The sequence below is a fragment of the Streptomyces durhamensis genome (assembly GCF_000725475.1).
GTDB classification, from domain to species: domain Bacteria; phylum Actinomycetota; class Actinomycetes; order Streptomycetales; family Streptomycetaceae; genus Streptomyces; species Streptomyces filipinensis.
Map to the genome: position 1 here is coordinate 452,156 of NZ_JNXR01000015.1, position 57,671 is coordinate 509,826.

General features: G+C 71.7%; 49 protein-coding genes and 2 pseudogenes (2 of these 51 running past the window's edge). 20 read left to right on the forward strand and 31 right to left on the reverse strand.

Going from position 1 to position 57,671, the window contains the following annotated elements:
* The 3 genes from IO33_RS0123890 to IO33_RS0123900 all read right to left on the reverse strand — a co-directional run.
* On the reverse strand, window positions 1-320 hold the 5' end (the start) of the coding sequence (locus IO33_RS0123890; RefSeq protein WP_031168351.1) for a cytochrome P450. The gene continues 949 nt to the left of window position 1, outside the view; only the first 320 of its 1,269 coding nucleotides appear in the window; it begins with the start codon at window positions 318-320; its stop codon lies off the left edge, out of view.
* 61 nt (window positions 321-381) lie between these two features.
* On the reverse strand, window positions 382-1,785 hold the full coding sequence (locus IO33_RS0123895; RefSeq protein WP_031168353.1) for an NAD(P)/FAD-dependent oxidoreductase: 1,404 nt from the start codon (window positions 1,783-1,785) through the stop codon (window positions 382-384).
* Window positions 1,782-2,000: a ferredoxin gene (locus tag IO33_RS0123900; RefSeq protein WP_031168355.1), complete on the reverse strand. Its 219-nt coding sequence runs from the start codon at window positions 1,998-2,000 to the stop codon at window positions 1,782-1,784. The genes IO33_RS0123895 and IO33_RS0123900 overlap by 4 nt, the downstream gene beginning before the upstream one ends.
* A 666-nt stretch (window positions 2,001-2,666) precedes the next feature.
* On the opposite strand from IO33_RS0123900, the gene IO33_RS0123905 reads away from it, so the two are divergent.
* The 4 genes from IO33_RS0123905 (at window position 2,667) to IO33_RS0123920 (ending at window position 4,973) form a co-directional block, all read left to right on the forward strand.
* Window positions 2,667-3,080, forward strand: a complete 414-nt coding sequence (locus IO33_RS0123905) for a hypothetical protein (protein ID WP_031168357.1) — start codon at window positions 2,667-2,669, stop codon at window positions 3,078-3,080.
* Between the two features lie 154 nt (window positions 3,081-3,234).
* Window positions 3,235-3,657 (forward strand): SsgA family sporulation/cell division regulator, encoded by a 423-nt coding sequence (locus IO33_RS0123910; RefSeq protein WP_031168359.1) that lies wholly within the window; start codon window positions 3,235-3,237, stop codon window positions 3,655-3,657.
* Between the two features lie 40 nt (window positions 3,658-3,697).
* The gene (locus IO33_RS0123915; RefSeq protein ID WP_031168361.1) at window positions 3,698-4,027 is read left to right on the forward strand and encodes an NIPSNAP family protein; all 330 of its coding nucleotides are present in this window, start codon (window positions 3,698-3,700) and stop codon (window positions 4,025-4,027) included.
* 520 nt (window positions 4,028-4,547) lie between these two features.
* A complete protein-coding gene (locus IO33_RS0123920; RefSeq protein WP_031168363.1) occupies window positions 4,548-4,973 on the forward strand; it encodes an SsgA family sporulation/cell division regulator in 426 nt (141 codons plus the stop codon).
* 509 nt (window positions 4,974-5,482) lie between these two features.
* On the opposite strand, the pseudogene IO33_RS47700 reads toward IO33_RS0123920, so the two are convergent.
* The 3 genes and pseudogenes from IO33_RS47700 to IO33_RS0123930 form a co-directional block, all read right to left on the reverse strand.
* Window positions 5,483-5,899, reverse strand: a pseudogene (locus IO33_RS47700) (IS5 family transposase); the annotation flags it as partial.
* A gap of 56 nt (window positions 5,900-5,955) precedes the next feature.
* Entirely contained in the window at window positions 5,956-7,464 is a 1,509-nt protein-coding gene (locus tag IO33_RS0123925) for an MFS transporter (protein WP_031168365.1), read from the reverse strand.
* Window positions 7,465-7,861: 397 nt separating this feature from the next.
* A complete protein-coding gene (locus IO33_RS0123930) occupies window positions 7,862-8,512 on the reverse strand; it encodes a TetR/AcrR family transcriptional regulator (RefSeq protein WP_031168367.1) in 651 nt (216 codons plus the stop codon).
* 251 nt (window positions 8,513-8,763) lie between these two features.
* Here IO33_RS0123930 and IO33_RS0123935 point away from each other — a divergent pair, with 251 nt between their 5' ends.
* From IO33_RS0123935 to IO33_RS0123945, 3 genes are all read left to right on the forward strand, one after another.
* The gene (locus IO33_RS0123935) at window positions 8,764-11,985 is read left to right on the forward strand and encodes a bifunctional cytochrome P450/NADPH--P450 reductase (protein WP_031168370.1); all 3,222 of its coding nucleotides are present in this window, start codon (window positions 8,764-8,766) and stop codon (window positions 11,983-11,985) included.
* Window positions 11,986-12,145: 160 nt separating this feature from the next.
* Window positions 12,146-13,192, forward strand: coding sequence for a zinc-binding dehydrogenase (locus tag IO33_RS0123940; protein WP_031168372.1), 1,047 nt, complete (start codon window positions 12,146-12,148; stop codon window positions 13,190-13,192).
* Between the two features lie 108 nt (window positions 13,193-13,300).
* On the forward strand, window positions 13,301-13,942 hold the full coding sequence (locus IO33_RS0123945; protein ID WP_031168374.1) for a TetR/AcrR family transcriptional regulator: 642 nt from the start codon (window positions 13,301-13,303) through the stop codon (window positions 13,940-13,942).
* Window positions 13,943-13,945: 3 nt separating this feature from the next.
* On the opposite strand, the gene IO33_RS0123950 is transcribed toward IO33_RS0123945, so the two are convergent.
* Window positions 13,946-14,581, reverse strand: a complete 636-nt coding sequence (locus tag IO33_RS0123950) for a TetR/AcrR family transcriptional regulator (protein ID WP_031168376.1) — start codon at window positions 14,579-14,581, stop codon at window positions 13,946-13,948.
* 138 nt (window positions 14,582-14,719) lie between these two features.
* On the opposite strand from IO33_RS0123950, the gene IO33_RS0123955 reads away from it, so the two are divergent.
* From IO33_RS0123955 to IO33_RS0123980, 6 genes are all read left to right on the forward strand, one after another.
* Window positions 14,720-15,865, forward strand: a complete 1,146-nt coding sequence (locus IO33_RS0123955; RefSeq protein WP_031168378.1) for a VOC family protein — start codon at window positions 14,720-14,722, stop codon at window positions 15,863-15,865.
* Window positions 15,862-16,800 (forward strand): fumarylacetoacetate hydrolase family protein, encoded by a 939-nt coding sequence (locus IO33_RS0123960; protein WP_031168380.1) that lies wholly within the window; start codon window positions 15,862-15,864, stop codon window positions 16,798-16,800. The genes IO33_RS0123955 and IO33_RS0123960 overlap by 4 nt, the downstream gene beginning before the upstream one ends.
* On the forward strand, window positions 16,797-18,413 hold the full coding sequence (mhpA, locus tag IO33_RS0123965) for a bifunctional 3-(3-hydroxy-phenyl)propionate/3-hydroxycinnamic acid hydroxylase MhpA (protein WP_031168382.1): 1,617 nt from the start codon (window positions 16,797-16,799) through the stop codon (window positions 18,411-18,413). Before IO33_RS0123960 ends, mhpA begins: the two co-directional genes overlap by 4 nt.
* A gap of 16 nt (window positions 18,414-18,429) precedes the next feature.
* Window positions 18,430-20,463 carry an acetoacetate--CoA ligase gene (locus tag IO33_RS0123970; protein ID WP_031168384.1) on the forward strand — a complete coding sequence of 678 codons (2,034 nt, stop codon included), beginning with the start codon at window positions 18,430-18,432 and terminating at the stop codon, window positions 20,461-20,463.
* Between the two features lie 18 nt (window positions 20,464-20,481).
* A complete protein-coding gene (locus IO33_RS0123975) occupies window positions 20,482-20,694 on the forward strand; it encodes a DoxX family protein (protein WP_078963863.1) in 213 nt (70 codons plus the stop codon).
* Between the two features lie 72 nt (window positions 20,695-20,766).
* A complete protein-coding gene (locus IO33_RS0123980) occupies window positions 20,767-21,471 on the forward strand; it encodes a hypothetical protein (RefSeq protein ID WP_031168388.1) in 705 nt (234 codons plus the stop codon).
* 265 nt (window positions 21,472-21,736) lie between these two features.
* On the opposite strand, the gene IO33_RS0123985 is transcribed toward IO33_RS0123980, so the two are convergent.
* The 12 genes from IO33_RS0123985 to IO33_RS0124050 all read right to left on the reverse strand — a co-directional run bounded on the left by IO33_RS0123985 (window position 21,737) and on the right by IO33_RS0124050 (window position 37,582).
* The gene (locus IO33_RS0123985) at window positions 21,737-22,468 is read right to left on the reverse strand and encodes an SDR family oxidoreductase (protein WP_031168390.1); all 732 of its coding nucleotides are present in this window, start codon (window positions 22,466-22,468) and stop codon (window positions 21,737-21,739) included.
* Between the two features lie 32 nt (window positions 22,469-22,500).
* Window positions 22,501-23,925 carry an arsenate reductase/protein-tyrosine-phosphatase family protein gene (locus tag IO33_RS46660; protein WP_063765774.1) on the reverse strand — a complete coding sequence of 475 codons (1,425 nt, stop codon included), beginning with the start codon at window positions 23,923-23,925 and terminating at the stop codon, window positions 22,501-22,503.
* Between the two features lie 16 nt (window positions 23,926-23,941).
* Entirely contained in the window at window positions 23,942-25,126 is a 1,185-nt protein-coding gene (locus IO33_RS0124000; RefSeq protein ID WP_031168393.1) for a cytochrome P450, read from the reverse strand.
* Complete coding sequence (locus IO33_RS0124005; RefSeq protein ID WP_031168395.1) at window positions 25,123-25,866, reverse strand: TauD/TfdA family dioxygenase; 744 nt, start codon at window positions 25,864-25,866, stop codon at window positions 25,123-25,125. Before IO33_RS0124005 ends, IO33_RS0124000 begins: the two co-directional genes overlap by 4 nt.
* Window positions 25,867-26,020: 154 nt before the next feature.
* Entirely contained in the window at window positions 26,021-28,468 is a 2,448-nt protein-coding gene (locus tag IO33_RS52650) for an SWIM zinc finger family protein (protein WP_245235858.1), read from the reverse strand.
* A 626-nt stretch (window positions 28,469-29,094) separates the two neighbouring features.
* Complete coding sequence (locus IO33_RS0124020) at window positions 29,095-31,935, reverse strand: DEAD/DEAH box helicase (RefSeq protein ID WP_031168401.1); 2,841 nt, start codon at window positions 31,933-31,935, stop codon at window positions 29,095-29,097.
* A 97-nt stretch (window positions 31,936-32,032) separates the two neighbouring features.
* The gene (locus IO33_RS0124025) at window positions 32,033-32,614 is read right to left on the reverse strand and encodes a hypothetical protein (RefSeq protein ID WP_031168404.1); all 582 of its coding nucleotides are present in this window, start codon (window positions 32,612-32,614) and stop codon (window positions 32,033-32,035) included.
* Complete coding sequence (locus IO33_RS0124030) at window positions 32,611-33,756, reverse strand: ROK family glucokinase (RefSeq protein ID WP_031168406.1); 1,146 nt, start codon at window positions 33,754-33,756, stop codon at window positions 32,611-32,613. Before IO33_RS0124030 ends, IO33_RS0124025 begins: the two co-directional genes overlap by 4 nt.
* Window positions 33,757-33,873: 117 nt before the next feature.
* Window positions 33,874-34,644, reverse strand: a complete 771-nt coding sequence (locus IO33_RS0124035) for an ATP-binding cassette domain-containing protein (protein ID WP_031168408.1) — start codon at window positions 34,642-34,644, stop codon at window positions 33,874-33,876.
* A complete protein-coding gene (locus IO33_RS0124040; protein ID WP_031168410.1) occupies window positions 34,641-35,669 on the reverse strand; it encodes an ABC transporter permease in 1,029 nt (342 codons plus the stop codon). The genes IO33_RS0124035 and IO33_RS0124040 overlap by 4 nt, the downstream gene beginning before the upstream one ends.
* Window positions 35,666-36,670, reverse strand: a complete 1,005-nt coding sequence (locus tag IO33_RS0124045; RefSeq protein WP_031168412.1) for a sugar ABC transporter substrate-binding protein — start codon at window positions 36,668-36,670, stop codon at window positions 35,666-35,668. Before IO33_RS0124045 ends, IO33_RS0124040 begins: the two co-directional genes overlap by 4 nt.
* Before the next feature lie 174 nt (window positions 36,671-36,844).
* Window positions 36,845-37,582, reverse strand: coding sequence for a GntR family transcriptional regulator (locus IO33_RS0124050; RefSeq protein ID WP_107069362.1), 738 nt, complete (start codon window positions 37,580-37,582; stop codon window positions 36,845-36,847).
* Between the two features lie 130 nt (window positions 37,583-37,712).
* On the opposite strand from IO33_RS0124050, the gene IO33_RS0124055 reads away from it, so the two are divergent.
* On the forward strand, window positions 37,713-38,735 hold the full coding sequence (locus IO33_RS0124055) for a Gfo/Idh/MocA family protein (RefSeq protein ID WP_031168416.1): 1,023 nt from the start codon (window positions 37,713-37,715) through the stop codon (window positions 38,733-38,735).
* A 165-nt stretch (window positions 38,736-38,900) separates the two neighbouring features.
* On the opposite strand, the gene IO33_RS0124060 is transcribed toward IO33_RS0124055, so the two are convergent.
* The 3 genes from IO33_RS0124060 to IO33_RS0124070 form a co-directional block, all read right to left on the reverse strand.
* Window positions 38,901-40,085 (reverse strand): cytochrome P450 family protein, encoded by a 1,185-nt coding sequence (locus IO33_RS0124060; RefSeq protein WP_031168418.1) that lies wholly within the window; start codon window positions 40,083-40,085, stop codon window positions 38,901-38,903.
* Window positions 40,086-40,157: 72 nt separating this feature from the next.
* A complete protein-coding gene (locus tag IO33_RS0124065; RefSeq protein ID WP_031168420.1) occupies window positions 40,158-40,829 on the reverse strand; it encodes a response regulator transcription factor in 672 nt (223 codons plus the stop codon).
* A 61-nt stretch (window positions 40,830-40,890) separates the two neighbouring features.
* A complete protein-coding gene (locus IO33_RS0124070) occupies window positions 40,891-42,162 on the reverse strand; it encodes a sensor histidine kinase (protein WP_031168422.1) in 1,272 nt (423 codons plus the stop codon).
* Between the two features lie 180 nt (window positions 42,163-42,342).
* On the opposite strand from IO33_RS0124070, the pseudogene IO33_RS52655 reads away from it, so the two are divergent.
* Window positions 42,343-42,543 (forward strand): annotated as a pseudogene (locus IO33_RS52655) (hypothetical protein); the annotation flags it as partial.
* 55 nt (window positions 42,544-42,598) lie between these two features.
* Here the strand turns inward: IO33_RS52655 and IO33_RS0124075 are convergent.
* From IO33_RS0124075 to allB, 6 genes are all read right to left on the reverse strand, one after another.
* Entirely contained in the window at window positions 42,599-43,012 is a 414-nt protein-coding gene (locus IO33_RS0124075) for a guanyl-specific ribonuclease (protein WP_031168424.1), read from the reverse strand.
* Window positions 43,013-43,097: 85 nt separating this feature from the next.
* On the reverse strand, window positions 43,098-44,009 hold the full coding sequence (locus IO33_RS0124080; RefSeq protein WP_031168426.1) for a DMT family transporter: 912 nt from the start codon (window positions 44,007-44,009) through the stop codon (window positions 43,098-43,100).
* 91 nt (window positions 44,010-44,100) lie between these two features.
* Window positions 44,101-44,727 carry a dihydrofolate reductase family protein gene (locus tag IO33_RS0124085; protein ID WP_031168428.1) on the reverse strand — a complete coding sequence of 209 codons (627 nt, stop codon included), beginning with the start codon at window positions 44,725-44,727 and terminating at the stop codon, window positions 44,101-44,103.
* Between the two features lie 74 nt (window positions 44,728-44,801).
* Complete coding sequence (locus IO33_RS0124090) at window positions 44,802-45,614, reverse strand: AIM24 family protein (protein WP_031168430.1); 813 nt, start codon at window positions 45,612-45,614, stop codon at window positions 44,802-44,804.
* 136 nt (window positions 45,615-45,750) lie between these two features.
* Window positions 45,751-46,890, reverse strand: a complete 1,140-nt coding sequence (gene alc / locus IO33_RS0124095) for an allantoicase (RefSeq protein WP_425347974.1) — start codon at window positions 46,888-46,890, stop codon at window positions 45,751-45,753.
* 43 nt (window positions 46,891-46,933) lie between these two features.
* On the reverse strand, window positions 46,934-48,274 hold the full coding sequence (gene allB, locus IO33_RS0124100) for an allantoinase AllB (protein WP_031168434.1): 1,341 nt from the start codon (window positions 48,272-48,274) through the stop codon (window positions 46,934-46,936).
* 272 nt (window positions 48,275-48,546) lie between these two features.
* Between allB and IO33_RS0124105 the strand changes: the two genes are divergently transcribed.
* Complete coding sequence (locus tag IO33_RS0124105; protein ID WP_031168436.1) at window positions 48,547-49,341, forward strand: IclR family transcriptional regulator; 795 nt, start codon at window positions 48,547-48,549, stop codon at window positions 49,339-49,341.
* Between the two features lie 185 nt (window positions 49,342-49,526).
* Here the strand turns inward: IO33_RS0124105 and IO33_RS0124110 are convergent, their stop codons facing one another.
* Entirely contained in the window at window positions 49,527-49,844 is a 318-nt protein-coding gene (locus tag IO33_RS0124110) for a DUF5955 family protein (protein WP_037685822.1), read from the reverse strand.
* 129 nt (window positions 49,845-49,973) lie between these two features.
* Here IO33_RS0124110 and IO33_RS0124115 point away from each other — a divergent pair, with 129 nt between their 5' ends.
* Window positions 49,974-50,576 carry a nucleotidyltransferase family protein gene (locus IO33_RS0124115; protein WP_031168440.1) on the forward strand — a complete coding sequence of 201 codons (603 nt, stop codon included), beginning with the start codon at window positions 49,974-49,976 and terminating at the stop codon, window positions 50,574-50,576.
* 184 nt (window positions 50,577-50,760) lie between these two features.
* Window positions 50,761-52,386 carry a malate synthase A gene (gene aceB, locus IO33_RS0124120; RefSeq protein WP_031168442.1) on the forward strand — a complete coding sequence of 542 codons (1,626 nt, stop codon included), beginning with the start codon at window positions 50,761-50,763 and terminating at the stop codon, window positions 52,384-52,386.
* A gap of 63 nt (window positions 52,387-52,449) precedes the next feature.
* On the opposite strand, the gene IO33_RS0124125 is transcribed toward aceB, so the two are convergent.
* Entirely contained in the window at window positions 52,450-53,364 is a 915-nt protein-coding gene (locus IO33_RS0124125) for a HipA family kinase (protein ID WP_031168444.1), read from the reverse strand.
* A gap of 378 nt (window positions 53,365-53,742) precedes the next feature.
* Between IO33_RS0124125 and IO33_RS0124130 the strand changes: the two genes are divergently transcribed.
* The gene (locus IO33_RS0124130) at window positions 53,743-54,591 is read left to right on the forward strand and encodes a CAP domain-containing protein (RefSeq protein WP_031168446.1); all 849 of its coding nucleotides are present in this window, start codon (window positions 53,743-53,745) and stop codon (window positions 54,589-54,591) included.
* Between the two features lie 10 nt (window positions 54,592-54,601).
* Here the strand turns inward: IO33_RS0124130 and IO33_RS0124135 are convergent, their stop codons facing one another.
* Window positions 54,602-56,110 (reverse strand): IucA/IucC family protein, encoded by a 1,509-nt coding sequence (locus IO33_RS0124135; protein ID WP_031168448.1) that lies wholly within the window; start codon window positions 56,108-56,110, stop codon window positions 54,602-54,604.
* Window positions 56,111-56,186: 76 nt separating this feature from the next.
* On the opposite strand from IO33_RS0124135, the gene IO33_RS0124140 reads away from it, so the two are divergent.
* Window positions 56,187-57,671, forward strand: partial view of an IucA/IucC family protein gene (locus tag IO33_RS0124140; RefSeq protein WP_031168450.1) — the 5' portion only. 45 nt of this gene lie beyond the right edge of the window; the window shows 1,485 of its 1,530 coding nt (coding positions 1-1,485); it begins with the start codon at window positions 56,187-56,189; its stop codon lies beyond the right edge, outside the window.

The following is a 57,671-nucleotide window of genomic DNA, read 5'->3' on the forward strand; positions in this document are numbered from 1 at the left end:
ATCATCAGCCGACGGTCCCGGTCGTGCTCGGGGGGATCACAGGTGATGATGTTCGGCTCGGTCAGCACCGCCCTGATCGGTTCGGCCGCCGGATCCGCCGAGCCCTCCTCCAAGGCCGCGGCCGGGCCGGGACGCTTGCGCGGGTCCGAACTGACCCGCGGGTCGTGCAGCAGCGCGACGATCTCCCGGTAGGTGCTGACGACATAGGTGCCGTCCGGCTGCCGCGCGACCGGTTCCTTGCGCAGTTCCTCGTAGAAGGGGTACGGGTTGGCGCGGTTGGTGTAGCGCAGGGCCTGCTGCCAGGGGGTTTCCTCGACCACGAGGCTCCCCTCCTTCTTCCATGTCGGTGCTGTCCGCTCATCCGCCCGGTCGTCGGTCGGGTCAGCGATCTCGCGGCCGGAACTCGGCCGTCCGCTCGCTCGGGGCGTGGCCGGTCAGGACGACGTCGGGGATCGCCGTGGGGACCCTCGGGTCCGGGAACTCGGCCGGCATCGGCTCGGCGTCGGGCGGTTGGTCCCATCCCGGAGGGGGAGGCGGGAACGGACCGGACTGCTCGATCAGCTTCCCGTAGTACTCCAGCCACTTGCCGTGATCGAAGGTGACGGCCGCGACGATGCGGCCCCGGTGACCGTAGGCGGCGGCGAAACGGCGCTCCTCGACGGACCCCTGGGTGAAGACGATCTCGTCGCCGAAAGGCGGCACGCCGACGGACTTGATGTTCACGCCGAACTGACCGGACCAGAAGCCGGGCAGCAGCAGATGCGGGCGGTAGTGGGGTTCGAGGTTGACCATGTTGTGGGCCGCGGCCTCCGCGCCGAGCACCGCGTTGTCCCAGTGCTCCATCGCCAGGAACTGATACTCGTAGAGCACATGTGGCGCACGTGCCACATCCCCTGCCACGAAGATGCTGTCGGTGACCACGCCGTTGATGTCGAAGGCCCGTCCGCCGGCGTCGCATCCGACGCCCCAGAAACCGGCCGCCAGTCCGGAGCCGTCCAACCATTCCACGTTGCGGATCGACCCCAGCGAAGCCACCACCACATCGGCCTCGACGGTCGAACCGTCCGAAAGCTGAGCACGCCGCACGTGCCCGCCGGAGTCGCCCTCCAGCGACGACACGCCCAGCCCGCAGCGCAGGTCCACGCCGTGATCGCGCTGCAGCTGCGCGGCGATCTCCCCGATCACCCCGCCGAGTGCGCCGACCAGCGGCGCCGAACCCCGCTCGACGACGGTCACCGGGATGTCCAGTTCCCGGCAGACAGAGGCCACTTCCGAGCCGATGAACCCGGCGCCGATGACCAACACCCGCGACGGCGGCTCGGCCAGCTCCTTCTGCAGCTGCGCGGCATCATCGCGCGAGCGAATCGTGTGGACTCCGTGCAGAGCGGCCTCGGCCGGGTTGGGCCACTGCCGCGCGCGGGTGCCCGTGGCGATCAGCAACCGGTCGTACGGGACCTGCTCACCGTCGGCCAGGCGCACCTGCTTGGCGGCCCGATCCAGCCCTATGGCAGCCACCCCGAGTCGCCAGTCGGCATCCACTTCCCGCATGCGGGGCAGCTTGGTGTGGTCGGCCGGCACCCAGCCCTTGAGCACCTGCTTGGACAGCGGCGGACGGTCATAGGGCTCGTACGGCTCGTCCCCGATGATGGTCAGAGAACCGGTGAAGCCCTCCTCGCGCAGAGTCTCCGCGGCCCGTAGCCCGGCCAGAGAAGCACCCACGATGACGATCCGGCCGCTGGCCCGGAACTCGCGCACCAGCTCCGCGACCGTTGCCCGCAAGGTCATGACGTCTCGCCCCGCTCCTCGCCGTCCAAGCGGTCGATCACGATCGCCTGCACCGGGCACGCCGCAGCGGCTCGCTCGACCTGCAGGCGCCGCTGGTCGTCAGGGTTCGGCTCATAGGTGAGCGCCTCCTGACCGTTCAACCTGAAGACCTCGTGGGCCAGATACACGCATTGCGCGTATCCCTGGCAGCGATTCAGGTCCACGACGATCCGCATGGGCAGACTCCTTCCGCTCTGCCTCCGCCCCACGGCGACCATCGACCCGGTCATGCAGCCTCGATCATGAAGTCCAGGGCCGGTTCTCAAGCCTCCCGTCAGGCGACGGGGCCGGATGCCCCACCCGCTGCCCCGGCCAGGCCACCGAATGAGCAGGTTCGGTCCTGTTCGCCGCGCCGCTTCCTTCACGGTGACGCTTGTCGGCTGTGAGTGTGGGCGTAACCAGACGGGGGCGCTGCATCGACGGTGTCGGCATCAGGGTGTGCCCCGGTCGTCACGCCCTAAAAAAATACTCGTCCCGCCTTCCGGCGATCGCAAACCCGCCACTGCGGCGAACTGGACGCATCCGTGACTTCGAGCCCTCACTCCCCGGGCTGAGGCGATCTCCGGGCCGCTGAAGCCACTGATCACCGGGCCCCGCTCCGGCCGGCGTGCCGAGGGGACGGCGACGGGAGCTCGCCATGAAGAGCGACATCTGCTGGCGCTCACGCCGGCCGGTCAACGGTTACCTTCGTCACTTCGACATTTCCATACGACGTATGGTAACAATGAGAACGAGCTTCCATACAACGTATGGAACTTCTCGCCCGGACCACACCGGGCGTCATACATCGCCTGACAGAAACCGCCGTCGGCGCAGATCACCCCCCTCGGGAAGGAAAGATCATGAACAAGCTCGCGAAGCGCATCGCCCTCACTGTCTCCTCCGTCGCGGTCGCCGGTGGCACCGTCCTCGGTGCCGGGGGCACCTCTTCGGCCGCGCCCCTTGCATCCATGCACGCCCAGCACCCGACCGACGGGGCCGCGGCCGCTGATTACAGCTGGGACCACGGTGTCGGCTACCTGCTCGAGCGGGGCTACTCCTGCGACGAGACCCGCGGCTGGCACCAGGACCGCCACGGAACCGATTCGACCCGACACGACTGCGACGGGCTCTCCTACCGCGATGGTCACTTCTACCGCGGGGAGGGCGAGGGACACGGCCGGACGTCCGACAGGTCCTACCGCCACGACGGGAACCGTTGCGAGCACGACGGTGGGTCCAGCCACCGCCATGACCTGAGCCGCGACGACCGGTGAGGCGGGTGTCGGCCATGTGCGCAAGCAGTTGCCCTCGGCTCTGTCCCTGCCGGCGGCGGGGACCTGGCCGGCGGTCGGGGGGCGGAGCCCCCGCCCGCCGGCCGGGTCAGGCCGGTGTGAGGCACCGCCGAGCCATACCCAGGAGCGGAAGCCGATGAAGAAGTCCTTGAGAGCCGTAGAACGGCGGGTGACCGTGCAACTGGTCGTCTCGCACGTCTGCTCGTTGCCCCTCTGCGTACGTCTGCGCTACGAGCCCGCTGATCCCTATGTCGTTCGTGCCGCCTTCTTCGTCGACTGTGACGAGCCGGTCGAATGGATTCTGGGGCGGGATCTTCTGGCCGACGGGCTGGAGGGTTCCGCAGGCCACGCGGACGTCCGGATCTGGTCTGCCGCAGGGCGGGGGGACGAGTCGATCTACATCGCCCTCGGGTCTGCCGCACGCACCGCCTTGCTCGAGGTCCCCGTGCAGGGCATCTCGTCCTTCCTTCAGGACACCCAGGCTCTGGTGCCACGGGGTACCGAGTCCGCACTCATCGACTGGGATGCCGAACTGGCACACCTCCTCCCCCAAGGCTGACCGCCGACCATCCATGCTCAGAAGTAAAGGAACCAGTGTCATGTCCCAGTACCAGCTTCGCGTCTACACCCTGCGCAGCTCCGACGCGCTCGCCGCCTACGAGAAGATCTGGGCCCAGCACATTCCCGGTATGGGCAAGCACCGGATCACCACCCACGGCGTCTGGACGGTGCCCGCGGCGCCCGGAAGCGACACTCCCCGGCTGTACGCCCTCGTTTCCTACAAGGACGCCGACGACGTGCAGGAGCGGCTGGAGGCATACCTGTCCAGTCCTGAATTCCGCGCGGACATGGAGGGCTTCGACATCAGCCAGATCGTCGGCGTCGATGAGACCCTGCTGACGCCCACGGTGGACTCTCCCTTGCGCTGACGGTCGGCCTGCGACGAGTGACGCGGCCAGAAGGGCCGGTATCCGGCGGCCCTGCGATGGTGGTTCCGGTGTCGTCGACGGCGACCCACCAGTGGTGGGCATCTGTGTGGTCATGTGCATCTCCTCGGACTCGGACAGCATGCCGTTCCGGTCCAAGCACGGCTCTGCACTGCGTGACCGGGCCCGGCAACCACGGCCGGCGTCGAGGTGGGGACCGCGACGAGTCGGTTCACTACAACCACGACCGGTACAGCGTGGATCGCTGAGGCCAAGGGCGCCCTTTGTCCGGCAACCGCCGTCGGCCACATCTCCCTGATGGCCCCGGCCGGCAGTGGCCTCGACTGCTCCCGTCGGCCGGGCACCCTGGCGACGGCACGAAGAACCGCTCCTGCGGGTGTCACCGTGCCGACCGCCACCGGTCCCTCGCAGTAACCCCCCGTCTGTGCAGCCCCTTTGAATCCGGCGACAGCCCTTTCGATGGCCCTCCCCGGATGACTCGAAGCACCAGGAGTAAGACCCAATGAAGTCATTGAGAACTGTGATCCAGGGGCTGCCTGTGAAGCTTGTCGGTGTTCATGCGACGTCCTTGCCCATGATCCTGAATCTGCGGTACGAGCCGAGTGATCCCTACGTGGTCCATGCCGCATTCACCACCGATGTCGACAGCGACGAGCCGGTGGCATGGATCATCGGGCGCGATTTGCTGATCGACGGCCTGGAGGGCCCCGCCGGCGAGGGGGACGTTCGCATATGGCCCGCCGGTGAGGAGGGCCGCCGCGACTTGTACATCCTTCTCAACCCGCCGTCCGGTACGGCCCTGCTCAAGGCCCCAGCGCAGGAAGTCAAGGCGTTCCTGCAGGAAACGGAGGCAGTGGTGCCCCGGGGGGCCGAGCTCGGCCACAGCGACTTCGACCGCTTGCTGGCGCACCTCCTCGCCGAAGGGTGATTCCTGGCATGGTGCGACCCGAGGCAGGCACACGGACGTCTGCGCCTCGGTGTTCACCGCCATGGTGAGTGGATATCCGCAGTCGTGGCGTCGAGGGCGGCCAGGCCGAGCCAGCCTCGGTCAGGATGTTCGCCGCGACTCCGCGGCCCACCCGCCCCGGTGAGACCAGCCGCCACGCGGCAACCCGCTACCTGCGTCGCATCGCCCACCTTCCCGCGCTCCGTAGCTCGCCGCTCATCGGCAGGCTCTGCCGCGGGAACGGAGCGGTCAGCCGGAGTACTGGCCGAGCCTGCCGACCTGCTCGACTCATGGACTCCTACGGGGACGGGTGGCTGCCCGATGAACAGTTCTCGCTTGAGTGAGCGGCATCAACGCCGACCGTGCGCACGCTGGGCCCCGCTCCCCGAACCCTGACGGGCTGTACACGCCGGTGCAGCGTAACGTCGTCTTGGGGACTTCCCTGCGGACAGTCTCGTGTCCCGTGCCGCGCGTGAGGTCAGCCTGCCCAGTCCACCTCGTGAGCGTCCAAGCCCGTGGTCAACGGGCTCGTCTGCGACTCCGCCGGGTTTGTCCCGCTGCAGATCCCCTTTTGCGGGCCCCAGCAGCGCGCTGATGCGCTCGCGCAACCGTGGAGTCCACGCTGTCCCAGGTGATCAGACCTTTCGCGTCGGCCTCGGCCTGCAGCTGGGCGAGGATCCGACTCCAGGTGCCGTCGCGCTGCCAGCGGCGAAAGAGCCGTAGACGGTCTTCCACTCGCCGTGGCGTGCAGGGACGTCACGCCAGGGCGCGCCGGTCCGCGTCCGCCAGCGTATGCCGTTGATCAGCTGCCGCTTGGACCAGACCGGAGGCCGCCCCGGCTTCTTGCCTACGGGCAACAGCGGTGCCAGCCTGGCCCATTGCTCGCTCGTCAGATCTCCACGCCCCACGAGTGGATCATGACAGACCTTGATCCACTTCTGACAGGCCCTTACTGCTTGTCCCGCTACATGTGCACGACGGAGGCAGCGTTCTCATCCTGCTGGGGCACACCCCGGCGGTAGAGCAGGGCGGTGATGACCAGGCCGGCGACGAAGACGGCCGCCGACCACCAGTAGGCCGTGGAATAGCCCTCCAGGCCGGCCTGAGCCAGCACGCCGGGGTTCTTGGGATGGCGGCCGGAGAGGTAGCCGGTGGCTGCGTCGGAGGCCATCGTGCTGAGCAAGGCGATGCCGATGGAGCCGCCCACCTGCTGAAGCGTATTGACAGCGGCCGACGCAACGCCGGCGTCGGCGGCCGCCACCCCGGAGGTCGCCAGGCTCATGGCGGGCGCGATGACCGTGCCCAGCCCGATGCCGACGAGTACCAGCTGGGGCAGTACCTGCGTCACGTATCCGCTGTTCAGGTCCAGCTTGGTCATCCAGATCAGCCCGGCGGCCGCAATGGCCATGCCCAGCGGGACCACCGGCTTCGGTCCTATGCGCGTCATCAGGACGTTGTTCGCCACCGCAGAGGCGGACGACGAGGCCACGATCAGGGGCAGGAAGGCGAAGCCGGTGTTCAGAGCGCTGTAGCCGAGGCTCTGCTGCAGGTAGTAGGTCAGGAACAGGAACACGCCGAACATGCCCGCGCCGGTGACGAAGAGGGCGGCGAAGGAGGCGCCGCGGTTACGGTCCAGCAGGACTCGCAGGGGCAGCAGCGGATACGCCGCCATGGTCTGCCACCACACGAAGACGGCAACCAATACGGCTCCGGCCGCCAGCATGCCCCAGGTCGCCACCGAGCCCCAGCCACGTGTTTCGGCGTTCGAGAACCCGTAGACCAGGCAGAACAGTCCGATCGAGGCCAGCAGAGTGCCGGGGACGTCGAGCGTGGAGGTCGTGTCACGCGGGGAGCGGTGCAGCAGGGCCGCCCCACCGGCGAACGCCACCACCGCGAAGACCACGTTGACGTACATGGTCCAGCGCCAGTCCAGGTACTCGGTCAGCACGCCGCCAAGGATCAGGCCGATGGCTCCGCCGGCACCCGCGACCGATCCCGCGACGGTGAAGGCCTTCGCCCGCTCGCGCGGATCGGTGAAGGTGGTCATCAGGACCGACAGGGCCGACGGGGCCAGCAGGGCGGCGAACAGTCCCTGAACGGCGCGCGCGATGACGAGCATGGCGAAACCGTTCGCCGCACCTCCCACCATGGAAGCGGCCGCGAAGCCGGCCAGACCCACCAGGAACGTCACCTTCTGACCGACCAGGTCCGCGACCCGGCCGCCGAGCAGCAGCAGGCTGCCGAAGGCGAGCGCATAGGCGGTGACCACCCACTGCCTGTCGGCGTCCGAGAAGCCCAGGTCGTGCTGGGCGGACGGCAGGGCGATGTTCACGATGGTGCCGTCGAGGACACCCATCAGCATCGACAGGGAAATGACCGACAGAATCCACCAGCGACGCCGGTGCGACAGCTCGGGCACATTCTCAGGTGTGATCTCGGCGCCGCAAGCAGCGACGGTGGCGTTCTGGGACATGGGGGCAGCCCTCCGGACAGCGGATGGGGGATGGAGGAAGAGAGAAAGGAACGGATCGAGAGATCGGGGAGGTCTCATCCGGTACGGGGCGCCACTTCGCGCTCACGGGCGGGAGCACTCGGCGGCGTAGCCGCCTCGGTGAACGGGTGATTCAGCTCGACGAGGCCGACGGTCTCCCCCTCAGGGGGAGACCAGGAACAAGCCGACGACCATGGTCATTTCACGGTTCAGCGTCGGCATGCGGCTGCCGTGCAGGGGCTGGATGTGGAACCACCCCGCCGGGCGGTCTCACCCGATGTGACGGGGTGGCTCCCCGTGTGTCGCAGCCTGGTATCGCCCGACTGCGGGCGTGCCTCAGGCGCCGGCGCCCGGGGCGCGGCGTCTCAGGCTGACTGACTCAATGGCCGGCGTGCCGGCCGTCACGACCGGCGGTGAGGCGGCCTTCCAGGCCCGTGATCAGCGTGTCCATCACGAGACGGAACATGTGGTCCTGGTCAGGGCCTTCAGGGGCCGCACCCGTAGAGCCAGGGTCTGCGTCGGCCTCGTCCTCGTCGGCTTCAGGGCCATGGGAGTTGAGGGTCGACCACTGGTGGAGTGCGCCGTTCAGTTCTGCGGTGAGGACACCGATGACGACGGCGACCATCAGCGCGGCGATCTCCGAGACCTCTGACTGCGGCACACCGGCAGCGGCCACGATGGCGGTGAGGGCGGTCCAGAACGGGTCGTCGGGCTGGATGAAGTCCGGCTGGTGGCTGAACGAGTACGCCAGCAGCTTGGGGTGACGGTGCGCCAGGGTCCGGAAGTCCGTGGCGAGCAGGCGGATCCGCTCCTGCCAGGGCGCGTCCTCCAGTGTCACGGTGCGGAACTGCGCTCCGACCATTCTCGTCACGCCGCGCAGCACGGCTTCCTTGTTCGGCACGTGGTGGTACAGCGACATCGGGTTCGCGTCGAGCGCGGTGGCGAGTTTGCGCATGGTGAGCGCCTCGACCCCGTCCTCGTCGATGAGCCGAAGGGCGGCGGCATAGATCCCGGCCTCCGTCAGAGGCACGTCTCTCTTCCTCGTTCCCCGCGGGGGGCGTCTCACCTTCTTTTCCATACCCCGTACGGTACCAGTTCCGTACGCGGTATGGAAATGAGCTTCACCACAGCCCCACCTGGGGTCCCGGGGTTGCACTCCACTTTCCATACCGCGTATGGTTCTAATTCCATACGGCGTATGTTTCTGTACGGCGCCACGGCATCGACCTGCGCAGCGCGCCCTTGCCCACCCCCTCCACCCCCTCCGCAGAGGAGCAAGACATGACCACGCACTCCGCGAACGACCTTCGCCCCATCCGGTCCCCGCGGGGGATCCCCTTCCTCGGCAATACGCCGCAGATCCCCGACACCAACCCGTTCGAGTACTTCGCCGAACTGTCCAAGCAGTTCCCCGAGGGCATCTACGGCATGGACATCGCCGGCATCGAGCAGGTCTTCGTCTACGACCCGGACCTGGTGGCCGAGGTCAGCGACGAGACGCGGTTCTTCAAGCAGATCGACAAGACGCCGCTGGCCCATGTCCGGGACTACTTGAACGCGGGCCTGTTCACCGCGCACCAGCACGAAGAGGAATGGGGCAGGGCGCACCGGATCCTGCTGCCGGCCTTCAGCCAGCGGGCCATGAGGGGCTACTTCGGGCAGATGCTGGAGATCGCCCAGAACCTGGCGGGCAAGTGGGAGCGCCGGGAGGGGAAGCCGGTCAAGATCACCGACGACTACACCCGACTGACGCTGGACACGATCGCCCTGTCGGGGTTCGGCTACCGGTTCGACTCCTTCGCCAAGGAGGAGTTGCACCCGTTCCTGAACGCGCTGCTGGAATCGCTGATCGAGTCGCTGCGGCGCTCGCAGGAGCTGCCGATGATGACCAAGCTGCGCAAGGCGGACGACCGGAAGTACCGCGACAACATCCGGCTGATGCAGGACCTGGTCGAGAGCGTGATCAAGGAGCGCCGCGAGGGCAAGGCCACCGGTGAGGAGGACCTGCTGGGCCTGATGCTGGAGGCCACGGACCCGGAGACCGGCAAGCCGCTGACCGACGACAACGTCCGTGACCAGGTGCTGACGTTCCTGATCGCCGGCCACGAGACCACCAGCGGTCTGCTGTCGTTCGCCACCTACTCGCTGATGCGCAACCCGCACGTCCTGGCCCAGGCCTATGCCGAGGTGGACCGGCTGATGCCCGGCGACACCGTTCCGGACTACGACACGATCATGCAGATGGATGTCATCCCGCGGATCCTGGACGAGACCCTGCGCCTGTGGGCTCCCATCCCTTTGATCGGCAAGGCCCCGCTTGAGGACACCGTCATCGGCGGCCGCTACCAGCTCAAGAAGGGCACGCGGGTCAACATCCTCGAAGAACCGCTGCACACCCACCCCAAGGCATGGGACCGTCCCGACGAGTTCGACATCGACCGGTGGCTGCCGGAGAACCGCGCCGCGCAGCACCCGCACGCCTACAAGCCGTTCGGCAACGGCGTGCGTGCCTGCATCGGCCGGCAGTTCGCGCTCACCGAGGCCCGCCTGGTCCTGGCGCTGGTGCTGCAGAAGTTCAAGTTCTCCGACACGGCCGACTACAAGATGGACGTCAAGGAGGCGCTGACGCGCAAGCCCGGCGACTTCGAACTGGTCGTGCGCCGCCGCAAGGAGCACGAGCGGAACGTCTTCGGTGCCGTGGACCAGAAGACGGACGACACCCAGGCCCAGGCCGCGGTCAGCGGTGTGGGTGTGAACCTGACGGTGGCGTACGGTTCCAGCCTCGGCTCGTGCGAGGACCTGGCGCGCACCATCGCCGACCGCGGTGAACGCTCCGGTTTCGGCACCACGCTGATGAGCCTGGACGAGCTGGGCGACAATCTGCCCACCGAGGGACTGCTCGTCGTGGTCGCCGCCAGCTACAACGGCAAGGCGCCCGACAACGCCCAGCGCTTCGACGACCTGCTCGCCGCCGGACTGCCCGAGGGCTCGCTGTCGAACGTGCGGTTCGCGCTGCTGGGTGCCGGCAACACCCAGTGGGTGGCCACCTTCCAGGCATTCCCCAAGCGGATCGAGGAGGGCCTGCTGGCCGCCGGCGCCACCCCGGTCATCGAGCGCGGCATCGCGGACGCCGCCGGTGACTTCGACGGCATGGCCACGCGGTGGATGGACACTCTGTGGGCCACCCTGGCCGAGGAGTACGCCGCCGACACCTCCCAGGCGAGCGGCCCCCGCTACCAGGTCCAGCTGCTCACCGAGTCCGACGTGCGCCCCGCCATCGTCTCCGAGCAGGCCTACCCGCTGACCGTGGTCGCCAACGAGGAACTGGTGGCCGACGCGACCGGCCTGTGGGACTTCAGCATCGAGCCGCCGCGCCCGTCCGCGAAGTCCATCACCTTCGAGCTGCCCGACGGCGTCACCTACGACACCGGCAACCACCTGGCCGTCTTCGCCAAGAACGAACTCGCCCTGGTGGAGCGCGCACTGAGGCGGCTCGGCGTCGACTACGACCAGGTGCTCCGGCTCGACCAGCCGGCCGGTGGCCGCACCCACCTGCCGGTCGACGTCCCCGTCACCGCCGGCATCCTGCTCACCGAGTTCCTGGAACTGCAGGACGTGGCCACCCGGTCCCAGATCCAGACGCTCGCCGAGCACACCGAGTGCCCGTGGACCCGGCCGCAGCTCCAGGCATACACCGCCGACACCCAGGAGGCCGAGGAGCGCTACCAGAAGGAGATCCTCGGCAAGCGCATCTCCGTCCTGGGCCTGCTGGAGCGCTTCCCGGCGGTCGAGCTGCCGCTGGCCGTGTTCCTGGAGATGATGGGCCCCATCCGCCCGCGCTTCTACTCCATCTCCTCCGCCCCGTCCGCCAACCCGCGCCATGTGCGCCTGACCGTCGGCCTGCTGGAAGGTCCGGCCATGTCCGGCGACGGCCAGTACCGCGGCACCTGCTCCGCCTACATCGCCGGCCTCGAACCCGGAGACGTCGTCTACGGCTACGTACGCGTGCCCTCCCCGACGTTCGCCCCGCCCGCCGACCCCGCCACGCCGCTGATCCTCATCGGCCCCGGCACCGGCATCGCGCCGCTGCGCGGCTTCCTGGAGGAGCGGGCGACACAGCACGCGAACGGCACCCAGGTCGGCCTGTCGCAGGTCTTCGTCGGCTGCCGCCACCCGGAGCACGACTACTTCTACCGCCAGGAGATGCAGGACTGGGAGCAGGCCGGCATCGCCCAGGTGCACACCGCCTTCTCCGCGGTGACCGGCCACCCGGCCCGGTTCGTGCAGAACGCCATCGCCCATGCCGCCGACACGGTGTGGCAGGCCATCGAGGACGGCGCGTACGTCTACGTCTGCGGTGACGGCCGCCGCATGGCCCCCGCCGTCCGTGAGGCACTCGCCGCCATCCACCGCCAGAAGACCGGCAGCGACGACGCGACCGCCCAGCAGTGGCTCGCCCAGCTCGAAGCGGACGAGCGCTACCAGCAGGACGTCTTCGCCTGACCGCCGCACGCCGTCAAGGCGCGCTGCCCCCCAGCCGCCGGGAGGCGTGCGGACGTCCTGCCGCCCCCGCACGCCTCCCGGCCCCACCAGCCATTCAGACACCCCATGGCGCCCATGGCCCGGACCACCGGGCCGTGCCGCTCACAGAAAGCAGATCACCATGGACACCATGCTCGCCGGACGCTTCCACCTCGACAGCAAGAAGTTCGCCGTGGAAGAGGTCCCGATCCCCGTGCCGGGCCCGGGCGAGGTCCTCATCGAGGTCAAGGCCGCCGGCGTCTGCCTCTCCGACGTCCACCTCCTCGACGGCTCCCTCGTCCCGCTGTTCGCCACCTCCGACACCATCACCGTCGGCCACGAGGTCTCCGGTGTGATCCACACGCTCGGCCCCGGCCTCAAGCGCGGCCTGCCCGTCGGCACCCGCGTCACCCTGGAGGCCGGCAAGACCTGCGGCACGTGCGCCGGATGCGTGCGCCACCGCCCCTGCACCCAGATGCTCACCGCCGGCATCGACTACGACGGCGGCTGGGCCGAGTACGTGATCGCCCGCGAGGACACCCTCATCCCCATCCCCGACAGCCTCCCCTTCGACCAGGCCGCGATCATCCCCGACGCGGTCTCCACCCCCTACGCCGCCGTCGTCGCCACCGCGGGCGTCCGTGCCGCCCAGTCCGTCGGCGTCTGGGGAGTCGGCGGAGTCGGTGCGCACAACGTACGCCTCGCCCGCCTGGTCGGCGCCGCCCCGGTCATCGCCGTCGACCCGCTGCCCAGCGCGCGTGAGCGCGCCCTGGCCTTCGGCGCGGACTACGCCCTGGACCCGGCCGCCCCCGACTTCGCCGACCAGGTCCGCGCAGCCACCGGCGGGCGCGGCCTGGACTTCGCCTTCGACTGCGCCGGCGTACCCGCCGTCCGCGACCAGGCCGCCTCCGTGCTCGGCCTGGGCGGCTCCCTGATCCTGGTGGGCATCACACCCCGGCCACTGACCATCACCGAGGGCCTGACCTTCAACTACCTGCAGAAGCAGGTGCGCGGCCACTACGGCGGCTTCCCCGAGTCCGTCTCCGAGCTGGTGCAGCTGACCGCGGCCGGACGGCTCGACCTCGCTCCCTCCATCACCGACCACATCCCGCTCGTCGAGGCCGCCGACGCCGTCCACCGGCTGGAGAACAAGATCGGCGACCCGATCCGCCTCATCCTCGTCCCCTGACGCCCGTCAGCAGGACGGCAAGCCACCCTGGGCGGGGGTGAGTGGGCGCCGGTGCGTGAGGGAGCACCGGCGCCCACGGCTTTCCGGCAACCATGGAGAGACAGAACCATGCAGACGACCGACGCCCCGGGCCGTACTGTGCAGCGCAGGGATGCTCACTCCAACCGCAGACGCATCCTCGCGACCGCCCGGCGGATACTGCGGGAGGACCCGGACGCGAGTCTCGACAGCATCTCTCAGGCGGCCGGCGTCGCCCGGCGCACCCTCTACGGACACTTCCCCAGCCGGCATGCGCTGATCGCCGACCTGACACAGGAAGCAGGCCATGAACTCCGACAGGCGCTTGCCGAAGCCCGTACCGCGGATGCCGACCCGATCGAGGCGATGACACGGATGGTGCTGGCGGCATGGGCGGTGGGCGACCAGTACCGCATGCTCATCTCTCTGGGGCGCCGCGGTGTGGGACAGGAGGCGATCCGCACCACCTTGGCGCCGGCGCGCGAAGAGGCCGTCGCGGCCCTACGGCGTGGCCAGGACGAAGGCATGTTCGCGGACCATGTCCCCGCGCCTGTCCTCGCCCAGGCGCTGGAGGCCCTGATACTGGCCCTGGCCGAGGAGAACACCGCGTCCACGTGGGCGGATCCCAGAGGTGAGGCTGCGGCGACCTCGTTCCTCGTCGCCGCCGGCGTAGCCCCGAAGGTCGCTGCGCGCCGGGTTCGGGATCTTCTGCGCGATGCAGAGGTGGGTTGACGGTCAGTCGAGGCCGGGCAGCGGGCGACGGGTGACCTCGTGCGCGTCGTCCGCGGAGAGGCCGAGCATGCGCAGGACCATTGCGGCCATGTCGGAGGCGGTCTCGTCGCCGTCGAGGTCGGGGCGGGCCAGCCTCAGCGCCACGAGGGACAGCAGGGTCCCGCCCAGAGCGGACAGGGCCGTGGTCGGGTCGGTGCCGGTGAAGCGGCCCGAGGCGATGCCGCGCTCCAGATCACGGAGCGCTCGTGGGGACAGCCCCCGCTCGGAGTGGATGTGGGCCAGGCCGCGGTCGCGCAGGATTCGCATGAGTTCCGGGTGGGAGTCGGCCATCCGGGCGGTGAGCCGGAAGCCGGCCGCGACCAGCTCGGCCGGGTCGTCGATGCCTTCTACCCGCGCGTCGATGACCTGCCCGAACTCCTCCAGGGCGTCCGTCACCGCCGCGTCGAACAGCTCCGTCTTCGACTCGAAGTGGTTGTAGAAGGACCCGAAGCCGACATCGGCGCGCTCGGCGATGGCCTGGATGCTGGCGCTGGTGTCCCCGGTCTCCGCGAGGATCTGCCGGGCCGCACGGATGAGGGCCTGACGGGTCTCGGCGCGGCGCCGTTCGAAGCGGTTGCGGGGCGGGGCTGACGTCGGCATACGACCGAGTCTAACAACCGGACCGATGACACCCGCATCACTGATGATTTCCTCAATTCTTTGGGTCTGCTCTATTGACGGTGAGCAACGGCAAAGTTGATGATTTCCTCATTACGGCAGTGTTGCTTGGAGGGCACCATGTCCCACACCCCCGTTAACAGGGCCGGTCTCCAGACGCCCCATCAAGATCTCCACAGTGAGCTGGGCGCCCTGCGCGGTGAGCATCCCGGCCGGTCCCGGAACCCCGTCATCAAGGTGGCGGACCTGGCCTGGTTGGAGTTCGAGAAGCCGGACCTGGACCGGGCCGAGGTGTTCGCCCGGGACTTCGGGTTCGCGATCGCCGCCCGCACCGAGCGGGAGCTGTGGCTGCGCGGCACCTTCGCCGGCTCACCGTGCATGGTCATCCGGCGCGGGCAGGCGTCCCGCTTCGTAGGGCCGGCGTTCCGCGCCGCCGAACGGGCCGATCTGGACCGGCTGGCCCGCGCGGCCGGCAGTGACGTCCGGGGCATCGACGTCCCCGGTGGCGGACGGTCGGTCGCTCTGCTCGATCCTTCCGGCTTCCCGGTGCGGGTCGTGCACTGCGCCGAGCAGCTGCCCGCCCTGCCCGAGCAGCAGCCGCTGATCCTCAACACCGGCGCCGAGCACCGTCGTACGAACGCCACGCAGCGGCCGCCCCGTGAGCCGTCGCGTATACAGCGGCTCGGGCACGTGGTGCTGGAGACGCGGGTGTTCATGCGGGCCCTGGACTGGTACCTGGACACCCTCGGGATGATCGTGTCCGACTTCCTGTTCCTGGACGGGCAGCGCGGGCGCGGGCCGACGATGGCGTTCATCCGCTGCGACCAGGGCAGCCTGCCCGTGGACCACCACACCCTCGCCCTGCACCTGGGGCCCGGCACCGGGTACGTCCACTCCGCCTACCAGGTCACCGACCTCGACGCGATCGCCGCCGGCGGCGAGTACCTCGCCGAGCGCGGCTACCGGCGCAGCTGGGGCATCGGCCGGCACATCCAGGGCAGCCAGCTCTTCGACTACTGGCGCGACCCCGACCGCTTCATGCTGGAGCACTTCGCCGACGGCGACCTGTTCTCCTGCGACCTCGAACCCGGCTGGGCGCCGATGTCCGCGAGCGGCCTGGCCCAGTGGGGCCCGCCCGTCACCCGCGACTTCCTCGGCGCCAACCCGTCCCCCGCCAAGCTGCGCGAAGTCATGCATGCCCTGCGCGGCGACAACGAACTCGACCCCGTACGCCTGCTGGGCCTGATGAAAGCGATGAGCTCATGAGCACCAACGTTCTGCGCACCCCCGACGGCTGGTGGACCGTACGCGACGAGCGCGCCGTCCGCATCGAGACCAAGGCCGTCACCACCGCCGAGTTGCTCGCCGACCGGGAGGCGGTCCGCGAGGCCGCCGCCTCCGGCGAAAGCGGCACGCCGGTCGCCGACCTGGTGGCACTGCCCCCGGTCACGACCCCCTGCCGGGTGGTCGCCCAGATGGTCAACTACCGCAGCCACGCCAAGGATTCGGGCTTCACCGGCGACATCCCGCCCACCTTCTTCCGCAAGGCGTCCGGCTCGGTCAGCGGCCCGCACGACACGATCGTCCGCCCGGCGCACGTCAACTTCCTCGACTACGAGGTGGAACTCGGCCTCGTCATGGGCGCGACCCTGCCCGTAGGCACCGTCGTGGAAGAGCAGGACCTACCGCGCTACGTCGCCGGGCTGGTCCTCACCAACGACGTCAGCGCACGCGACGTGCAGCTGACCAAGACCCAGTTCTACGAGAGCAAGTCGTACCCGACGTTCACGCCGACAGGTCCCTACCTGGCCCTGCTGGAGCCCGACGACTTCACCCACCTGCTGAACCTGCGGCTGCGGCTGTCCGTCAACGGCGTACCGCGCCAGGACCGCACCCTCGCCGACATGATCGTACGGCCCGCCCAGGCGCTCACCCTGCTCGCCCGCTTCCAGACCCTCGACCCAGGTGACCTGCTGCTGACCGGCACACCCGGCGGCACCGCGCTGAAGGCCCCGTCCAAGCCGGTCGCGAAGATCAGTGCGCTGCTCCCGCCCACGGTGAAGTGGAAGGCGTTCTTCAAGGGGCAGGCCAAGAACCCCCTGTACCTGCACTCCGGTGACGTCGTGACCGCGACGATCGCCACCCCGGACGGGCGGATCGACCTCGGCGAGCAGCGGAACCCTGTGACGGACGCAAGGTGAGCGCCGCAACCGCCCGCAGACCGGTAGTGATCATCGGCGCGGGGCCCGTGGGGGTCACCGCCGCGCTCCTGCTCGCCCAGCGCGGAGTGCCCAGCGTGCTCCTGGAACGCCACCGGGACATCTACCCCCTGCCGCGAGCCGTCGTCGTGGACGACGAGGTCCGCCGGATCCTGCAGAGCGTCGGCGTTCACGAGGAGTTCGCCGCCGTCGCGCGCCCGGCACCGGGCCTGCGGCTGCTGGACCCCCGGCGCCGCGTGATCGCCGAGTTCCCGCGCTCCCTGCACGGCCCCCACGGCTTCCCGCAGACCAGCATGTTCGACCAGCCCGAGCTGGAGCGCCTGTTGCGCGCCGCCCTCAAGCGCCGCCCCGAGTGCGAGCTGTGGGGCGGGGTGGAGGTCGTGTCCGTCACGCAGGACACCGGTGGATCACACGCTCCGACGGGTCCGGTCCGGGTCACCTTCCGCCGTGACGGCAGCGACGAGGAGGAGCATCTGTGGGCCGATGCCGTCCTCGGCTGCGACGGCGCGGGCAGCCTCGCCCGTGACGCCATCGGCGCCGTGTGGGAGGACCTGCACTTCGAGGAGAGCTGGAGGGTCATCGACGTCCGCACCAGCCTTCCGGTGCGCACCTGGGAAGGCGCCGAGCAGGTCTGCTGCCCCACCCGGCCGGCCACGTTCATGCGCGTCGGCGGGGACCGCTACCGCTGGGAGTTCCGGATGGCCGAGGGCGAGCCCTTGGACGGCCCGCAGGGGCTGGAACGCCTGCGCGAGCTGGTCGCCCCCTGGGTGGACCTGCCGTCTGACGGGTCCTTGGACGATGACTTCGAGGTGATCCGGCAGGCGCAGTACACCTTCCGCGCCCGCCTCGCCGACCGCTGGCGCCGCGGACGCGTCTTCCTGCTCGGCGACGCCGCCCACCTCACCCCGCCCTTCATCGGGCAGGGGCTGTGCGCGGGCCTGCGCGACGCCCGCAACCTCACCTGGAAACTCGCCCGCGTCCTCCGGCAGGGCGCGGACGAACGGCTGCTGGACACCTACGAGCAGGAGCGCAAGCCGCACGCCCGCCACGTGATCCGCCTCGCGGTCGCCGTCGGCTGGGCCATGACCGGCGGACAGGACCGCGGAGCGGCGCTCCGCCGGATCGTCGTGGGCGCGGCCTGCCGCATCCCCGGCGTGACCGCGACCGTCAGCCGCGACCTCAGCCCCGCCCTGACCGCCGGTCCACTCATACGGCGCCGCCCCCGGCTGACCGGGCGCTCCCTGCCCGGCACCTTCTGCCCCCAACCCTGGGTACTGCGGGGCGGCAGGCAAGTGCGCCTCGACGACGGCCTCGGCGACTCCTTCACCGTCCTGACCGCCGTACCACCGACCGCGCAGATGACGGGCGTGGCCACGGCACTGGGCGCGCCCACGGTCCACGTCGGGGAACTGAGCGACGACGGCACCTTGGCCGCCTGGCTGGCCCGCGGCCGCGCCGACGCCGTCCTGCTGCGCCCCGACCGCGTCGTACTGGACACCGTCCCCACCGGTGCCGGCGGCTTCACCGACACCGCAGCCTGGGCCCCGCTGCTGCACACCACCCGCCGCCCCGCCGAAGCCCAGCCCGCCCCCTGACGAGGAGCACCGCACCATGACCACCCCGCGCCCCACCCTGTATCCGGAGCCCTTCCTGCCTCCCGACCCGAAGGCGGCCGCCAACAGCCGCATCGCGGACTTCGCCCGCTGGGCCGCCCGGCACCGGGACGCCGAAGGGCTCCAGGACCCCACCGACTACCAGGCCCTGCACCGCTGGTCGGTCACCGACCTGGAAGGATTCTGGGCGGCGGTGTGGGAGTACTTCGACGTCGATGCCACCACCGCGTACGAGCGGGTGCTGGACGAGGAGACCATGCCCGGCGCCCGCTGGTTCCCCGGCGCCACCCTCAACTACGCGCACCACGCGCTGCGCAACCTGCACCCGGACGCCCCCGCGATATCCGCCCTGGACGAGACCGGAGCCGGCTACGAGATCACCGGCCGGGAACTGCGCGCCCAGGTCGCCTCGGTCGCGGCCACCCTGCGCGACCTGGGCGTCGGACAGGGCGACCGGGTGGTCGGCTACCTGCCCAACACCCCCCACGCGATCATCGCCTTCCTCGCCGCCGCCAGCCTGGGCGCGGTGTGGTCGGTGTGCGGCCAGGACTACGCGCCCAAGGCCGCAGCCGACCGCTTCGCCCAGCTCGAACCGACCGTGCTCATCACCGCGGACGGCTACCTCTTCAACGGCACCACTCGCGACCGCCGCGCCGCCTCGCTGGACCTGGCCGCCGCCCTGCCCACGCTGAAGGCCACGGTCCTCGTGGACCACCTGGACCTTGGCTGGCCCCAGACCCGGACCGCGGGACTGACGGTTCCCTGGCAGGACGCGGCCACCCGCACCGAGCACCTCACCATCGCCCCGGTGCCGTTCGACCACCCGCTGTGGATCGTCTTCTCCTCCGGCACCACGGGCCTGCCCAAGGGCATCGTCCACGGCCACGGCGGCGTCCTGCTGGAGCACCTCAAGATCCTCGGCCTGCACTGCGACCTGGGCGTCGGGGACCGCCTGCTGTGGTACACCACCACCCACTGGATGATGTGGAACCTGGCCGTCTCCACCCTGCTGACCGGTGCCGCCACCTGCACCTACGACGGCAGCCCCGCGCCGGTCGCGCGCCCGGACATCCTGTGGGAACTGGCGGCCCGCCACAAGGTCACCGTCTTCGGCACCAGCCCCCAGTACCTGCTGGCCATGGCCAAGCTCGGCATCGAACCAGCCGTGCACGACCTGTCGTCGATCCGCGTCATCGGCTGCACCGGCTCCGCCCTGCCCGCCTCCGCCTATCCCTGGGTCCGCGACCACGTCGGCGCCGACGTCCAGCTGGCCTCCACCAGCGGCGGCACGGACGTCGTCTCCGGCTTCGCCGGCAGCGCCCCCACCACCCCGGTCTGGGCGGGCGAGCTGTCCGCCCCCAACCTCGGCGTGGCGCTCGCGGCGTACGACGGGGCGGGACGGCCGGTCGTCGACCAGGTCGGCGAACTCGTCGTCACCCGACCGATGCCGTCCATGCCCCTGTACTTCTGGAACGACCCGGACGGCAGCTGCTACCGCGACGCGTACTTCAGCGCCTACCCGGGTGTGTGGCGCCACGGCGACTGGATCACCGTGACCAGTCACGGCTCGATGATCGTGCACGGCCGCTCCGACGCCACGCTCAACCGCAACGGCGTACGCCTGGGCAGCGCCGACATCCACGACATCGTCGAACACCTCCCCGAGATCGCCGAGGCCCTCGTCATCGGTGCGGAGGAACCCGACGGCGGCTACTGGATGCCGCTCTTCGTCGTCCTCGCCGACGGGGTCGGTCTGGACGAGTCCCTGTGCGAGAAGATCCGCGACGCGATCCGCACCGGCGCCTCACCCCGCCACGTCCCCGACGAGATCCTCGCCGTACCGGCCATCCCGCACACCAAGACCGGCAAGAAGCTCGAGGTCCCGGTCAAACGCCTCCTCCAGGGCGCCCACGCCGACCAGGTCCTCAACCCCTCCGCGGTCGACAACCCCGACCTGATCGCCTACTTCGCCGGCCTGGGCGCCGAACGCCGCCAGGCCCGCCGCCCGCACACCCCCGAAGGCGCCTCGTGATCCTCTCCGCCTCGGGTCATCGGCGGCCTGGAGCTGGCGGGCGCCATCGGCGTGGTCCTCGGCCCGGTCGTACCGCTGTGCGGCGACCTGGCCGGCATCGGACTGCTGACGCTGCTCACCGGTGCCGTGACCACGCACGTGCGCAAGGGCGACGGGCTGCCCAAGCTCATCCCGGCGGTGGCGTGCGCGGCCCTGGTCGCGTGGTATCTCGTGCTCCTTGCCGACCTGTGAACCGTTTCGGGGGACGGTCGGCGTCCACTCGTCCTGTTAGCGAGCCCATGATGGGGCTGGCAGACTGAATCTGTGGTTCCGCTGACGGTCGCGGCGGATCAGATCGCGTCCTCATCGCTTACCGGCGCCAGTGTGGTGTCAGCCTGCGCACTGCTCTTCACCGTCGCGTCGTTCTGGTGGCTCCACGCCCGACAGGGACGCCTGAAGGCGTGGGAGCCTCATGCCTTCGCGGCGATCGTCCATGGTTCCACGGCACGTCTACGGCTGCCGCTCATCCTGCACAACACCGGTCCCAAACCGATCGTCGTACAGGACATCATCCTGACCTTCCCTGATGAGCCCGCCTCCCATCTGCCACTGCTGTGGGTCTCCTCCCCGTCCCGGCTCCAACCGGGGCCGGACGAGGAGGCGAAGCTGCCGGCGGGGTTCGTCGTGCCCGGCAGAGAAGCGCAACAACTCTTCATCGAGTTCGAGGCACCGTTTTCCGGATTCCTCCCGGAGGCCCGTGACTACAAGGCCCAGATACAAGTGCGGGTCGGCCACCGCAAGGGTTGGCGCCGCCTGCTGACGTTCAGCTTGAGGGCCGCCAACATCATCGATCCAGGTCGCTACACCGTCTACGACAACGCACCGGTCGAGCTGACGAAGGAAGATCAGAGGAGAGCGGACGCCGCGCTTCTCGAACTGCTGGAAGAGCACGGGGAGGGCTCCCCTCCGGGCGGCAGGAGACAGGGAGACCCTCCGCATGACGAAGGTGACGCCGACACGAGCCGCTGATATCGCCGTCCGTCGTCGCGGGGAATGCCCCTGCGCTGTGCTGCCGATCGGCCGCACAGCCCGTGTCGTCACCGCCTCACTCCTTCGTGTCGAGAGCGGCGAGCCGGGCCACAACGGAGCCATCCTGAGTACTTCCCCAAGGGCACCGACCTGGCCCGGCACAACCGTGAGCAGCTCGACGCAGTCGCTGCTGTCCGCCACCGAAACCCGAAAACGGGTCGCCCGGTGGCGGGAGACGGGGACGGCGAAGGGGGTGCGGGAGCTCTCAGGCCGGGGGCTGCCGGGTGGACACCATCGCGATCTCGACCAGGTGCACGTCCGGGGAGGTGTTCAGCACATGACGGACCTGGGCCGCGACGTCCTCCGGCCGCAGGCCGTGTTCCTGCTGGTCCCTCCCGGCCTCGGCGCGCAGCACCGGGTCGGTGATGTACGCGCCGCGGTTCGTGTCGACGGTTCCGGGTGAGATGACCGTGACGCGCACTCCGCGGGGGTGCAGCTCGTTTCGGAGTGCTTCGCTCAGCGCGTGGACGGCGTGTTTGGTGGCGGCGTACATTCCGGTGGCCGGATGGCTCACCCGACGGCCGCTCATGGAGCTTATGTTGATGACCTGGCCGCACGGGCTGCCGGTGAGGTACGGGACCGCGGCCCGGGTGACAGCGGCAAGGCCGAGCACGTTGAGCTCGATCATGTCCCGCCAGTCCGCGAGGAGGCCGTCGGCCACATAGCCGAGACGGAAGGTACCGACGTTGTTCACGACCGCGTCGAGGCCGCCGAGCGCGGAGCACGCCGTGCGCACCGCCTCGTCGATCCGTTCCGCCTCCCGGAGATCGGCGACGACGGCCGTGCCACCGATCTCCCCGGCCAGTTGCGCCAGCTCTCGCTCACGACGGGCCAGCACCGCCACCCTGGCTCCCCGCGCGCCCAGGTCGCGGGCGATCGCCTCGCCGATACCCGATGAGGCTCCGGTGACCAGCACCCTCCGGCTCGTCAGGTCCATGTGTCGTCATCCGCCCTTTCCGCAGGCCGCGATCATGTCAGTCGCGAGAGCAGCTCTCTGGTTTCGCCCGTGTGCGGGTGCCCGGCCCCGAGTGTGGTCTCACGGAGGGGAAGCAGCTCGCGCAGCATCCCGACGGCGCTCTCGGTGTCGCCGCAGTGAGCGGACCATCGCGCGAGCTCGTGCCAGGTCGTCAGCGTCCGTGGATGGTGGATCCCCTGGACGCTCCTGCGCAGGGGAAGCAGCTGACGCAGCATCTCCACGGCGCTCGGGCCGTCCCCGGCCTCGCCGGTCCACCGGGCGAGCTCATGGCGGGAGGTGAGGAAGCTGCAGTGGCCGCTGCCCAGCGCCTGTTCCCGCGCCGGGAGGAGTTCGGTGAACAGCGCGACGGCCCGGGCCGGGTCACCCGCCTCGCCCACACGCCGCGCGATCTCGTGCCGGGTGGTCAGGGTGTCCGGATGGTCGGCGCCCAGGCATCGCTCCTTCACCGCGAGCACCTGCTGGAGCAGGGCCAGGGCCCCGGCGGTGTCGCCGGACTCCGCGAGCCAGTAGGCGTGACGGTGCCGGGTGGTCAAGGTGTCCGGGTGTTCGGGACCGAGCACCCGTTCCCGGACCGGCAGGAGCGCCTCGCAGAGCTCCGCGGCCGCCGCCGGGTCGCCGGCCTCTCCGGTCCAGAAGGACAGGTTCTGCCGGCTGTGCAGGGTGCCGGTGTGCTCAGGCCCGGCGACGCGCTCCCACTGCGGCACGTAGGTGCGGAAGAGGGTGAGCGCCTTCAGCGGATCGCCGGCCTCACCGATCCAGTGGGCGTGGATGTCACGCGTGGTGAGCGTTTCGAGGTGCTCGGCGCCGTACTCCCCCTCGTAGGCCGGAACGAGTTCGCCGAAGAGACGGGCCGCCTCGGCCGGGTCTGCCTCGCCCTGTTCGTCGGCGTGCCTGCGCCGCTCCCCAAGGCGCCGGCGCGCCGGCGTACCGCGGGTCGCCGGCGGGGTGCCCGTCTCCCGCTCGACGGCCGTGCGCACCCACTCCAGCAGCCCGGGCAGGGCGGCCTCGATGATGCGCAGGACCTCCCTGAAGTCCGCTTCCTCGCCGTAGAACGGGTCGGGTACGTCCAGGTCCGGGCCCGCTGCCGGGTCGAACGAGCGCAGCATACGGATCCTGGAGTCGTCGTCCAGCCTGTCCCGCAGGATGCTCGCCTGGTTCGCGTCCATGGCCAGGATCAGGTCCGCGGACAGATGGCCGTCGTCGAGTACGGCAGCCGTGTGGTCGGTGGGACAGCCGTGTTCCTTCAGCAGTGCCGAGGTCCGGGGATCGGCCGGCTCTCCCGCGTAGTAGTCGATGGTTCCGGCGCTGGTCACCCGGATCCGGTCGAAGAGCCCGGCATGCCGCAGATGCTCCCGGAAGACCAGCGCTGCCATGGGGGACCGGCAGATGTTGCCCTTGCATACGAAACACACATGCATGACGCTTCCGTTCCGTTCAGACGACGATGGGTACGGGCCGCAGCTGCGTGGCTCCGAAGGCCGGCGAGCGGCCCGTGCGGGCGAGGTTCACCTGGAGCTCGGGCCACTGGCGGTCGAGCTCACGCAGCAGCACGGCCATCTCCTGTCTGGCGAGGAAGGACCCGAGGCAGTAGTGGCCACCGCGGCCGAAGGACAGATGCCGCGCCGGCCCCCGCCGCACGTCGAAGTGGTCCGGTGCCACGAAGCGGTCCTCGTCCCGATTGGCGGACGCGAGGACCAGCATCACGTGGTCGCCGCGGTGGATCGTCGCACCGCCGACGGTGATGTCGGCCAGGGCCCGGCGCGCGGCCAGGTGGAACGGCGCGTCGAAACGCAGTGCCTCCTCGACGGCGTCCGCGTAGGACACCTGGCCCTCGGACACCGCTCGGCGCTGGTCCGGGTGGCGCTGCAGGGCGGTCACCGTGACGCCCAGCCCGTTGGACACGGGTTCCAGGGCGCCGGTGAGGAGCTGGGCGAAGGTGGCGCTGGTGGTCACCGGATCCCAGCCGCCGTCCCGCAAGGCGGATCGCAGTGCCGGTGCCGCCAGGCCGTGACCGCGCGGCAGCACGGTCGCGCAGACGTAGTCCGTCAGGTCCTGGATGGCCCGCAGGGTGGAGCGCACGTCGTGCGGCTCGTGGGCGGACCGGTTCAGAAATGCCATCAACTCCTCAGACCAGCGGGCGACTTCGGCGAACTCCTCCGGTTCGACCCCGAGCAGCACGCTCACGGTCGCCCGCGCGAACGGGATCGTGAGGTCCGTCATCAGGTCCTCGCCGGCGGCGCGGAACGCGGTCACGGCATCGGTGCTGATCCGGACCACTTCGCTCTGGAAGGAGGCCACGGAGGACGGTGTGAAGACGTGCCGCAGCGTCTCGCGGACACGGGTCTGGTGGGGAGGGTCGGAGAACACCATCCAGCGGCCGAAGAAGTCGTGCACCCGGGCGGCGATGTCGCGTTCCGCCGGCGTACGGGTGAGCGTCTCGCCCTCGGCCGAGGCGGAGAGCCGAGGGTCCACCAGCAGGTCGAAGACATCGGCGTACCGGGTGACGTACCAGGCGCCTGTCGGCGCATTCCAGTGCACGGGGTCGTGGCGCCGCAGGCCGGCGAAGAACGGGTAGGGATCGGTCAGAAAGGCCGCGTCGAGGATCTCCTCGGGGTTCACCGTCCGGAAAGGAGCATGCGCTTGAGGTGCCTTTCAGGATCGGAGAACGCGTTTCTGCCGTGCAGCATCCGCCAGTTGTCCCAGACCAGGATGCAGCCGGGCTCGATTTTGACGGCGACCTGCTGCTCCCCGAAAAACTCTTTCACGTCTTCGAGTGCGGCATCGAGTAAACCGTCGTCTTCCCTCTCCACGTCGATGTAGTCATATCTCAGGATGTGACGCGCATCGAACTCTTCGAGGATGGGGTGGACGGCGCTCGAGCAGTAGCCTGATTGAATGATGCCGTCGGACGATTTCCACGTGTAGCGATTAGTGTGCAGCGACCGCCGCGTCTTGTCCGAAAGGCTCTTCATCCACGCGTAGCCGTCTGCGAGCGTCGTCTCTCCGCCCGGCCCGCGCGCCTCCCTGACGCACCACAGCATGATGTACCGCGGGGGCGGCCCGGGGTGTTCGACGGCCTCCGTGTGCGGAAGCAGAGCCCCCATGTTTCCGGCATGATAGATCGACTCTATCGTCGGATCAAGGCGTACGTCCCAGATGAGCTCGCCATTGTGATGGGGAATCGGATTCCCCAGGCGAGCGGCGAAGGACGGGTAGTCGAACTCGCCCGGCGAGATGCCCCGGATGTACGAGTATCCGCTTTTGTCGAGTTGGGTTCGGATTTCATCCAGCTCGTCCGAGCAGAGGCTCGCCGAGGCATTCCGACTTATCGTGACGACCGAGCGTAAATGCTGCGTCACGTCAATTCCCCCGTTCAATTGACACGCAATGACGCGACTCTAGGATTCGCCGGCTGTCCAGTCAAGGGGAGCAGCACAACCGTGTCTTCTGTATGCGCTTTTCCGGAAACCGCCGGTTTCGCGGTGTCGGGCACGGCACGGCCCGCGGTCTCGGTCAGGTGTCGTCCGGTGTGCCGAGACCCGTCAGGGCGCCCACCGGGTCGAGGTCCGGGGTGCCGCGGGGCCACCAGTCGTCGTGGCCGGGCTCCGACTCGTAGGCGTACCACAGCCCGTCACGGCCCAGGCGGAGCTGGACGTGACCGCGCGGGTGGGTGAGGCGGTTGCGCCAGGGGCGGAACGCCGGCAGGTCGGCGGCGAGCAGCAGGGGGCGGGCCCGGTCGAAGCGGCCGGCCGGCGGATCCCACGGCTCCTCCAGTACGGCCAGCCCGGCAAGCCCGCCCTGACGCCAGGCGGCCACGGCACGCGCGAGGTCGGCCGGGGTGCGGTCGACGGCCGCGGCGAGCGTGGCGTAGAGCGTGCGGGTGCCGGCCGTGAGGCCGGAACCGGGGCGGGCGGCGGCCAGGCGCACCGCGTCCTGCCACAGGGTCAGTTCGCCGACCGGGTCGCGTCCGGTGCCGAGCAGCGCGTGGGCGCGGGCGGCGGCGTCCGTCGCCAGCTGGTCCAGCGCGAAGGGGTCCGGGCCGCCGGGTGCCGCCGGATACACCGGTGGCTGCTCGGGGTGCGGGGGTGCGGGCAACGGCGGTGGCAGCGGCGGGAGTCGGCGCGGGGCGAGGGCGTCGGTGGCGCGCACGCCGGGCAGCGACTGCGGCTGCCGCTCCTGGACGGCGCGGGCCGCGCGGGCGGCGCTGCGCCGGGACAGCGCGTCGAGCAGGTTCTTCTCGCCCCGGCCGCGCAGCAGGAGCAGCACGAACGGGTCGGCGTCGAGCAGCCGTGCCGTCTGGTAGCAGAGCGCGGCCGCATGCTTGCAGGGGTGTCCGGAGTCGGGGCAGCTGCAGCGCGGGGCGAGGTCGCCGGGGCCGGGCAGCAGAGGGACACCGCAGTCGGCGAGGGACTGGGGCAGTTCCTTGTCGAGCAGCGCGGCGATGTACCCGGGGCGGTCGGCGGCCGCGTCCAGGAACCGCTCCCAGTCCTCGTCCTCCAGCGTGCGGAGCCGCACCTGGACCCGGTACGGCCGGGGGCGGCTTCCGCGCACGTACGCCAGCACGAGACCCGGGGTGACGGTGATCGCGTCGACGTTGCCCTGGTCCGCGTAACCGCGGCCGCGGGCCAGCCGCTTGGGGTCCAGCGCGCCCTGCTCCAGCGCGCCCACCCAGGCATTGCCCCACCAGGTCCCGGCGAACGGGTCCCCCTCGGTACCCGCCGCGCGGCGCGGGAACGCCGGGAAGGTACGGCGCAGTTCGGTGTCGCGGTGGGGAGTGGCCATGGTGGACGGCACATGGGGGGAGGCGAGGGTGGCGAGGGACCGGGTGGACGGCGTGGAGGGCTCGGGGGAGGTGGGGGTCGCGGTGGTGGGGCTGCCCGAGGAGGTGGGGTGCGGGGTGGAACGGCTGGGGGCCGTGAGGGGCGAGGTGGAGCGGCTTGAGGGAGTGGTGGGGTCCGAGGAGGTGGGGTGCGGGCGCGTCGGGGGCCGGTCGGTGGGGATGGCTGACGCAGGGAGCGTGTGCGAGGTCGCCGGCCCGGGGGGCATCGGGTGCGGCTCGGCGGGGTCGGTGAGCGGTGTGTGCGGGCGCGTGGTCGAGGGGGTCGCGCGGTGCGGGTCGGCTCCGTCGGTGCTCTCGGTGCTCTCGGTGCTCTCGGTGCTCTCGATGGTGTCGCTGGTTCCGGTGGTGCTCGGGTCGTCCTCCGGGGTGTCGGACCACGCCGGCATCCGGAAGGCGTTCGCCAGGTAATGCCGCATGTCCTGGGCGGCCTTGGTCCGGGCGGCCCGGGAGTCCGCGTCCGGGCCGGACGCGGACCCGGTGCGCGGAGCCGTCGAGCCGGGGCTCCGCGTCGTGCGCGCCTCGCGGCGGCCATGCGGCTCCCCCGCCCCTGTCCCGCGCCGGGCGGCCTCGTCCGCCTCCGCCCGCAGCGCCTCACGCCGGGCCGCCCGCAGCGCTTCCCGGGCGGCGTCGGCGGGGCGGGCGCCTGCCGGAGCCGCGGAGCGGGCCTGCGGCAGGGCACCGACACGGTCCGGGGCGTCGTCCTGCCCCGGACCGCCCGCACCGGCCGGCGCCGACGCGGTGGCCGGGAAAGAAGGGATGGCCTGGGAAGAAGGGGGGGCGGGCGGAGCGGAGGCCGACTGCACGTCTTCGCCGCCCCGGCTCGGGGGCACGGCAGCCGTCGCGGATGCGCGCTCGCCGCGCCGCGCGGTCACCGCGGCCCGGAGTGCCGCACGCGCCGCGTCGCCGGGCCTCGGGCCGGTGACCGCAGGCCGGTCCGACATCGCCTCGGCCACCGCGTCCGTTGCCCCCGCCGCGCCGGAGCCGGTTGTCTCGGAGGCGCCCGCCGCCGCGTGCGCGACAGCCGCCTCGCCCTCGGCCGCCGCTCGCTCGACGGCCTCCGCCGACGCCTCCTCGCCACGCCGGACAGATGCGCCGAACCCAGCCGCCGACGCCCGCGGCACCGCCCCCTCGGACTCGCTCTCCGCGCGCTGAGCCGTGTCGTCGGACCTGCTCTCCGCTCGCGAGGCCGTGTCCGCGGACTCCCCCTCGGACTCGCTCTCCGCGCGCTGAGCCGTGTCGTCGGACCTGCTCTCCGCTCGCGAGGCCGTGTCCGCGGACTCCCTCTCCGCCCGCTCCGCCGACCCTGCCGCACCCGGTGCGCGCTGAACCGGAGCCGCCGAGGCACCGGGCTCCAGGTGGACCGCCCCCTCCGAGGCGTCCGTCCCGGCCCGAACCGACCCCTCCGAAGCGTCCAGCCCCGTCCGAACCAACCCCTCCGAAGCACCCGGCCCGACGCGAACCAACCCCTCCGAAGCACCCGGCCCCACGTGATCCAACCCCTCCGAAGCGTCCGACCCAGCCGGAAGCGGCCCCCCGGTCGCCCCCTCCTGAACCGTCCCCGCAGACGCGCCCAGCCCCTCCTGGGCCGCCCCCGCAGACGTACCCGCCTCCTCCTCAACCGCCCCGGGAGCCATGCCCTGTCCGTCCGGTGCCGTTGCCTGCGATGCCTGCGGTGCCCGCTCGGTCCGTACCCGTGCTGCCCGCAGGGCGCGGCGGGCGGCGTCGCCGGGGCGGGGGGTGGCGGCTGTCATGCGGTCCTCCGCAGGGAGACGAGGTCGGACAGCTCGCGGTCGGTCAGTTCGGTGAGGGCCGCCTCGCCGGAGCCGAGGACGGCGTCGGCCAGAGCGCGCTTGGCGGCGAGCATCTCGGCGATGCGGTCCTCGACCGTGCCCTCGGTGACCAGGCGGTGGACCTGGACGGGCTGGGTCTGGCCGATGCGGTACGCGCGGTCGGTGGCCTGTTCCTCGACGGCGGGGTTCCACCAGCGGTCGAAGTGGATGACATGGCCCGCCCGGGTGAGGTTCAGGCCGGTGCCCGCCGCCTTCAGGGACAGGACGAGGACCGGGGTCTCGCCGTTCTGGAAGCGGTCCACCATGCGCTCGCGCTCCGGAACCGGTGTGCCGCCGTGCAGCAGGTCGACCGGGATGGCCCGGGCGGACAGGTGGGCGGTGATGAGGCGGGCCATGCCGACGTACTGGGTGAAGACGAGCGCCGAGCCGTCCTCGGCGAGCAGGGTGTCCAACAGCTCGTCCAGAAGGGCGAGTTTGCCGGAGCGGGCGGCCGGCCGGCCGGCGTGCGTCTCCTCCTTCAGGTACAGCGCCGGGTGGTCGCAGATCTGCTTCAGCGCGCCCAGCAGCTTCAGGACCAGCCCCCGGCGGGCGATGCCCTCGGCGGTCTCGATGGCCAGCATCGACTCACGCACCACCGCCTCGTACAGCGCGGTCTGTTCACGGGTGAGCGGCACCGGGTGGTCGGTCTCCGTCTTGGGCGGCAGTTCGGGGACGATCCCGGGGTCGGACTTCTTGCGGCGCAGCAGGAACGGCCGGACCAGACGGGCGAGGCGGTCCGTGGCCTCCTGGTCCTCGCCGTTCTCCACCGCGCGGGCGTGCCGGGCGCGGAAGGACTTCAGGGGGCCGAGGAGTCCGGGGGTGGTCCAGTCGAGCAGGGCCCACAGTTCGGAGAGGTTGTTCTCGACCGGGGTGCCGGTCAGGGCCACGCGGGCGGGGGCCGGGAGGGTGCGCAGCGCCTTGGCGGTGGCCGAGTAGGGGTTCTTGACGTGCTGGGCCTCGTCGGCGACGACCATGCCCCAGGGCTGTTGGGCGAGGAGGGTCGCGGTGGAGCGCATGGTGCCGTAGGTGGTGAGGACGAAGCCGCCGTCCAGTCCGTCCAGGGTGCGATCGGGGCCGTGGAAGCGGCGGACGGGCACGCCGGGCGCGAACCGGGTGATCTCCCGCTGCCAGTTGCCGAGCAGCGAGGCCGGGCAGACCACGAGCGTCGGTTCGGTGCGGGCGCGCTTCAGGTGCAGGGCGATGAGGGTGACGGTCTTGCCGAGGCCCATGTCGTCGGCGAGGCAGCCGCCGAGGCCGAGGGAGGTCATGAGGTCCAGCCAGGCCAGACCGCGCAGCTGGTAGTCGCGGAGGGTGGCGGCGAGGGCCGGGGGCGGGTCGGCGGGGCGCAGGCCCGCGGTGAGCCGGTCGCGGAGGGCGGCCAGCGCGCCGACCGGGACGGCCTCGACGGTCTCTCCGTCGACGTCAGCGGTGCCGGTCAGCGCGACGGACAGCGCGTCCACCGGGTCGAGCAGGCCCAGTTCGCGCTTGCGGGCCTTGCGGACGAGCGACGGGTCGACCAGCACCCAGCGGTCCCGCAGCCGTACGACCGGGCGGTGGGCCTCGGCGAGGGCGTCCATCTCGGCCTCGCTGAGCGGATCTCCGCCGAGCGCCAGCTGCCAGCGGAACTGGAGCAGGTCCTCGCTCTCGAAGAAGCCGGTGCCGTCGGTGGCCGAGCCGGGCGCCGGGCGGACCACGGCGGCGGCCGTGAGGTCGCGGGCGAGGTCCCGCGGCCAGTGCACGGCGACCCCGGCGGCGGCCAGCCGGGTGGCCCCGACGCCGAGCAGGTCGCCCAGCTCCTCCTCGGACAGGGCGAGCACATCGGGCACGTCGTGGTCGGCGAGCCGGTCCAGGGGCGGCCACACGCGTGCCGCGCGGCGCACGGCGAGGGCGGCGTCCACCCGCGCGCGGGGTCCGAAGGCCGTGTCGGCCTCCCCCGCCCACAGGGCCGCCGCGTCGGCCACCAGGGTGGGGTCGGCGAGGCTGTGCACCTGCACGACGGCGGCGCCCGCGGCACGGGTGCCGTCGTGTTCGCCGGCGTCGAAGACGTCGTACGCCGACAGGTCCAGGCGCAGCGAGATCCGGACGCCCGCGTCCATGCCGGCGGCGACCTCGGCCGCCCACTCCTGGGCCTGCGGCAGCGCCACCGGCTCCCGGGCGGCGAAGGGGCGGCCGCAGGTGAACGGGGCGGCCGGGGTGCGGGGCAGGGTGTCGGCGACCGCGTCCAGGAAGGAGCGGACCAGGGCCTCCGGCTCGGGCAGCCGGAGCGGGCCGGGGTCCGGGAGCGGCACCGCGTGGCCCTCCGGGGGCAGGGCCGCCGCCACCGCGCGCAGGTGGGCGATGTCGTCGGGTTCCAGCGGGCCGGCCCGCCAGGCGTCCTGACCGCCGGGGGTCAGGCCAGGCAGCAGGCGGCCGCGGGCGACCAGCCGGAGCGCGTGCAGCGCGGCGGCGCCCCAGCAGGCGGTGGCCGGATGCGCGGCCGGGTCGCGGCGGGCCCGGACCAGCAGCGGCAGGGCCTCGGCGAGCGGCAGGGTCAGCGCGGGCACCTGCCGGCGGCGCACACCGGCACCGTGCCGTCGTACGACCGTGAGCTCGGCGGTGCCGCCCTCGACGGAACCGCCGTCGGGGTCCCAGAAGGCGACGCGGCCCTCGCGCGGGAGGGGCGCGGGCAGGAAGACGGAGGCGAGGCGCACCGAGGCCGGGTTCCCGGCCGGGCCGGAACCTCCCGTGTGCTCGGCCACCGCGGCCGTGCCTGCGCTCATACGTCCTGCCACCTCCCGCCCGTGTGCCGGATCAGACGTCTTCGACTCTACGGGCGGGGTCTGACAATCGGTCCCGGAGACCGGCCGGGACCGGTGTTCACGGCACCGTGCGGGAGACGACGTAGACCATCGGGTTCTTCGGGTCGGACATGTTCACGACCACGTCCTGGGTCGGCGCCGGGTTCTTCTGCTCGTGGGTCAGTCCCCACCAGGGGCCGGGCCCGGTGAAGTGCCAGCCGCTGACCTTCTGGTCGCGGGTGCCGATGGCGATGTCGCCCTTCGTCAGCTCGTCCCGGCGTGTGCCCGTGGTCTGCAGGAAGCTGTCCAGGCCGGCGGCGTTGGTGTGGAACTGCACGTAGAGACGGCTGGTCTTCCAGTTGTTCGTCTCGTAGGAGGCGACCTGGTCGGCGGGGTGCGGGACGGTCACCTGGTAGAGCCGGCGCTGCACCTTCGACGGCAAGCCCGGCGTCAGGCCGGTCGCCGAGTACTTCGCCTCCTTGTCCTTGCCGCTGTCGCGGCTCTGGTTGGCGGAGATCACCAGGTAGCCGGCGGGGACACCGATCAGCAGGCCGATGATCAGCAGGGTGAGCGCCCGGCGCCTGGCCTTGTGCCCGGAGTTCTCGGCGGCCCGGTGCGGCTCGTCCGGCGGGGCGGCCTGGCGGGGCAGCGACGCGGTCATGCGGTGTCCTGGTCGCGGCGGGCCTGGGCGTACCGCTCGTAGCGCTCGTAGCGCTCCACCCGGCGGCGCTTGGCCCGGCGGAACCGGCGGGCCACCAGCCGGGCCAGGTCGGCGGCGCCGACCATGCCGGCCTCGGGGCCGAGCTGGGCGCGGGTGATGCGGGCCTCGGGGCGGTAGCCGCGGCCGGTGAGGTGCCGCTTGAAGGCGTCCCGGGCCGGGCCGATGAGCAGGTCGTCGGCGGCCGAGACCCCGCCGCCGATGACGAAGCAGGACGGGTCCAGGGCGGCGGCGAGGTTGGCGATGCCGACGCCGAGCCACTGGCCGATGTCCTGGAGCAGCTCGACGCACATGGCGTCGCCCTCGCGGGCCAGCTCGGTGATCATCGGGCCGGTGATGTCGTCGACGTTGCCCTTGACGTGCTCGATGATCCCGTAGGCCACCGGCGAGTCGGCGGCGGCCAGCTCCTTGGCCTCGCGGACCAGCGCGTTGCCGGAGCTGTACTGCTCCCAGCAGCCGCGGTTGCCGCACGGGCAGCGGTGCCCGCCGGGGACGACCTGCATGTGCCCGAACTCACCGGCGACGCCGAACTTGCCCCGCTTGACCTGGCCGTCCTCCAGGATGGCGCCGCCGATGCCGGTGCCGAGGGTGATCATCACGAGGTGGTCCTCGCCGCGGCCGGCGCCGAAGCGCCACTCCGCCCAGGCGGCGGTGTTGGCGTCGTTGTCCACGAGGACCGGCACGGAGAGGCGCCCGCTCAGGCGGTCGCGGAGGGGCTCGTTGCGCCAGGACAGGTGGGGCGCGAACAGGACGCGGTTGCGGTCGGCGTCGACCCAGCCGGCCGCGCCGATGCCGACCGCGTGCACGTCGTGCCGGTCGGACAGGTCCAGGACCAGTTCGACGATGGTGTCCTCGACGACCTGCGGGCTCTTGGACTTGTCCGGGGTCTCCGCGCGGAGCTTCTCCAGGATGTTGCCGTCGGCGTCCACGACGCCCGCCATGACCTTGGTGCCGCCGATGTCGATGCCCACCGTCGGCACCCGGGGCGCCGTCAGGTGGGACCGGCGCTCTCTTGTGCCGACGGTGCGCAGGACCGGGGCTCGGCGGGAGCCGATGGGGGCCGTGAGGTCGCGGTAGGTGCTCATCGGGCTCGATTGTGCCGCACGCTCTCGCCGCGTGCTGCGCGCGGGCGGGGGGAGGGGGTGCGCGACCGCCGCCCGGTGCGGGTGCGTCGTGGCCTGTCGCGCGGTTCCCCCCGCCCCCTAACTCCGCTGCAGTTCATGGCGTAGAGCGTCGAGGTCGGAGCCGCCGGCCATCTGCTGGGTCAGTTCGTCCAGCGTTATTTCGTCTCGTGTGTAATTGCCCACCATCGTGCCGCGCCGGAGCAGAACGAAACGGTCGCCCACCAAGTACGCGTGGTGCGGGTTGTGGGTGATCAGCACGACGCCCAGGCCCTCGTCGCGTGCCGCTGCCACATACTTCAGCACCATCCCGGACTGCTTCACGCCCAGTGCCGCCGTCGGCTCGTCCAGGACCAGGACCTTCGCGCCGAAGTGGACCGCGCGGGCGATCGCCACGCACTGGCGTTCGCCGCCGGACAGGGTGCCGATGGGCTGGTCGACGTCCCTGAGGTCGATGCCCATGCGGAGCAGTGCCTCGCGGGTGGTGCGGCGCATGAGGCCGGTGTCGAGGCGCTTGAAGGGGCCGACGCCCTTGCGGGGCTCGGAGCCCAGGAAGAAGTTGCGCCAGACCGGCATCAGCGGGACGACGGCCAGGTCCTGGTAGACCGTGGCGATGCCCCGGTCCAAGGCCTCGCGCGGGGAGGCGAGGTGGGTCTCCTCGCCCTCGATGCGCAGGGTGCCGCCGTCGTGGCGGTGCAGGCCCGCGATCGTCTTGATCAGGGTCGACTTGCCCGCGCCGTTGTCGCCCAGGACACAGGTGACGCGGCCCGCGTGGACCTCCAGGGAGACGCCTTCCAGGGCGCGGACGCCGCCGTAGTGCTTGCTGACGTCGGTCAGCTCCACGAGTGTCACTTGGTCGCCTCCGCGCGCTTCTTGACCCAGGCGTTGAGCAGGGTCGCGAGGAGCAGCATCGCTCCGAGGAAGAACTTGAACCAGTCGGGGTTCCACTCGGCGAAGACGATGCCCTTGCTGGTCATGCCGAAGAGCAGGGCGCCGACGGCGGAGCCGATCGCGCTGCCGTAGCCGCCGGTGATCAGGCAGCCGCCGATGACGGCCGCGATGATGTAGATCAGCTCGTTGCCGACGCCCTCGCCGGACTGGACGGCGTCGAAGGAGAAGAGCAGGTGCTGGCCGGAGATCCAGGCGCCGAACGCCACGCCCATGTAGAGGCCGATCTTGGTCCTGGCGACCGGGACGCCGACCGCGCGGGCCGCGTCCTGGTTGCCGCCGACGGCGAAGATCCAGTTGCCGGCGCGGGTGCGCAGCAGGATCCAGGAGGCGAGGGCGATCAGGCCCAGCCACCACAGGATGGTGACCTTGAAGTCGACACCGCCGAGGGTGAGGGTCGAGGCGAAGACGGCGTGGGCGCTGGGGAAGCCCTCCATGTCGGCGATGGTCTTGGTGGAGACCGTGCCGTCGATCAGCTTGGTGAAGCCGAGGTTCATGCCGGTCAGCATCAGGAAGGTGCCGAGCGTGACGATGAAGCTGGGCAGCCTGGTGCGGGTGAGCACGAAGCCGTTGAAGGCGCCGATCGCGAGGGTGACCAGGAGGGAGACGCCCGCGCCCACCCAGGTGTTCGCCGTCATCTGGTAGCTGAACATCGAGGAGACCAGCGCGGACGACGTCACCAGGACGCCCGCCGACAGATCGAACTCGCCGCCGATCATCAGCAGGGCCACGGGTACGGCCATGATGCCGATGGTCGAGGAGGCGTACAGGACCGTGCTCAGGCTGGAGGCGCGCAGGAAGCCGTCGGCGGCGACGCCGAAGAAGACGAAGACGGCGAGCGCGCCGACGACCGAGCCCAGTTCCGGGCGGGAGAGCAGCAGCCTGCGCAGCGGCGAGCGCTGCAGAATCCTTTCATCGGTCTGGGTCATCGGGTGCCCCGCTCGGTGTACTCGGCCAGCGCGGCGGCCTGGTCCTTGGTGATGATCTGCGGGCCGGTCAGGACCGGCTTGCCGCCGCCGAGGACGTCGCCGTTGTACTTGTAGGCCCACAGCAGGTCGACCGCCTCGTAGCCCTGGAGGTACGGCTGCTGGTCCACGGCGAAGCCGAGGGTGCCGTCCTTCAGCGAGGCGGCGACCTTGGCGTCGAGGTCGAAGGTGTCGATCTCGGCCTTGCTGCCGGCGTCCGCCCTGGCCTTCACGGCAGTGTCCGCGTAGGGCGCGCCGAGGGTGACGACGGCGTCGAGGGACGGGTCCGCCTGGAGCTTGGCCTCGACGGCGGACTGGACGTCGGGCATGTTGGTGCCGTTGACGTAGAGCTTCTGCAGGGTGCCGTGGAACGTCTTGGCGACGCCGTCGCAGCGCTGCTCGTGACCGACGTTGCCCTGTTCGTGCAGCACGCACAGGGCCTTCTTCTTCCCGCGCTTGTCGAGCTCGTCGCCCACGGCCTCGCCGGCGATGGTCTCGTCCTGGCCGATGTGGGTGAGCGCGCCGAAGGCCTTGGACTCCTCGGAGCCGGAGTTCACGGTGATGACCGGGATACCGGCCTTCTCGGCGCGGGCCACCGCGGCCTTCATGGCGTCGGGCTTGGCGAGGGTGACGATGATGCCGTCGACCTTCTTGTCGACCGCCGCGTCCACCAGCTGGGCCTGCTGCTGGGCCTCGTCGTCGTGCGAGTACAGGAAGTTGATGTTGTCCTTGACGGCGGCCTGCTTGGCGCCGCTCTGCACGATGTCCCAGAAGGTGTCGCCGTCTCCCGAGTGGGTGATCATCGCGAAGGTCCAGCGCGGGGTGTTCACCGCCGCCCTCCCCTGGGCCGCGGCGGCCTTGCGGGCGTCCTCGGCCCGCTTGCCTCCCGTGCTGCTGCACGCTCCCAGGGACAGCGAGAGTGCCCCTGCGAGCGCGATGCCTACCCAGGTCCGAAACCGTGCCACGAGGCAGTGCCCCTTCTTGCTGTGTTCTTGCTGCGTTCCGACGGACAGAGGGACCGCCGATCGCCTCGGCGGCCCCAAACGCTCCAGTATCGAACACGCGTAACAGTCATGACACAGCAGGGATCACCGACCCCGTCCGGTTGTCCGGACATTGCGACGAACCGGGGGTGCCCGTCAGGGCCGGACGAGCAGCTGGAACTCGAAGGAGTAGCGGGTGGGACGGTAGGTGTGGTCACCGAACTCGACCGCGCGGCCGGTGTCGTCGAAGGTGGTGCGCTGCATGGTGAGCAGCGGGGCCCCCTCGGACTCGCCGAGCCGTTCGGCCTCGGCGGCCGTGGCCCCGCGGGCGCCGATGGACTGGCGGGCGCTGTGCAGGGTGATCCCGGCGGAACGCATCAGCCGGTACAGACCGGTGGCCTCCAGCTGGTCGGTGTCCAGGTCGAACAGGCCGGGCGGCAGATGGTTGACGAGGTACGCCATCGGCTCACCGTGCGCGAGGCGCAGCCGCTCGACGCGGTGCACGTCGCTGCCCTCGGGGACGCCGAGCGCGGCGGCGACGGCGGCGGAGGCCGGCAGGACGGTGTTGACCAGGACCTTGGTCGCGGGGCGCTGGCCGGCCGCCTCCAGGTCGTCGTAGAGGCTGCTCAGCTCCAGTGGGCGCTTGACCTGGCTGTGCACCACCTGCGTGCCGACACCGCGGCGGCGCACGAGCAGCCCCTTGTCGACGAGGGACTGGATGGCCTGGCGGACGGTCGGCCGCGACAGACCCAGCCGTGCGGCCAGCTCGATCTCGTTGCCCAGCAGGCTGCCCGGGGTGAGGCTGCCGTGCTCGATGGCGGCCTCCAGCTGCTGGGAGAGCTGGAAGTACAACGGCACCGGGGAGCTACGGTCCACACGGAGGTCGAGCGACACGGTCGGGTCCACATCTGGTTTCGGCACGGCCCTGAGCGTAGTCCCGTGATCGGTTGACGGGAAGTTGTGTAGTCCGGTTGTCCGGACATACACATTGACAGGGTACGGGGTCGGCCCTCACTTTGTTTCCATGCGCATCGGCGTCATCGGTACGGGCCGCATCGGCACCCTTCACGCGAGAACGCTCAGCCGCCATCGCGAGGTGGGTTCGCTGATCCTGACGGACGCGGATCCCGCCCGGGCGCAGGACCTGGCCCACCGGCTGGGCGAGACGGCTGCGCCGGGGGTGGACGAGATCTTCACCTGGGGCGTGGACGCGGTGGTGATCACCACGGCGACACCGGCCCATGCCGAACTGATCGGCCGGGCGGCCCGCTCGGGCCTGCCGGTCTTCTGCGAGAAGCCGATCGCGCTCGACCTGCCGGGCACGCTGCAGGCGCTCGCCGAGGTGGAGTCGGCCGGAACGGTTCTGCAGATGGGGTTCCAGCGGCGCTTCGACGCGGGGTACGCGGGCGCCCGCGAGGCCGTGCGCTCGGGACGGCTCGGCCCGCTGCACACCGTGCGCGCGATGACCTGCGACCAGTCCCCTCCCCCGGCCGAGTGGCTGCCGCTGTCCGGCGGGCTGTTCCGGGACACGCTGATCCACGACTTCGACGTGCTGCGCTGGGTGACGGACCGGCAGGTGTCCGAGGTGTACGCCACGGGTACGGACGGCGGCCTCCCGCTGTTCCGCGAGGCCGGTGACGTCGGTACGGGCGCGGCCCTGCTCACGCTGGACGACGGCACGCTCGCCACGGCGACGGCGACCCGGCTGAACGGCGCCGGCTACGACGTGCGCATGGAGCTGGCCGGCGAGCGGGACACGGTCGTGGTGGGCCTGGACGACCGCACGCCGCTCGCGTCCACCGAGCCGACCGGGCCGCCGCCCGCGGACAAGCCGTGGACGGGCTTCCTGGAGCGGTTCGGACCCGCGTACGAGGCGGAACTGAACGCCTTCGTGGACGTGATCCGCGGCGAGCGCCCCAACCCCTGCGACGGCCACGAGGCCCTGCAGGCCCTGCGGATCGCCGAGGCCTGCGAACTCTCCCGGCGCGAGCACCGCCCGGTCCCCCTCACCGACATCCCGGACCACCCGCGCCCGCCCGGTGGCTGACCCCGCCGCACTCGTCACGCCTGCGGCGGCCGCCTGTGCGGCGACCACCTCGGGTGGCCCCTACCAGTCGAAGCCGAAGCACGCTCCGCACACGTAGCTGGGGCCGCAGACGTCGACGGCCGACAGTGCGTTGGATCCTGGTGCGCGGGCTCGGGGTGTGTGCGGCTACCAGCGCACCGGCAGGCTGCGCATTCCTCTCATCAGCAGGCCGGGGAGCCACTCGCCCGGTGTGCCGTCGAGCGTGAGGCCGGGGGCGCGGCGCAGGAGGGTGCCGATGGCGGTGCGGCCCTCCAGCCGGGCCAGGGGGGCGCCGAGGCAGTGGTGGATGCCGTGGCCGAAGGCGAGATGGCCGCGGGTGTCGCGGCGGATGTCGAAACGGTCCGGGTCGTCGTAGCGCTCGCCGTCGCGCTGGGCGGCGGTGAGGCTGATCACCACATGGTCGCCCCGTTCGAGGGGCACACCGGCGATCTCCAGGGGCTCGGCGGCGAACCGGTAGGTGGCGCTCTGCACCGGTCCTTCGTAGCGCAGCATCTCCTCGACGGCGCCGTCCAGGAGGCCGATGTCGGCGCGCAGCGCGGCGAGTTGGGCGGGGTGGGTCAGCAGGGCGTGGACGCCGTTGCCGATGAGGTTGACGGTGGTCTCGTGGCCGGCGATCAGCAACAGGAAGGCCATGCCGCGCAGTTCCTGCGCGGAGAGCCGGTCGCCGTCCTCGGCGGTGGTGCGGATCAGATCGCTGAGCAGGTCGTCGGTGGGACCGGAGCCACGCTTGTCCTCGATCAGCTCGGTGAGGTACGCGCCGAGGCGGACGACCGCCTCGTATCCCGTCTGCTCGTTGGTCGGCGCGACCACCTCCGTGGACGTCTTGCGGAACTCCTCGCGGTCCATGTCCGGGACGCCGAGGAGTTCGCATATGACGGTGAGGGGGAGCGGGTAGGCGAGGGAGGCGATGAGGTCGGCGCGGCCGGCCGGGAGCATCTCGTCCAGCAGCTCGTCGGTGATCTGCTGGATCCGCGGGCGCAGCTGCTCCACCCGGCGCATCGTGAACGCGCGGGTGACGAGCGCGCGCAGGCGGGTGTGCTGGGGCGGATCGGTGGCCAGCAGATGCTCGCCGATCATCGCCTGGTCCATGACGGTCACACCGATCTTGCTGGTGTCCTTGGCCAGCCGCTGGTCGGCGAGGGCCGCACGCGCCTCCTCGTACCCGACGACCAGCCAGGCCGGGTCCTCCCAGTCCGGCAGCTGCACGCGGTGGACGGGGCCCTGCTCGCGCAGCCTGGCGTACACCGGATGGGGGTCGGTGCGCAGCGCGTCTCCGAACTCCCGCAGATCGACCACGTGTTGCCTGCCCATCGTTCCCCTTCCGGACTCCCCCGAGGCTCGCCGGGCACCTCCCGGTACCGGGACAACGCGCGGTGCACGGGCTTAGTGCCCGTCCCCGTCGACCAGTCCCGCGTCGTAGGCCAGCAGCGCGATCTGCACGCGGTTGCCGAGGCCGAGCTTGGCGAGGATGCGCGAGACGTGCGTCTTGACGGTGGCCACGCTCATGAACAGTTCCGCGGCGATCCGGGCGTTGGCGAGGCCGCGGCCGACGGCGACGGCGACCTCGCGTTCGCGGTCGTTGAGGACGGCGAGCCGCGCGCGGGCGCGTGCCTGGCGGGCGTCGGCGGCGCCGCCGGCCGCGTGCCGCATCAACTGCCGGGTGACGGCGGGCGACAGGACGGGGTCGCCGGCCGCGACCCGGCGCACGGCGTCGACGATCTCGGCGGGCGGGGTGTCCTTCAGCACGAATCCGGCGGCGCCCGCGCGCAGGGCGCGCAGCACCTGCTCGTCGGCGTGGAAGGTGGTGAGCACCACGACCTGCGGGGCGTCGGTCCGCGCGCGCAGCCGCTCGGTCGCGGTGAGTCCGTCCACCGAGGGCATCCGGAGGTCCATGAGGACGACGTCCGGCCGGGTGCGCGCGACGAGTTCCTCGGCCTGGGCGCCGTCGGCGGCCTCGCCGACGATCTCGATGTCCTCGGCCCCGCCCATCATCAGGGCCAGCCCTGCCCGTACGAGCGGGTCGTCGTCGACGAGGAGGAGTCTGATCGGAGTCATGGGCCTTACGTAACCACGGGGCGGGCGGGCCGCGGGGCCCGGCCGGCGTACGACGACGGCGTCAGCGCGTCGGTGCGGTCTGTGCCCACGGCAGCCACGCCCGCACCCTGAAGCCCCCGTCGGATGTGCGGCCGTGCTCCAGCCGGCCGCCGGTCAGGGTCGCGCGTTCGGTGAGGCCGATCAGGCCCTGGCCGGAGCCGGGGACGGGCGCCGGCTCCTGGGTGGGCGGCGGGTTGGTGACCGCGAGGGTGAGGCCGTCGCCGGGCGTGCCGGTGAGGCTGAGCGTGACCTCGGCGCCGGGGGCGTGTTTGCGGGCGTTGGTGAGGGCTTCCTGGGCGATGCGGTAGGCGGTGCGGCCGACGGAGGCGGGGACGGTGGCCGGGTCGGCGACGCGGTGGTCCAGCTCGACCTTCATGCCCGCCTCGCGGCACTCGGCGACCAGGGCGTCCAGCGCGGCCAGTGTCGGGCGCCGCTCGCCGGCCGACTCCTCGGACTCGCCGGCCCGCAGCACGCCGATGATCTCCCGCAGATCCTGCAGCGCCTCGTGTGCGCTCTCCCGGATCACCCCGGCGGCCCGGGCGATCTCCTCGCCCGGTGCGTCCGGCCGGAACTCCAGGGCGCCCGCGTGCACGCTGAGCAGGGTGAGCCGGTGGGCGAGGACGTCGTGCATCTCGCGGGCGATGGCTTCACGGGCCAGGCGCTGGGCCTGCTCGGCGCGCAGCCGTGCCTCGGTCTCCGCCCGGTGGGCCCGGTCCCTGAGGCTCAGCATCAGCATCCGCTTGGAGCGGACGAACATGCCCCAGCCGATGACGGAGACGGTGAGCAGGGTCGCGAAGGCGACGGCGGCCGCGTAGGGGACGTCGGGGTCCGGGCGCAGCCAGTAATAGAAGGGGAGCAGGGCGAGTTGGGCGCCGCCGATCCAGGCGATGTACCGGAACGGCCGGTGCACGGCGACCGTGAACAGGGCGACCATGGCGGCCCAGCCCGAACTGTCGGACACCAGGCCGACGAGGACCATCGCGACGGCGAGGCCGACCGGCCAGCGGCGGCGCAGCCAGACCGCGGGGCAGCACAGGGCGCCCAGGACCAGGTCGGCGGTCAGCAGGCCGTCGGGCACGCCCGGGTCGTCCACCATGGTGCCGGCGGTCACCGCGAACAGGAGGCCGACCAGCAGAAAGCAGCACACGTCGACGACCCAGTCCCGAGCCGTCCGGCGCGGCCGCCGGCCCTCGGACAGGGCGTTCGGGGCGAGTTCGTGGGCCAGGGCGGACGGGAGCAGCCACCGGCGGCCGTTGAACTCCCGCGAGGCCGACGCCGTCTCGTCACTCTTCACGGTCGGTCAATCTACGCGCGGTCGGTCCGGGCGGCCGCCCCGCACGCCCGATCGCCTACCAAAGTCGCACCGGCCATGGACCTTCGGTGCTGTCGCCCCGGTGGCGGAGCATTCCTGTGGCGGACAGCAAGCGCCCCGCGGGCGATGCGCGGGGGCACGCCGCGGGGCGAGAGCCGGAGCATGAAAAAGGTGCTGGAGCTGTTCGGGCTTGTCGCCCTGGTGCAGGGCCTGCTGGGCCTCGTGCACGAGTTCACCCACTGGCACGTGGGTGGACTCGTGCAGCGGATCGGTCTCCTCGACGGCTACGAGGTGTACACGAGCGTCGCCCTCGTGGTGCTGGGCGCCGCCGGCCTGTTCGCCGCGGAGAACCGGGACTCCGGGGTAGCGCGGCCCGGACGCCCGGCCCGGCGCACACCTCGACCGGGGAACGTTCGGTTCAGCAGCCGAAGTCGATCAGGTCGAACGTGGCGTAGTGGTCGGAGGTGTAGTAGTCCTCCTCGGACTCCTCGCCGGTGACGATGCGCCGGGCACCGCGCGTCGGGGAGCCGGGAGTGACCACCGTGTACTCGTGGTAGTAGCCGGACCGCTGGCTGGGCAGGACGCCTTCCTTGTTGGTGAAGACGGTGCCGTCCTGCGAGTAGGGGAAGGGCCCGCCCTGGTCGATCAGGTCCAGGGTGTGGTGGGCCTGCGAGGGCAGGTCGCCGTAGCAGATGCTGCCGACCGACGCGGCTGCGACGGCCGTCCTGGGGGCGGCGTCCGCCGTGGTGGCGGAGACGGTGCCGCCCACGAGGAGGGCGGACAGGAGTGCGGCTGCGGCGCCGGCACGAGTGGCGCGTGGGGGGAATCTCATGCCGCCATGATGACGCGCGTAGACGTTGTCATGTCAACGACAAAGTTGAAGATTTTCCTGTCAAGTCCGATGAGTTTTCGCGAAGTTAACCTGCCGCTCGGCGTCCCCACGCGGTCCCCACCAGCACCAGCGCGCCGCCCGCGAGCCCCAGCGCGCCGAGCCGTTCCCCGCCGAGGGCGATGCCGGCCGCGGCGGCCCACAGCGGCTCGGTGCCGAGCAGCAGACCGACCCGGGACGGCGAGGTGCGGCGGACCGCCCACATCTGCACGAAGAAGGCGAACACCGTGCACAGCGCCGACAGGAACAGCAGCCCTGCCCAGTCCCGCGCGCCGAACGCCGCCGCGGCCGTCCAGGGCGCGGGCCCACCGCGGACGGCGGCCAGGACGGCGAAGACGGCGACGGACGCGCCGAGCTGGACCGTGGTGAGCGGCAGCGCGTCGGCGCCCTGTACGGCCCTGATCCGGGACATGGCGAGGACGTGCAGCGTGCGGGCCAGCGCGGCGAGCAGCATCAGCAGGTCGCCGGCGCTCGGCCGGGTGAAGCCGCCGCCCTGGGTGAGCAGCACCACGCCGAGCAGGGAGAGCAGCGCCGCGCCGAGGAAGCCGGGGGTGGGCCGGGTCCGGGTGACGGCGGCCTCGGCGAGCGGGGTGAAGACCATGGTGAGGCTGATGATGAGCCCCGCGTTGGTCGCCGAGGTGTGCACCACGCCGTAGGTCTCCAGCAGGAAGATCCCGCTGAGGACCAGCCCGAGCAGGGCCGCGCCGCGCCACTGGGCGGCGGTCAGCGCGCGCAGGGCGCGGCGGGCGGTGACGGCCAGGACGGGCAGGGCGAGCGCGAAGCGCAGCACCAGGACGGCCAGCACCGTACGGGCGGTGGTGATGTCCTTGGCCGCGAGATAGCTGGCGCCCCAGCAGACCGCGACGAGCAGCACGGGCAGGTCGGTGTGCCAGGCGCGGCGGGGCGCGGCGGCGGCACCCGGTACGGCGATCGACGACATGGGGGCGGCTCTCCCGGTCTTCGGCGGGGGTGCGCAGACGTCGGCGGCTCGCACGGGGCGCGCTCACCGTACCGGCGGAGACGATCTCCGGCTAGGCGTTTTCCGGGAGCTCGTACGAGCCGTACCGCGGCCTTCCCGCCAGGTCGTAGGACTGGAGGGAGACACCGGCGGGGGTGACGCGGCCGGCGGTGTGCGTGAAGGCGGTCGGTACGGCGCCCTCGGCGAACAGGCGGAGGCCGGTGCCGAGCACCACCGGGAAGGTGGCCAGGTGGAGGGTGTCGACGAGGCCGAGGTCGAGCAGGGAGCGGACCAGGGCGCCGCTGCCGTGGATCTGGAGCTCGCCGTCGGTGCGCTCCTTGAGGGCGGTGACCTCCTTGGCGAGGTCGCCGCCGATGACGGTGGTGCCGGACCAGCCGGGGTCGGTCAGGGTGGACGAGGGGACGTACTTCGGCAGGGCGTTCAGCCTGGTGGCGATCAGGTCGGCGGGGTCGGTCATCTTCGGCCAGTACGACGCGAAGATCTCGTACGTACGGCGGCCGAGCAGGAACGCGCCCGCGCGCGCGAAGACCTCGGTGACGAACCGGCCGAAGTCGTCGTCACCGTAGGTGAAGCTCCAGCCGCCGTGCTCGAAGCCGCCCCGGGTGTCCTCCCGGGGGCCGCCGGGTGCCTGGTAGACGCCGTCGAGGGTGACGAAGACGGTGGAGACGAGCTTGCCCATGGCGGGTGCCTTCTTTCCGGGGGCGGGGTCTGTGTCATCAGCTCAGACCCCGCACGCACCCACAACTCATCGGTTCAGCCGGAGTGTGTCGAGAAGAGGCCTCCCGTCGGGCCCTGCTTGTCCCCGCCCTGGGCCTTCTTCAGGGCGTTGGCGAGGGACTCGATGGTGAGGGACTGCAGGATCACCCGGCCGTTGCCCTCCAGGGTGGCCAGGGACAGGCCCTCGCCGCCGAACACGGCGTTCATGATCCCCTGGCGGTTGAGGCCGCCGACCCGCTGGACGCCGTACTGGATGCCCTCCTCGAAGGCGACCACGCAGCCGGTGTCCACCTCGATGCGGCCGCCGAAGTCGGCCGGGTTGAGGTCGATGAAGTTGCCCGCGCCGGCGATGATCACCGTGCCGTACCCGGTGAACTTCTCCAGGATGAAGCCTTCGCCGCCGCTCATGCCGGTGCGGCCGCCGGCGAAGGCGATACCGAAGTCGACGGTGGACTCGGCGGCCACGAAGGCGTCCTTCTCGGCGAACCACGCGCGTGTGCCGTCGAGTTCCAGGGCGCGCATCTCGCCGGGGAGCACGCCGGCGAAGCCGACCGTGCCCTCGCCGCCCTGGGAGGTGAAGTACTGGAACGCCAGGGACTCACCCGCGAGCATCCGCTGGCCGACCTGCATGGCGGTGCCCATGGCCTGGCGCAGCAGCCCGCCCATGCCGCCCCCGCCGCCCTGCCCTTGCTGCCCGTTGCCGGAGGGGCCGGACAGGCGCGTCTCCATGGTGACGTTCGTTGTCTTGAACAGGAACTTTCCGGCCTCGCAGTACACGGTCTGGCCGGGCTGCAGGTTGACGACCGCCATCTGCATGGCGTTGCCGACGATCTCTTGCTGAAGGGTCACGTGAAGAAGAACGCGGGAGGCGGACCGGTAAGTTCCAGGGACCGTGAAGCCGGGTCGTCAGCCGGGTCCGTACGGGTGACACGCGGGGCGCCCCGGTGCTGTCCGGGCCGGGGCGCCCCACGCGCGCGGGGGTGGGTCAGCCGCCCAGTTCCTGGTGCCGGGCGGCGTGCTGCGCGGCACCCTGCTCGGTCAGCGAGCCGAACAGCCGCAGGCGGGAGATGCCGCCGTCGGGGAAGATGTCGATCCGCGCGTGCGTGCCGACGGCCGGCTCCGGGAGTACGAAGCGGTGGCTGGTGTCCGGCTGCAGGCGGGTGCGCGGCAGGACCTCGGTCCACTCGCCGTCCGCGCCGTCCTTGACGGAGACGGAGGCCCAGCCGGCGCTGTTGCCCTTCAGATAGGCCGTGTCGATCTCGATCGCGCGGATGTGCGACTGGGCGGCCAGCTGGTAGCGGATCCAGTCGTTGCCCTGGTCGCGGCGGCGGCGGGTCTCCCAGCCGTCGTCCATCTTGCGGGAGCGGCCCGGCTGGATGGTGTTGGTCGCCGGGGAGTAGAAGAGGTCGGAGGCGTCCTCGACCCGGCCGCCGTTCTCCAGGGCGACCACGTCGAAGGTGCCGAGGACCGCGAGCCACTCCGGGTCCGGGACGACCTCGCCGTACACCCGCAGCCGGGCGATGCCGCCGTCGGGGTGCTGGTTGACGCGCAGGTGCGTGAAGCGCTGCTCGACGGTGACCTCGAAGCCGTTGGCCGCGTGGCCGCCGACGGGCGTGCGCGGGACGAGCGTGGTCCATTTCACGTCGTCGCCCAGCAGCTCCTGGGGGGACGGGGAGCCGGGCACGGAGGTGGCCTCGACGGAGACCGCCTGGGGGTAGTTGCCCCGGAAGTGGGCGGTGTCGACGACGATCCCGCGGATCACACCGGGCGCGCCGAGCCGGACCAGCGCCCAGTCGTGGTCCTCGGCGGTGGGCCACGGGTGCGCGGCGGAGACGCCGCGCCGGCGGCGGGTCTCCCAGCCATCCATGATCTTGCCCTTGTGCCCGAAGTGCTCGGGGTCGAACTCGGCACGCTCGGGTACCAGGAGGTTCTCGCGCTGGGCGAAGAACTCGTCGTTGGCGGCGATGACCCCGGCGCCGAGCTGCCGGTCGGCGAGGTTGGCGTACCGGGTGAAGGGGAAGTCGGCGGTGCGGTAGTCCGCGTACGGGTCGCCGCCTCCGTAGGGGTTCGCGTCGCCGGTGAAGCGAGCCGGTGAAGATTGATGCAGCGCCGTCACGGTGATCAGGGGGTCCTTTCCGGAGTCGGCCGGGTGTGGATGCGGGAGTGGCTTACTGGGGGCGGGCGAGCAGCGCGCCCTTCGGCTCGGTGAACGCGCCGCCGTTGACGATGCGTTCGCCGCGCAGCCAGGTGGACTTCACGACGCCGTACAGGGTCTTGCCGGCGTACGCGGTGACCCGGTTGCGGTGCTGGAGACCGGCCGGGTCGACGGTGAAGGTCTCGTCGGGGGCGAGGACCGCGAAGTCGGCGTCACGGCCGGGAGCGATCGCGCCCTTGACGGCGTCGAGGCCGGCCAGGGCCGCGGTTCGGGCGGACATCCAGCGGACCACGTCCTCCAGGGTGTGGCCGCGCCTGCGGGCCTCGGTCCACACGGCGGAGAGGCTGAGCTGGAGGCCGGAGATGCCGCCCCAGGCGGTGGCGAAGTCGTCGGTCTTCAGGTCGGCGGTGGAGGGCGAGTGGTCGGTGACGACACAGTCGATGGTGCCGTCGGCCAGCGCCTCCCAGAGGAGGTCCTGGTTGGCGGCCTCACGGATGGGCGGGCAGCACTTGAACTCGCTGGCCCCGTCCGGGACTTCCTCGGCGGTCAGGGTGAGGTAGTGCGGGCAGGTCTCCACGGTGATCTGCACACCCTCGGCGCGGGCGGCGCGGATCAGCGGCAGCGCGTCGCCGGAGGACAGGTGCAGGACGTGCACGCGCGCGTGGAGGCGGCGGGCCTGCGCGATCAGGTTCGCGATGGCGGTGTCCTCGGCGTCGCGCGGGCGGGAGGCGAGGAAGTCGGCGTACCTGGGGCCGCCGTGCTGCGGGGCGGCGGCGAGGTGGTGCGGGTCCTCGGCGTGCACGATCAGCAGTCCGCCGAAGCCGGCGATCTCCGCCAGGGACTGGGCGAGCTGCTCCTGGCCGAGGTGCGGGAACTCGTCCACGCCGGACGGGGACAGGAAAGCCTTGAAGCCGAAGACACCGGCGTCGTGCAGCGGGCGCAGGTCCTTGACGTTGTCCGGCAGGGCGCCGCCCCAGAAGCCGACGTCGATGTGCGCCTTGTCGCGGGCCACGTCCTGCTTCACCCGCAGGTGCTCGGTGGTCGTGGTCGGCGGGAGGGAGTTGAGCGGCATGTCGATCAGGGTGGTGATGCCGCCTGCCGCCGCCGCCCGCGTGGCGGTCCAGAAGCCCTCCCACTCGGTGCGGCCGGGGTCGTTGACGTGCACGTGGGTGTCCACCAGGCCGGGCAGCAGGACCTGGTCGTCGAGCTCCTCCAGCCGCGCGCCGGCCGGGATCTCGGTGTCGTGCGGCAGGACGGCCGTGATCTTCCCGGCGGACACGGCGACCGCGGCGGCCCGTGTCCCCTCCGGAGTGATGACGCGCGTCGAGCGCAGGACCAGTTCAGCGTCGGACACCCGAACCCCTCTCTGTACCGCCGTTTTACGCCCAGGAAACGGGATTTACACTCACGTAACGGATTTCAACGTTCTGTTGAAGGAGTCTTCACTCCCGCTTCTCCGCCGTCAAGGGGCACACTTCTGGTCAGCACGCGGCCGCACACACTCTGGACGTTTCCACAAAGCGGAATTAGAATTCCAGCAAGCAGAACGTAGCTACGTACAAGCAGGGAGTCAACCGGCCGCCGGGTAGGCTTCTGCCCTCCTGCCAGCCCCGAAAGGAACGCGCCGTGCCGACGTCCAGCGCCAGCACCACCGACTCCGCCAAGCCCTCCGCCGGCGGCGGGGTCCAGTCCCTGGAGCGTGCCTTCGACCTGCTGGAGCGGATGGCGGACGCCGGCGGCGAGGTGGGCCTCAGCGAGCTGTCCGCCACCAGCGGCCTGCCGCTGCCGACCATCCACCGGCTGATGCGCACCCTGGTCGCCTGCGGATACGTCCGCCAGCAGCCGAACCGGCGGTACGCGCTCGGCCCCCGCCTCATCCGGCTCGGCGAGTCGGCGTCCCGGCTGCTCGGCACGTGGGCGCGGCCGTACCTCGCACGGCTGGTCGAGGAGACCGGTGAGACGGCGAACATGGCGCTGCTGGACGGCGACGAGATCGTGTACGTGGCCCAGGTGCCCTCGAAGCACTCGATGCGGATGTTCACCGAGGTGGGGCGCCGGGTGCTGCCGCACTCCACCGGGGTGGGCAAGGCCCTGCTCGCCGGGGTGCCGGACGACGAGGTGCGGGCGCTGTTGTCCCGCACGGGCATGCCGGCCGCCACGGAGAAGACCATCACCACGCCGGAGGGCTTCCTCGCGGCGCTGGAGGACGTGCGGCGGGCGGGGTACGCCGTCGACGACAACGAGCAGGAGATAGGGGTGCGGTGCCTGGCGGTGTCCGTGCCGGAGTCCCCGACGGCCGCGGCGATCTCGATCTCGGGGCCGGCCGGGCGGGTCACCGAGGCGGCCACGGACAAGATCGTGCCGGTGCTGCAGGAGATCGCCCTTGAGCTGTCCCAGGCGCTGGCGAGTTCGGGCGCCTGAGAGCCCGCAGGGGCGTTCACCGTCGGCGGGTGCGGCCGTGTCGTGCGTGGTCGTTCGCACGGTTCCCCGCGCCCCCGGGCCGGCACCTCCGGTGCTGTGGCCGGAAAGGTCGGCCGGAAAGCTCGCGGCGTCCGGTGCCAGGGGCACCTCCCACGCCTTTCGGGCTGTGGGGGAGCATCGCAGCACTAGCCCCGCTGCGTCGGCTCCCCGAAGAGATCCACGGCCTCCCGGACGCCGGTCAGACCCCTCGCCAGGGCACTGACCGAGCCGATGGCTCCGGCGATCAGTAACAGCGAGCTGCGCAGGCGGGGGATCTCCGGGCGGCCGCCCGTGGCCATCGCCGCCAGGGCCGCCAGCTCGTCCTCGGCTATGGCACGGTCGGGGAACTCGGACGGGAGCGCGGCGAGTTCGCGGCGCAGCCGGGACACCGCGGTCCGCAGCTCCGCCACCCTCGGGTCCTCGCCGCTGCCGGTCACTGGCCTCTGCCCCAAGCTCCGCAACACAGCCCTCCCCCTCTCACGCCGTCGTGCGCGGGCCAGTAAACGCCACCGCGTCCGGGAGCGCCACAGCGCGGACCGAAATTCAGCCCAAGGAAACGGGCCGCCGCCGGGCGCGTCAGGTATGCAGGACGCATGACGGACAAGCATCACGAGGAGGTCGCCGGGCTGCTGCTCGCCGCCGGCGGGGGCAGACGGCTCGGCGGGCGCCCCAAGGCGCTGCTGGAGCACCGGGGGCGCCCGCTGGTCGAGCACGCGGTCGGGCTGCTGCGCGCGGCCGGATGCGCGCGCGTACACGTCGTCCTGGGCGCCCGCGCCGGCGACGTGCGGGCGCGGGCCGACCTGACCGGCTGCGTGCTGGTGGACAACCCCGACTGGGCCGAGGGCATGGGCTCCTCGCTGCGGGCCGGACTGGCCTCGCTGGCCGGCACCGGGGCCCGCGCGGCGCTGGTCAGCCTCGTCGACCAGCCGGGTATCGGGGCGGCGGCCGTGGCGCGGGTGCTCGGCGCGTACGAGGACGAGAAATCGCTGGTCTCGGCCGCCTACGACGGCACGCGCGGGCATCCGGTGCTCTTCGGCGCGGCCCACTGGCCGGGCATCGCGGCGACGGCCACCGGGGACCGCGGGGCCCGCGCCTACCTGACGGAGCACGCCGGGCACATCCGGCTCGTGGAGTGCGCGGACGTGGCCGAGCCGTACGACATCGACACCGAGGCCGACCTGCGCCACCTTGAGTGAAGAGGGTGGCACTGGGCGCCACCTTGCCTCGACTCAGAGAATCTCGACATCAACAAACCATTGAAGTTCCACAATGAGGAAACTACTATCCACTGTTCAGAAGCGCCTGACCGCACAGCGGGCGCTGTTTGCCCTATTCGTGCCTCTTGGCACCCGGTGCCACCGCTGAAGGAAGTGACAGCTCATGTCCGCACCAGCGCCGTCTCCGCTGGCCATCGTCGACGCCGAGCCCCTGCCCCGGCAGGAAGAGGTCCTCACGGACGCGGCGCTCGCCTTCGTGGCGGAGCTGCACCGACGGTTCACCCCGCGCCGTGACGAACTCCTCGCCCGCCGGGCCGACCGCCGCGCCGAGATCGCCCGCACCTCCACGCTCGACTTCCTGCCCGAGACCGCCGCCATCCGCGCGGACGACTCCTGGAAGGTCGCCCCGGCTCCCGCCGCGCTGAACGACCGGCGCGTCGAGATCACCGGCCCCACCGACCGCAAGATGACCATCAACGCGCTCAACTCGGGCGCACGGGTGTGGCTCGCCGACTTCGAGGACGCCTCCGCGCCCACCTGGGAGAACGTGGTCCTCGGCCAGGTCAACCTGATCGACGCCTTCACCCGCCGCATCGACTTCACCGACCCGGCGTCCGGGAAGTCGTACGCCCTGCGGCCGAACGAGGAGCTGGCCACCGTCGTCATGCGCCCGCGCGGCTGGCACCTGGACGAGCGGCACCTGGCCGACGCCGACGGCCGTGCCGTCCCGGGCGCCTTGGTCGACTTCGGCCTGTACTTCTTCCACAACGCCCAGCGGCTGCTGGACCTCGGCAAGGGCCCGTACTTCTATCTGCCGAAGACCGAGTCGCACCTGGAAGCCCGCCTGTGGAACGACGTGTTCGTCTTCGCGCAGGACTACGTCGGCATCCCGCAGGGCACCGTCCGCGCCACCGTCCTGATCGAGACGATCACGGCCGCGTACGAGATGGAGGAGATCCTCTACGAACTGCGCGACCACGCCGCGGGGCTGAACGCCGGCCGCTGGGACTACCTGTTCTCGATCGTCAAGAACTTCCGTGACGGCGGCGCCAAGTTCGTCTTGCCGGACCGCAACGCGGTCACGATGACGGCCCCGTTCATGCGGGCGTACACCGAACTCCTGGTCCGCACCTGCCACAAGCGCGGCGCGCACGCGATCGGCGGCATGGCGGCCTTCATCCCCTCCCGGCGGGACGCCGAGGTCAACAAGGTGGCCTTCGAGAAGGTCCGTGCCGACAAGGACCGCGAGGCGAACGACGGTTTCGACGGCTCCTGGGTCGCCCACCCCGACCTCGTCCCGATCGCCATGGAGTCCTTCGACAAGGTCCTCGGCGACAGGCCGAACCAGAAGGACCGGCTGCGCGAGGACGTCCGCGTCGAGGCGGCCGACCTGATCGCCATCGACTCGCTGGACGCGAAGCCGACGTACGCCGGGCTGGTCAACGCCGTCCAGGTCGGCATCCGGTACATCGAGGCCTGGCTGCGCGGGCTCGGCGCGGTCGCCATCTTCAACCTCATGGAGGACGCGGCCACCGCCGAGATCTCCCGCTCCCAGATCTGGCAGTGGATCAACGCGGGCGTCGAGTTCGAGAACGGCGAGAAGGCCACGCCGGAGCTGGCCCGCAAGGTCGCCGCCGAGGAGCTGTCCGACATCCGCCAGGAGATCGGCGAGGAGGCCTTCGCGGCCGGCCACTGGCAGGAGGCCCACGACCTGCTGCTGCACATCTCCCTGGACGACGACTACGCCGACTTCCTGACCTTGCCGGCGTACGAGCAGCTCAAGGGCTGACACACCGGGCGCCACGGCGCGTCGAGCGGCTCCGGGCAGCGTCCCGGGGCCGCTCGCGCGCGCTCAGCCCAGGTGCGCCGACCAGTCCTGTTCCGCCGCCGGCTTGCCGTGCAGGTCGGGGACGCGCTTGAGCCAGTCCGGGCGGCCCGCCTGTGTCCTCGCCGCACGGGCGGCCTCCTCGGCCGCGAGTTGCTCGCGGCTCGGGAAGTCGGCGGGCAGCCACTGGTGCGACAGGCGGACGCGGGCCAGGAGGTAGTCGACGTAGGCGGCGCGCACGTCGTCCGGGGCCGCGAAGCCGGCGTCCTCGGCCAGCCAGGCGTCCGGGACCTCGGCGACGATCCCGCGCAGCAGCTCCTCGGTCACCCGTGGGGCGAGTTCGGCGTCGGCGGCGCGGACGTCGGGGCCGTAGTGACCGAGGGCGTGCCGGCGGAAGTCGTACCTCTTGCCCGGGGCCGTGGTGTCCCAGCGGTGGTGGAAGACGAGGGCGGCGCCGTGGTCGATGAGCCACAGGCGCGGCGGTGCGGTGCCCAACGTCGGCCAGACCATGAGGTTGGAGCTGTGGACCGTGCGGTCGACGTTGACGGTCAGCGCGTCCAGCCAGACGATCCGGCCGGCCTCCAGCGGGTCGACGGGAAAGGTCTGCGCGATCTCCGGGGTGAAGTCCCGGGCGCCCGGCAGATAGTCCATGCCGAGATTGACGCCCGCGCTCGCGCCGTGCAGCTCCCGCACCTCCTGGTGCGGTTCGCCGGCGGCGATGGCCGGATCGAAGTGGACGAGGACCAGCTCGGGGAAGCGCAGGCCGAGCGCGCGGGCGAGTTCGCCGACGATCACCTCGGCGACCAGCGCCTTGTGCCCCTGCGCCGAGCCGGTGAACTTCACGACGTACGTGCCGTCGTCGTCGGCCTCGACGACTCCGGGCACCGAGCCGCCGGAGCGCAGCGGGGTCACGTATCGAACAGCAGTCACGTCGCGCAGCACGTCGTTCAGGGTAGGCGCTGCACCTCTCAGGGGCGCCGAGGGTGAGGTCTGTCACACGAACCCGGGCTACTAACCATGCGGACTAGTAGAGACAGCCACGGTGACATATGGGATTTGTCCGGCTTGCCGTGGGCTTGGGGTGATCTACGGGCGACGGTTCGCCGCCCGCCCGCCGGTCTCCCGGATTCCTCTCCAGCAGAGCGGTTCTGACGCGCCGCCAGCAGTGAGCAAACATCGCGAACGCGAAGTCTGCATTCCTCGGCTCGCCTGGCAAGGGGCGGCCGGGCCTCCTAGCCGGCGTAGTAGCACGGCCCTTTGCGCTCCTTGTGCGGGCGTCCTGAGAATGAGCGCCCGGCGATCACCGAGTGAGGTTCACGCATGGGCAAGCACCGCAGGACACAGCATCTCCGGCGGATAGTCATCGCCGCCGTCGCCATCGGCGCGGTGGGGGTGCCGTCCGTCGCCCTGGCCTGTTCCGACTGGCCGTACGGCACGGCGGACCCGTCCGACGTCGCCGCGACGAGCACGCCGCAGCAGCGGTGGCAGCACGCCCACTGGCATCACCACCGCAATCACCACCACCACGCCGGCACACCGCGGACCACCGTGTCCCCCGAGCCCCGCGCCACCGCTCACCCGAGCACCGGCACGAAGGTCACGGTCCGCACGCCCGCGCGGACGCCTGCTCCCCGCCCGCCCAGGGCCACCACCGCCGTGCCCGCGGCCCCTGCCGCGCCGAGCACGCCGAAGGCCGCACCTAGCACCCCGAAAGCCACGCCGAGCACGCCGAAGGCCGCACCGAGCACCCCGAAGGCCGCACCGAGCACGCCGAAGGCCACCGCCACGGCGTCCGGGGTCGTCGCGCGGATCGTGCAGCTCGTCAACGCCGAGCGCGCCAAGGCCGGTTGCCAGGCCCTGACCCTCAACCCGGCGCTGACCAAGGCCGCGCAGGCCCACAGCGCGGACATGGCGGCCCACCAGAACATGTCGCACACCGGCTCCGACGGCTCCTCCCCGGGCGACCGCATCACGGGCGCCGGCTACGACTGGAGCGCCTACGGCGAGAACGTCGCCTATGGATACGGCACCGCCGACGAGGTCATGGCGGGCTGGATGTCCAGCCCCGGACACCGGGCCAACATCCTCAACTGCTCGTTCCAGGAGATCGGCGTCGGTCTCGCGCAGCCGGGCAGCTACTGGACCCAGGACTTCGGCACCGCCCGGTAGAAAGCGCGGGTCAGCGACCCGCCAGCGGGTTCGGCAGGGGCAGATAGCGGGCGTCCGCGCCGTCCGCGCCGGTCCAGCGCAGCAGCAGGTTGGTCTTGCCGGGCAGGGTGGGCGAGGCGAGCAGGGCGGGGACCTCGGGCAGCGGGTGCCGGGCGAGTTCGTCGCGGGCGGCGGGCCAGGGGTCGAATCCCGGGTGGTGTTCGCCGAGGGCGGCGGCGATCTCGGCGAGGTGGTTCACCACCAGGCAGTAGACCAGCCGCTCCCAGCCCGCGGCCCTGCTCACGTCCGGCAGCAGCTTGACGCCCTCGGCGTCCCGGAACAGCGCCTGGACGGGCGTGCCGGCCGCGTCCACGGCGACGAGGGTGTTCTGGAGGTGGGCCTCCAGGACGACGCCGTGCTCGTCGAAGGCCGCCAGGGCGGGCGGGACGACCTGGCGCAGATACGCCGCCCACCAGGCCGCCGGGTCGGCCGCACGGGCCAGCGGGCTGCCGTCGAAGCCCTCGGCGAGGGCGGCGGCGAGCAGCGGGGTGGCGCCCGGCAGCAGGCGCTCGCGCAGGCCGTCGCGGACGAGGACGGCCAGCTCCTCGAAGGCGAAGGCGGCCGTGCGGTAGCCGCGGTCGCTCAGCCAGGCCGCGGGCGGGGCCAGCGCCGTGAAGGCGTGCCCGGCCGCCGTGTCGGTGCGGCGCAGCCGGCGCAGGTCATGGCGCCACAGGCGGCGGATGTCGTTGGTGATGCGGACGTCCAGGCTGAACTTCAGGAACAGGTCACGCGGCGGCGCGTACACCGTGCGGACCGCCGCCGTGGGCCAGGCGTCGAAGGCGGTCTCGCCGAGGCGGAGCAGACGGCCGTCGGCGAAGGCCTCGGCCAGCTCCCGGCCCACCAGCTCCAGCTGCCAGGGATGGGCCGGCAGCAGCCGGTAGCCGGGCGGGGCGGTGCCGAGCGCGTCCAGGGCACCGGTGTCGCCCTCCTCGGCCACCTGGTCCTCGCGGACACCGAGCAGCACCAGCGGGAAACGGGCGTGCGCCTCGGGCGCGTACGGCAGCCAGGACGCGACCGGGCCGCCGCCGCGCGCCTTGGGGGCGGGGTGGCACGGGTGCCCGGTGATCAGTGACTGCTCGGACAGCAGATAGGGGTCCGCGGGGGGCGTCGCCCGGGCGCGGGCGGTGAGCAGCGCGGCGACCGCGTCCCGGCTGTCGACCATCTCGGCGGGCAGGTCGCCGCCCGGCAGCCCGGTGTGCCGGCGCAGCTCCTCGGCGACCAGCTTGACCAGTTCGGTGTGCCCGACGCGGTGCCAGCCCCCGGCCGCGCGCACCTCGGGGTCGGTGGGACGCCGGCCGGCGCGCACGCGCAGCAGCCGCCCGCTCGGCAACCGGTGCACCCACCGGCCACCGGGGGCCGGGAGCGGCTCGGCCACCTCGCGCAGCAGGCAGTTCAGCAGCGGCGCGGCCGCGTAGGCGTCGGCGCGGCGGCCGACGGCGTCGGTGGGGGGTGTGAGGTCCACGCGATCCGTTCGTTTCATCGGGGGTCGTCGCGCTCAGTATGTCTGTCGTCCCTGACAACCGTCCCGCGTGCAGCGGGCAACCGAGGAGCCGACCGTGCACCGTCCCCCCACGACCGAAGCCCAGGTCGCCGAGGAGCTGGCCGCCGTCCGGCCGGCGTTGCTGCCCCGGTACACGGCGGAACTGCCGGGCGCCCGTGCCGCCGTGCTGACCCGGCTGTGGCGGGCGCTGGCCCACGAGCCGCTGGCGTGGGTCACCGGCCGGGTGCACGGCGCGCACAGCCTGGCGCTGCGGCTCGCCGACGGCCGGACGCTGTACGGCCCGCACGCGGACCCGTACGCCACGAGCGCCTACGTCACCGGCGTCCGCCTGGACCGGGAGCGCCATGTCGATCCGGCCGGTCTGATGACCGCCCTCGCGGTGCCGCACGGCGCCGCGTTCGCCGCCGAACTGGCGGGCAGCGTCGCCTCGTTGGCGCTGTCGCGGGCCGGTGCGGATCACTCGAAGGAGTGGCCGCTGGGGGTCCCCCCGGCCGAGGACTGGGAGTGGGAGCAGCGGGTGACCGACGGGCATCCGTACCACCCCGCCTGCCGCTCCCGGCCCGGTTTCTCGGTGGCCGACCAACTGGCGTACGGACCGGAGCACCGGCCGGTGGTGGAGCTGGGGACGGTGCCGGTGCCCGCGGCCGAGTGCCTGGTGAGCGGTGACTGGCCGGAGGAACTGCGCGACGGCGGACGGCTGCTGGTGCCCGTCCACCCGTGGCAGGCCGACCACGTCCTGGAGCGCTCGTACGACCCCTGGCGCCCCGGCCGTCCGCTGCTGTCCCTGCGCACCCTCGCGCTGCCGGGCCGCGTACACGTCAAGACCGCCCTGAGCGCCCGGCTGACGTCCTCGGTGCGGGACATCTCCCTGTACTCGGTCCAGGCCGCGGCGCCGTTGTCCGCCCTCGCCGCGCAGCTGGCGGCGCGCACCGACGGCCTGCTGCACATCACCCGCACGCTGGGCGCCGTCTCGGCGCACTCCCCCGACCTGGCCGCGCTGCTGCGCGAGTCGCCCGAGGCGTACGCGGGCCCCGGTGAACGGGTCCTGCCGGTGGCCGCGCTCCCCGCCACCGGCCTGCCGGACACCCCCGCCTGGACGGCCGCGTTCGCCCGCCTGGCGCTGACCGTGGGCCTGCGCCTGCTCGACCTCGGTGTGGCCCTGGAGGCGCACGGCCAGAACCTGCTGGTGGTGCTGGCCGCCGACGGCACCCCGCTGCGGCTGGTCTACCGCGATCTGGCCGACATCCGGATCAGCCCGGCCCGCCTGACCCGCCACGGCATCGTCCCGCCGGCGCTCACCGGGCGCCTGATCACCGACGACGAAACGGCCCTGCGCCGCAAGCTGTTCGGCTCCCTGGTGGCGGGCGCGCTGGCCGGTACGGCGGGGTCGGGCGCGGCGCTGGGCGCGGCCCTGTCCGCCGCCGTGGCGGACCTCCCGGACACCGCCGACGCGCGTTTCCTGCGCGAAGGCCCGCTGCCGGCCAAGGCGTTGACCCTGATGCGGCTGTCCCCGCGGATCCCGGGCGACCAGTGGACGTCC

Bases quoted from the DNA above. Each gene is read 5' to 3' on its own strand.
- IO33_RS0123895 (WP_031168353.1), bottom strand. From the start codon at position 1,785: ATGACCTTGCGGGCAACGGTCGCGGAGCTGGTGCGCGAGTTCCGGGCC.
- IO33_RS0123900 (WP_031168355.1), bottom strand. From the start codon at position 2,000: ATGCGGATCGTCGTGGACCTGAATCGCTGCCAGGGATACGCGCAATGC.
- IO33_RS0123905 (WP_031168357.1), top strand. From the start codon at position 2,667: ATGAACAAGCTCGCGAAGCGCATCGCCCTCACTGTCTCCTCCGTCGCG.
- IO33_RS0123910 (WP_031168359.1), top strand. From the start codon at position 3,235: ATGAAGAAGTCCTTGAGAGCCGTAGAACGGCGGGTGACCGTGCAACTG.
- IO33_RS0123915 (WP_031168361.1), top strand. From the start codon at position 3,698: ATGTCCCAGTACCAGCTTCGCGTCTACACCCTGCGCAGCTCCGACGCG.
- IO33_RS0123920 (WP_031168363.1), top strand. From the start codon at position 4,548: ATGAAGTCATTGAGAACTGTGATCCAGGGGCTGCCTGTGAAGCTTGTC.
- IO33_RS0123925 (WP_031168365.1), bottom strand. From the start codon at position 7,464: ATGTCCCAGAACGCCACCGTCGCTGCTTGCGGCGCCGAGATCACACCT.
- IO33_RS0123935 (WP_031168370.1), top strand. From the start codon at position 8,764: ATGACCACGCACTCCGCGAACGACCTTCGCCCCATCCGGTCCCCGCGG.
- IO33_RS0123940 (WP_031168372.1), top strand. From the start codon at position 12,146: ATGGACACCATGCTCGCCGGACGCTTCCACCTCGACAGCAAGAAGTTC.
- IO33_RS0123945 (WP_031168374.1), top strand. From the start codon at position 13,301: ATGCAGACGACCGACGCCCCGGGCCGTACTGTGCAGCGCAGGGATGCT.
- IO33_RS0123950 (WP_031168376.1), bottom strand. From the start codon at position 14,581: ATGCCGACGTCAGCCCCGCCCCGCAACCGCTTCGAACGGCGCCGCGCC.
- IO33_RS0123955 (WP_031168378.1), top strand. From the start codon at position 14,720: ATGTCCCACACCCCCGTTAACAGGGCCGGTCTCCAGACGCCCCATCAA.
- IO33_RS0123960 (WP_031168380.1), top strand. From the start codon at position 15,862: ATGAGCACCAACGTTCTGCGCACCCCCGACGGCTGGTGGACCGTACGC.
- IO33_RS0123970 (WP_031168384.1), top strand. From the start codon at position 18,430: ATGACCACCCCGCGCCCCACCCTGTATCCGGAGCCCTTCCTGCCTCCC.
- IO33_RS0123985 (WP_031168390.1), bottom strand. From the start codon at position 22,468: ATGGACCTGACGAGCCGGAGGGTGCTGGTCACCGGAGCCTCATCGGGT.
- IO33_RS46660 (WP_063765774.1), bottom strand. From the start codon at position 23,925: ATGCATGTGTGTTTCGTATGCAAGGGCAACATCTGCCGGTCCCCCATG.
- IO33_RS0124020 (WP_031168401.1), bottom strand. From the start codon at position 31,935: ATGAGCGCAGGCACGGCCGCGGTGGCCGAGCACACGGGAGGTTCCGGC.
- IO33_RS0124025 (WP_031168404.1), bottom strand. From the start codon at position 32,614: ATGACCGCGTCGCTGCCCCGCCAGGCCGCCCCGCCGGACGAGCCGCAC.
- IO33_RS0124030 (WP_031168406.1), bottom strand. From the start codon at position 33,756: ATGAGCACCTACCGCGACCTCACGGCCCCCATCGGCTCCCGCCGAGCC.
- IO33_RS0124040 (WP_031168410.1), bottom strand. From the start codon at position 35,669: ATGACCCAGACCGATGAAAGGATTCTGCAGCGCTCGCCGCTGCGCAGG.
- IO33_RS0124055 (WP_031168416.1), top strand. From the start codon at position 37,713: ATGCGCATCGGCGTCATCGGTACGGGCCGCATCGGCACCCTTCACGCG.
- IO33_RS0124060 (WP_031168418.1), bottom strand. From the start codon at position 40,085: ATGGGCAGGCAACACGTGGTCGATCTGCGGGAGTTCGGAGACGCGCTG.
- IO33_RS0124065 (WP_031168420.1), bottom strand. From the start codon at position 40,829: ATGACTCCGATCAGACTCCTCCTCGTCGACGACGACCCGCTCGTACGG.
- IO33_RS0124075 (WP_031168424.1), bottom strand. From the start codon at position 43,012: ATGAGATTCCCCCCACGCGCCACTCGTGCCGGCGCCGCAGCCGCACTC.
- IO33_RS0124080 (WP_031168426.1), bottom strand. From the start codon at position 44,009: ATGTCGTCGATCGCCGTACCGGGTGCCGCCGCCGCGCCCCGCCGCGCC.
- IO33_RS0124085 (WP_031168428.1), bottom strand. From the start codon at position 44,727: ATGGGCAAGCTCGTCTCCACCGTCTTCGTCACCCTCGACGGCGTCTAC.
- IO33_RS0124115 (WP_031168440.1), top strand. From the start codon at position 49,974: ATGACGGACAAGCATCACGAGGAGGTCGCCGGGCTGCTGCTCGCCGCC.
- aceB (WP_031168442.1), top strand. From the start codon at position 50,761: ATGTCCGCACCAGCGCCGTCTCCGCTGGCCATCGTCGACGCCGAGCCC.
- IO33_RS0124130 (WP_031168446.1), top strand. From the start codon at position 53,743: ATGGGCAAGCACCGCAGGACACAGCATCTCCGGCGGATAGTCATCGCC.
- IO33_RS0124135 (WP_031168448.1), bottom strand. From the start codon at position 56,110: ATGAAACGAACGGATCGCGTGGACCTCACACCCCCCACCGACGCCGTC.